Annotated in this window: 48 protein-coding genes, 1 tRNA gene and 2 pseudogenes (1 of these 51 cut by a window edge); 25 read left to right on the top strand and 26 right to left on the bottom strand. The window is 65.5% G+C overall.

Annotated elements, in window-relative coordinates:
* The 6 genes in view from arnA to ACYCAX_RS24695 are tightly spaced (at most 39 nt apart) and all read left to right on the top strand, a layout consistent with a single transcriptional unit that may run on beyond the window.
* Window positions 1–768, top strand: the final stretch of a protein-coding gene (gene arnA, locus ACYCAX_RS24720) for a bifunctional UDP-4-amino-4-deoxy-L-arabinose formyltransferase/UDP-glucuronic acid oxidase ArnA (RefSeq protein ID WP_294977492.1). The gene continues 1,251 nt to the left of window position 1, outside the view; the window shows 768 of its 2,019 coding nt (coding positions 1,252–2,019); its start codon lies beyond the left edge, outside the window; the stop codon is at window positions 766–768.
* Entirely contained in the window at window positions 765–1,652 is an 888-nt protein-coding gene (arnD, locus tag ACYCAX_RS24715) for a 4-deoxy-4-formamido-L-arabinose-phosphoundecaprenol deformylase (protein ID WP_460249076.1), read from the top strand. Before arnA ends, arnD begins: the two co-directional genes overlap by 4 nt.
* Entirely contained in the window at window positions 1,649–3,295 is a 1,647-nt protein-coding gene (gene arnT, locus ACYCAX_RS24710) for a lipid IV(A) 4-amino-4-deoxy-L-arabinosyltransferase (protein WP_460249070.1), read from the top strand. Before arnD ends, arnT begins: the two co-directional genes overlap by 4 nt.
* Window positions 3,292–3,636 (top strand): 4-amino-4-deoxy-L-arabinose-phosphoundecaprenol flippase subunit ArnE, encoded by a 345-nt coding sequence (gene arnE / locus ACYCAX_RS24705; RefSeq protein ID WP_460249069.1) that lies wholly within the window; start codon window positions 3,292–3,294, stop codon window positions 3,634–3,636. The genes arnT and arnE overlap by 4 nt, the downstream gene beginning before the upstream one ends.
* A complete protein-coding gene (arnF, locus tag ACYCAX_RS24700) occupies window positions 3,633–4,073 on the top strand; it encodes a 4-amino-4-deoxy-L-arabinose-phosphoundecaprenol flippase subunit ArnF (protein ID WP_460249068.1) in 441 nt (146 codons plus the stop codon). Before arnE ends, arnF begins: the two co-directional genes overlap by 4 nt.
* Window positions 4,074–4,112: 39 nt before the next feature.
* On the top strand, window positions 4,113–5,495 hold the full coding sequence (locus ACYCAX_RS24695; protein ID WP_460249067.1) for a UDP-glucose dehydrogenase family protein: 1,383 nt from the start codon (window positions 4,113–4,115) through the stop codon (window positions 5,493–5,495).
* A 170-nt stretch (window positions 5,496–5,665) separates the two neighbouring features.
* Here the strand turns inward: ACYCAX_RS24695 and ACYCAX_RS24690 are convergent, their stop codons facing one another.
* From ACYCAX_RS24690 to ptsP, 3 genes are read right to left on the bottom strand one after another with little or no spacing between them, the layout of a single operon-like run.
* Window positions 5,666–7,405, bottom strand: a complete 1,740-nt coding sequence (locus ACYCAX_RS24690) for a PTS fructose-like transporter subunit IIB (protein WP_460249066.1) — start codon at window positions 7,403–7,405, stop codon at window positions 5,666–5,668.
* 26 nt (window positions 7,406–7,431) lie between these two features.
* On the bottom strand, window positions 7,432–8,367 hold the full coding sequence (gene pfkB / locus ACYCAX_RS24685; RefSeq protein WP_460249065.1) for a 1-phosphofructokinase: 936 nt from the start codon (window positions 8,365–8,367) through the stop codon (window positions 7,432–7,434).
* Window positions 8,367–11,246 carry a phosphoenolpyruvate--protein phosphotransferase gene (gene ptsP / locus ACYCAX_RS24680; RefSeq protein WP_460249064.1) on the bottom strand — a complete coding sequence of 960 codons (2,880 nt, stop codon included), beginning with the start codon at window positions 11,244–11,246 and terminating at the stop codon, window positions 8,367–8,369. Before ptsP ends, pfkB begins: the two co-directional genes overlap by 1 nt.
* Window positions 11,247–11,459: 213 nt before the next feature.
* On the opposite strand from ptsP, the gene cra reads away from it, so the two are divergent.
* Window positions 11,460–12,452 (top strand): catabolite repressor/activator, encoded by a 993-nt coding sequence (cra, locus tag ACYCAX_RS24675; RefSeq protein ID WP_460249075.1) that lies wholly within the window; start codon window positions 11,460–11,462, stop codon window positions 12,450–12,452.
* A 4-nt stretch (window positions 12,453–12,456) separates the two neighbouring features.
* Window positions 12,457–13,236, top strand: coding sequence for a TatD family hydrolase (locus tag ACYCAX_RS24670; RefSeq protein ID WP_460249063.1), 780 nt, complete (start codon window positions 12,457–12,459; stop codon window positions 13,234–13,236).
* Window positions 13,237–13,444: 208 nt separating this feature from the next.
* Here ACYCAX_RS24670 and ACYCAX_RS24665 read toward each other — a convergent pair whose 3' ends face one another.
* From ACYCAX_RS24665 to ACYCAX_RS24645, 5 genes and pseudogenes are all read right to left on the bottom strand, one after another.
* The gene (locus ACYCAX_RS24665) at window positions 13,445–14,149 is read right to left on the bottom strand and encodes a methyl-accepting chemotaxis protein (protein WP_460249074.1); all 705 of its coding nucleotides are present in this window, start codon (window positions 14,147–14,149) and stop codon (window positions 13,445–13,447) included.
* Between the two features lie 153 nt (window positions 14,150–14,302).
* Window positions 14,303–14,506: pseudogene (locus ACYCAX_RS24660) on the bottom strand (HAMP domain-containing protein); the annotation flags it as partial.
* Window positions 14,507–16,102: 1,596 nt separating this feature from the next.
* Window positions 16,103–16,939, bottom strand: coding sequence for a regulatory signaling modulator protein AmpE (ampE, locus tag ACYCAX_RS24655; RefSeq protein WP_460249062.1), 837 nt, complete (start codon window positions 16,937–16,939; stop codon window positions 16,103–16,105).
* The gene (ampD, locus tag ACYCAX_RS24650) at window positions 16,936–17,499 is read right to left on the bottom strand and encodes a 1,6-anhydro-N-acetylmuramyl-L-alanine amidase AmpD (protein ID WP_460249061.1); all 564 of its coding nucleotides are present in this window, start codon (window positions 17,497–17,499) and stop codon (window positions 16,936–16,938) included. The genes ampE and ampD overlap by 4 nt, the downstream gene beginning before the upstream one ends.
* Window positions 17,500–17,586: 87 nt before the next feature.
* A complete protein-coding gene (locus tag ACYCAX_RS24645; protein WP_460249060.1) occupies window positions 17,587–19,878 on the bottom strand; it encodes a DUF1631 domain-containing protein in 2,292 nt (763 codons plus the stop codon).
* 285 nt (window positions 19,879–20,163) lie between these two features.
* On the opposite strand from ACYCAX_RS24645, the gene nadC reads away from it, so the two are divergent.
* Together nadC and galE are read left to right on the top strand one after the other, a co-directional pair.
* Window positions 20,164–21,012 carry a carboxylating nicotinate-nucleotide diphosphorylase gene (gene nadC, locus ACYCAX_RS24640; RefSeq protein WP_460249059.1) on the top strand — a complete coding sequence of 283 codons (849 nt, stop codon included), beginning with the start codon at window positions 20,164–20,166 and terminating at the stop codon, window positions 21,010–21,012.
* Window positions 21,013–21,125: 113 nt separating this feature from the next.
* The gene (gene galE, locus ACYCAX_RS24635; protein ID WP_460249058.1) at window positions 21,126–22,148 is read left to right on the top strand and encodes a UDP-glucose 4-epimerase GalE; all 1,023 of its coding nucleotides are present in this window, start codon (window positions 21,126–21,128) and stop codon (window positions 22,146–22,148) included.
* A gap of 49 nt (window positions 22,149–22,197) precedes the next feature.
* On the opposite strand, the gene ACYCAX_RS24630 is transcribed toward galE, so the two are convergent.
* From ACYCAX_RS24630 to ACYCAX_RS24620, 3 genes are all read right to left on the bottom strand, one after another.
* Window positions 22,198–22,273, bottom strand: a tRNA-Thr gene (locus ACYCAX_RS24630).
* 93 nt (window positions 22,274–22,366) lie between these two features.
* Window positions 22,367–23,926 carry a PglL family O-oligosaccharyltransferase gene (locus ACYCAX_RS24625; RefSeq protein ID WP_460249057.1) on the bottom strand — a complete coding sequence of 520 codons (1,560 nt, stop codon included), beginning with the start codon at window positions 23,924–23,926 and terminating at the stop codon, window positions 22,367–22,369.
* 302 nt (window positions 23,927–24,228) lie between these two features.
* On the bottom strand, window positions 24,229–24,651 hold the full coding sequence (locus ACYCAX_RS24620; RefSeq protein ID WP_460249056.1) for a pilin: 423 nt from the start codon (window positions 24,649–24,651) through the stop codon (window positions 24,229–24,231).
* Between the two features lie 224 nt (window positions 24,652–24,875).
* On the opposite strand from ACYCAX_RS24620, the gene pilB reads away from it, so the two are divergent.
* The 5 genes from pilB to yacG all read left to right on the top strand — a co-directional run bounded on the left by pilB (window position 24,876) and on the right by yacG (window position 29,550).
* On the top strand, window positions 24,876–26,579 hold the full coding sequence (pilB, locus tag ACYCAX_RS24615) for a type IV-A pilus assembly ATPase PilB (RefSeq protein ID WP_460249055.1): 1,704 nt from the start codon (window positions 24,876–24,878) through the stop codon (window positions 26,577–26,579).
* 3 nt (window positions 26,580–26,582) lie between these two features.
* Entirely contained in the window at window positions 26,583–27,800 is a 1,218-nt protein-coding gene (locus tag ACYCAX_RS24610; protein WP_460249054.1) for a type II secretion system F family protein, read from the top strand.
* A 3-nt stretch (window positions 27,801–27,803) separates the two neighbouring features.
* Entirely contained in the window at window positions 27,804–28,676 is an 873-nt protein-coding gene (locus ACYCAX_RS24605; protein WP_460249053.1) for a prepilin peptidase, read from the top strand.
* A 65-nt stretch (window positions 28,677–28,741) separates the two neighbouring features.
* Window positions 28,742–29,350, top strand: coding sequence for a dephospho-CoA kinase (gene coaE, locus ACYCAX_RS24600; RefSeq protein WP_460249052.1), 609 nt, complete (start codon window positions 28,742–28,744; stop codon window positions 29,348–29,350).
* Complete coding sequence (gene yacG / locus ACYCAX_RS24595; RefSeq protein WP_460249051.1) at window positions 29,347–29,550, top strand: DNA gyrase inhibitor YacG; 204 nt, start codon at window positions 29,347–29,349, stop codon at window positions 29,548–29,550. Before coaE ends, yacG begins: the two co-directional genes overlap by 4 nt.
* Before the next feature lie 316 nt (window positions 29,551–29,866).
* Here the strand turns inward: yacG and ACYCAX_RS24590 are convergent, their stop codons facing one another.
* The 4 genes from ACYCAX_RS24590 to ACYCAX_RS24575 all read right to left on the bottom strand — a co-directional run bounded on the left by ACYCAX_RS24590 (window position 29,867) and on the right by ACYCAX_RS24575 (window position 31,761).
* Complete coding sequence (locus ACYCAX_RS24590; RefSeq protein WP_460249050.1) at window positions 29,867–30,082, bottom strand: hypothetical protein; 216 nt, start codon at window positions 30,080–30,082, stop codon at window positions 29,867–29,869.
* A gap of 106 nt (window positions 30,083–30,188) precedes the next feature.
* Window positions 30,189–30,878 carry an energy-coupling factor ABC transporter permease gene (locus ACYCAX_RS24585; protein WP_460249049.1) on the bottom strand — a complete coding sequence of 230 codons (690 nt, stop codon included), beginning with the start codon at window positions 30,876–30,878 and terminating at the stop codon, window positions 30,189–30,191.
* On the bottom strand, window positions 30,875–31,342 hold the full coding sequence (locus tag ACYCAX_RS24580; protein ID WP_460249048.1) for an FAD/FMN-containing dehydrogenase: 468 nt from the start codon (window positions 31,340–31,342) through the stop codon (window positions 30,875–30,877). The genes ACYCAX_RS24585 and ACYCAX_RS24580 overlap by 4 nt, the downstream gene beginning before the upstream one ends.
* A gap of 2 nt (window positions 31,343–31,344) precedes the next feature.
* A complete protein-coding gene (locus ACYCAX_RS24575) occupies window positions 31,345–31,761 on the bottom strand; it encodes a GNAT family N-acetyltransferase (protein ID WP_015475731.1) in 417 nt (138 codons plus the stop codon).
* A 109-nt stretch (window positions 31,762–31,870) separates the two neighbouring features.
* Between ACYCAX_RS24575 and ACYCAX_RS24570 the strand changes: the two genes are divergently transcribed.
* The 3 genes from ACYCAX_RS24570 to ACYCAX_RS24560 all read left to right on the top strand — a co-directional run bounded on the left by ACYCAX_RS24570 (window position 31,871) and on the right by ACYCAX_RS24560 (window position 34,092).
* Window positions 31,871–32,500, top strand: coding sequence for a DUF1780 domain-containing protein (locus tag ACYCAX_RS24570; RefSeq protein ID WP_015475730.1), 630 nt, complete (start codon window positions 31,871–31,873; stop codon window positions 32,498–32,500).
* Between the two features lie 69 nt (window positions 32,501–32,569).
* Window positions 32,570–32,740 (top strand): DUF3094 domain-containing protein, encoded by a 171-nt coding sequence (locus ACYCAX_RS24565; RefSeq protein WP_017516731.1) that lies wholly within the window; start codon window positions 32,570–32,572, stop codon window positions 32,738–32,740.
* 53 nt (window positions 32,741–32,793) lie between these two features.
* Window positions 32,794–34,092 (top strand): NAD(P)/FAD-dependent oxidoreductase, encoded by a 1,299-nt coding sequence (locus ACYCAX_RS24560; RefSeq protein WP_460249047.1) that lies wholly within the window; start codon window positions 32,794–32,796, stop codon window positions 34,090–34,092.
* A gap of 205 nt (window positions 34,093–34,297) precedes the next feature.
* On the opposite strand, the gene cyoE is transcribed toward ACYCAX_RS24560, so the two are convergent.
* The 6 genes from cyoE to ACYCAX_RS24530 all read right to left on the bottom strand — a co-directional run bounded on the left by cyoE (window position 34,298) and on the right by ACYCAX_RS24530 (window position 40,182).
* A complete protein-coding gene (gene cyoE / locus ACYCAX_RS24555) occupies window positions 34,298–35,185 on the bottom strand; it encodes a heme o synthase (RefSeq protein WP_460249046.1) in 888 nt (295 codons plus the stop codon).
* Between the two features lie 11 nt (window positions 35,186–35,196).
* The gene (cyoD, locus tag ACYCAX_RS24550) at window positions 35,197–35,559 is read right to left on the bottom strand and encodes a cytochrome o ubiquinol oxidase subunit IV (RefSeq protein WP_460249045.1); all 363 of its coding nucleotides are present in this window, start codon (window positions 35,557–35,559) and stop codon (window positions 35,197–35,199) included.
* Complete coding sequence (gene cyoC / locus ACYCAX_RS24545; protein WP_294974889.1) at window positions 35,559–36,194, bottom strand: cytochrome o ubiquinol oxidase subunit III; 636 nt, start codon at window positions 36,192–36,194, stop codon at window positions 35,559–35,561. Before cyoC ends, cyoD begins: the two co-directional genes overlap by 1 nt.
* A 3-nt stretch (window positions 36,195–36,197) precedes the next feature.
* Window positions 36,198–38,177: a cytochrome o ubiquinol oxidase subunit I gene (gene cyoB / locus ACYCAX_RS24540; RefSeq protein WP_460249043.1), complete on the bottom strand. Its 1,980-nt coding sequence runs from the start codon at window positions 38,175–38,177 to the stop codon at window positions 36,198–36,200.
* Window positions 38,178–38,183: 6 nt separating this feature from the next.
* Complete coding sequence (gene cyoA, locus ACYCAX_RS24535; protein ID WP_041711732.1) at window positions 38,184–39,179, bottom strand: ubiquinol oxidase subunit II; 996 nt, start codon at window positions 39,177–39,179, stop codon at window positions 38,184–38,186.
* Between the two features lie 871 nt (window positions 39,180–40,050).
* Complete coding sequence (locus ACYCAX_RS24530) at window positions 40,051–40,182, bottom strand: hypothetical protein (RefSeq protein ID WP_269078302.1); 132 nt, start codon at window positions 40,180–40,182, stop codon at window positions 40,051–40,053.
* Window positions 40,183–40,528: 346 nt separating this feature from the next.
* Here ACYCAX_RS24530 and ACYCAX_RS24525 point away from each other — a divergent pair, with 346 nt between their 5' ends.
* Window positions 40,529–41,272: an SDR family NAD(P)-dependent oxidoreductase gene (locus tag ACYCAX_RS24525; RefSeq protein ID WP_041712401.1), complete on the top strand. Its 744-nt coding sequence runs from the start codon at window positions 40,529–40,531 to the stop codon at window positions 41,270–41,272.
* A 523-nt stretch (window positions 41,273–41,795) separates the two neighbouring features.
* A complete protein-coding gene (locus tag ACYCAX_RS24520) occupies window positions 41,796–42,773 on the top strand; it encodes an alpha/beta fold hydrolase (protein ID WP_460249042.1) in 978 nt (325 codons plus the stop codon).
* A gap of 60 nt (window positions 42,774–42,833) precedes the next feature.
* Here ACYCAX_RS24520 and ACYCAX_RS24515 read toward each other — a convergent pair whose 3' ends face one another.
* From ACYCAX_RS24515 to ACYCAX_RS24500, 4 genes are all read right to left on the bottom strand, one after another.
* Window positions 42,834–43,583: an SDR family NAD(P)-dependent oxidoreductase gene (locus ACYCAX_RS24515; RefSeq protein WP_460249073.1), complete on the bottom strand. Its 750-nt coding sequence runs from the start codon at window positions 43,581–43,583 to the stop codon at window positions 42,834–42,836.
* The gene (locus ACYCAX_RS24510) at window positions 43,583–44,005 is read right to left on the bottom strand and encodes a MerR family transcriptional regulator (RefSeq protein ID WP_460249041.1); all 423 of its coding nucleotides are present in this window, start codon (window positions 44,003–44,005) and stop codon (window positions 43,583–43,585) included. The genes ACYCAX_RS24515 and ACYCAX_RS24510 overlap by 1 nt, the downstream gene beginning before the upstream one ends.
* A gap of 49 nt (window positions 44,006–44,054) precedes the next feature.
* A complete protein-coding gene (locus ACYCAX_RS24505; protein WP_460249040.1) occupies window positions 44,055–49,562 on the bottom strand; it encodes a trifunctional serine/threonine-protein kinase/ATP-binding protein/sensor histidine kinase in 5,508 nt (1,835 codons plus the stop codon).
* Window positions 49,563–49,641: 79 nt separating this feature from the next.
* Window positions 49,642–50,304 (bottom strand): response regulator transcription factor, encoded by a 663-nt coding sequence (locus ACYCAX_RS24500; RefSeq protein ID WP_015475716.1) that lies wholly within the window; start codon window positions 50,302–50,304, stop codon window positions 49,642–49,644.
* A 271-nt stretch (window positions 50,305–50,575) separates the two neighbouring features.
* On the opposite strand from ACYCAX_RS24500, the gene ACYCAX_RS24495 reads away from it, so the two are divergent.
* Window positions 50,576–51,589 carry a GlxA family transcriptional regulator gene (locus tag ACYCAX_RS24495; protein ID WP_041711729.1) on the top strand — a complete coding sequence of 338 codons (1,014 nt, stop codon included), beginning with the start codon at window positions 50,576–50,578 and terminating at the stop codon, window positions 51,587–51,589.
* 25 nt (window positions 51,590–51,614) lie between these two features.
* Here the strand turns inward: ACYCAX_RS24495 and ACYCAX_RS24490 are convergent, their stop codons facing one another.
* Complete coding sequence (locus ACYCAX_RS24490) at window positions 51,615–52,550, bottom strand: LysR substrate-binding domain-containing protein (RefSeq protein ID WP_460249039.1); 936 nt, start codon at window positions 52,548–52,550, stop codon at window positions 51,615–51,617.
* A 332-nt stretch (window positions 52,551–52,882) separates the two neighbouring features.
* Here ACYCAX_RS24490 and ACYCAX_RS24485 point away from each other — a divergent pair, with 332 nt between their 5' ends.
* The 4 genes and pseudogenes from ACYCAX_RS24485 to ACYCAX_RS24470 all read left to right on the top strand — a co-directional run.
* Window positions 52,883–53,257 carry a response regulator transcription factor gene (locus tag ACYCAX_RS24485; protein ID WP_015475713.1) on the top strand — a complete coding sequence of 125 codons (375 nt, stop codon included), beginning with the start codon at window positions 52,883–52,885 and terminating at the stop codon, window positions 53,255–53,257.
* A gap of 295 nt (window positions 53,258–53,552) precedes the next feature.
* Window positions 53,553–54,755, top strand: coding sequence for an NAD(P)/FAD-dependent oxidoreductase (locus tag ACYCAX_RS24480; protein ID WP_460249038.1), 1,203 nt, complete (start codon window positions 53,553–53,555; stop codon window positions 54,753–54,755).
* A 78-nt stretch (window positions 54,756–54,833) separates the two neighbouring features.
* Window positions 54,834–55,757: an MBL fold metallo-hydrolase gene (locus tag ACYCAX_RS24475; RefSeq protein ID WP_015475711.1), complete on the top strand. Its 924-nt coding sequence runs from the start codon at window positions 54,834–54,836 to the stop codon at window positions 55,755–55,757.
* A gap of 207 nt (window positions 55,758–55,964) precedes the next feature.
* Window positions 55,965–56,201: pseudogene (locus tag ACYCAX_RS24470) on the top strand (catalase); the annotation flags it as partial.
* Between the last annotated feature and the right edge of the window lie 410 nt (window positions 56,202–56,611).

Genomic DNA, 56,611 nt, shown 5'->3' with positions numbered 1-56,611 from the left:
CTGGTCCGCTACTGCGTGAAGTACGGCAAGCGCGTGATCTTCCCGTCCACCTCCGAGGTGTACGGCATGTGCAGCGACGCCAACTTCGACGAGGACAAGTCCAATCTGGTGGTCGGCCCGATCAACAAGCAGCGCTGGATCTACTCGGTCTCCAAGCAACTGCTCGACCGGGTCATCTGGGCCTACGGGCAGAAGGGCCTGAAATTCACCCTGTTCCGTCCGTTCAACTGGATGGGGCCGCGCCTGGACCGTCTGGACTCCGCACGCATCGGCAGCTCGCGCGCCATCACCCAGTTGATCCTGCACCTGGTGGAAGGCACGCCGATCCGCCTGGTCGACGGCGGCGCGCAGAAGCGCTGCTTCACCGACGTGGACGACGGCATCGAAGCACTGGCGCGCATCATCGACAACGAGGGCAACCGCTGCGACGGGCAGATCGTCAACATCGGCAACCCGGACAACGAAGCCAGCATCCGTCAACTGGGCGAAGAGCTGCTGCGCCAGTTCGAGGCCCACCCGCTGCGCGACCAGTTCCCACCCTTCGCCGGCTTCCGCGAAGTGGAAAGCCGCAGTTTCTATGGCGACGGCTACCAGGACGTCTCGCACCGCAAGCCGAGCATCAGGAACGCCCGCCGCCTGCTGGACTGGGAACCCACGGTCGAGCTGTCCGAGACCATCGGCAAGACGCTGGACTTCTTCCTGCGCGAAGCCCTTGCCGAGCGCTCCGGCGGCGCACCGCACGCCGTACCGCTGAAAAGCATCGCCTGATGCGCGCGGGACTGCGTATCGATGTGGACACCTACCGTGGCACCCGTGAAGGGGTGCCGCGGCTGCTGGATATGCTCGACGAAGCCGGCGTCAAGGCAACCTTCTTCTTCAGCGTCGGCCCGGACAACATGGGCCGCCACCTGTGGCGCCTGATCCGCCCGCAGTTCCTGTGCAAGATGCTGCGCTCCAACGCCGCCGGGCTCTACGGCTGGGACATCCTCCTGGCCGGCACCGCCTGGCCGGGCAAGCCGATCGGCCGCGACCTCGGCCACCTGATGCGGCGCGCCCAGGACGCCGGCCACGAAGTCGGCCTGCACGCCTGGGACCACCACGGCTGGCAGGCCAACGCCGGACGCTGGAGCGCGCAGCAACTGGAGCAGCAGATCCGCCGTGGCGTGGACACCCTCGCCGACATCCTCGGCAACCCGGTGGAATGCTCGGCGGTGGCCGGCTGGCGCGCCGACGAGCGCACCGTGGAAGCCAAGGAGCGCTTCGGCTTCCGCTACAACAGCGATTGCCGCGGGCGCTCGCTGTTCCGCCCGCGCCTGGCCGACGGCCGCGCCGGCACCCCGCAGATCCCGGTGGACATGCCGACCTTCGACGAGGTCGTCGGTCCGCAGGTGGCGCCGTCCGCCTTCAATGACTACATCCTTTCCCGCTTCGACATGGACGCCTTGAACCTGTACACCATTCACGCCGAGGTCGAGGGCATTCTCATGGCCCACGACTTCCGCCGCTTGCTGGCCCAGGCACGGGCCAGCGGCATCCGCTTCGTTCCGCTGGGCCGGCTGTTGCCGGACGACCCCACCACCCTGCCCGTCGCCCGCCTGGTGCGCGGCGAACTGGCCGGCCGCGAAGGCTGGCTGGGGGTGCAACAGGCATGAAACGCCTCGCCTACCCGACGCTGCTGGCCGCGTTCGTGCTCGGCATCCTGCTGCCGCTGGGCTTCCACGGCCTGTGGATCCCCGACGAAACCCGCAACGCGCAGATCGCCCAGGCCATGCTGCGCAGCGGTGACTGGCTGTCGCCGCACCTGCTGGGCCTGCGCTATTTCGAAAAGCCCACCGGCGGCTACTGGCTGATCGCCGCGAGCCAGGCGGTGTTCGGCGAGAACCTGTTCGGCGCACGCTTCGCCTCGGCGCTGGTCACCGCCCTCAGTACCCTGCTGGTGCTGTGGGTGGCCCGGCGCCTGTGGAGCGACCCGCGCCGTACCTGGGCCGCGGGTCTGCTGTACGCCAGCTTCGGGCTGATCATCGGGCAGGCCGGCTACGCCAACCTCGACCCGCAATTCACCCTCTGGGTGAATCTCAGCCTCGCCGCCCTCTGGTTCGCCTTCGACGCCGCCACGCCACGGACGCGCGCCACCGCCTGGAGCCTGCTCGGCGCGGCCTGCGCGCTGGGCTTCATGACCAAGGGCTTCCTCGCCTTCCTGCTGCCGGTGATCGTCGGCGTGCCCTACGCGCTGCTGCACCGGCGCTTCCTCGAGCTGCTGCGCTACGGCCCGCTGGCGGTGCTGGTGGCGGTGCTGGCGAGCCTGCCCTGGGCCTTGATGATCCACACCCGCGAGCCGGACTTCTGGAATTTCTTCTTCTGGCACGAGCACATCCGCCGCTTCGCCGGCGAGGACGCCCAGCACGGCCGGCCCTTCTGGTTCTTCGTGCCGTTGCTGTTCGCCGGCGCCCTGCCCTGGGCCGTACTGGTCGTCCCCGCGCTGCGCAAGGGCTGCGCCCGCCTGCACGATCCCCGGCTGGGCTTCCTGCTGCTCTGGTTCGCCATGCCGTTCCTGTTCTTCAGCCTGGCCAAGGGCAAGCTGCCCACCTACATCATGCCGTGCTTCGCGCCGCTGGCCCTGCTGATCGCCGACAGCCTGGCGGATGCCCTGCAACGCAGCCGCCAGCGGGTGCTGCGCCTGAACGGTGCGCTCAACCTGCTGCTCGGCCTGGTCGCCCTGGTCGCCCTGGCGGTCCTGCAACTGCGCCATCCCCTGTACCGGGGGGAAACGCCCAGCGTGCTGCTGCTCGGCATCGTCTGCATCGCCTGGCTGGTCTGCGGCGCGCTGCAACTGATACGGCCGACGCAACTGTGGGCCGCGCCGGCCTTCGCCCTGTGGATACTGGTGGCGCTGGTGCCCACGGCCATGCCCAACCGCCTGGTCAACAGCAAGATGCCCGACCAGTTCGTCCTCGAACACCTGGACGAGCTGCGCGCTGCCCACAGCCTGCTGAGCAACGACCTCGGCGCCGCCACCGCGCTGGGCTGGCGTACCGGGCGCAGCGACGTCAACCTGCTCAACACCGTCGGCGAGCTGAAGTACGGCCTCGGCTATCCCGAAGGCGCCGGCCGCAGCATCAGCCTGGACGAAGCCCAGGCCTGGATCGCCAGGGCCCGCACCGAGGGTTCCGTCGGCGTGCTGCTGCGGGTCAACGACAGCAGCGACGAGCACGACCTGGCACAGATGCCCAAGGACGCCATCAGCTACCGGCAGAACCACCTCGTGGTGCTGCTGATCCCGAAGGCCGCGCCATGATCGCCCTGATGCTGACCGGTGTGTGCCTGTTCACCTGTGCGGGACAGATCGCCCAGAAGCTCGCGGTGGAAAGCTGGCGCGGCAGCGAACGCAGTTGGCCGGCCAGGCTGCTCAGCCCCTGGCTGCTGCTGGCCATCGCCTGCCTGAGCGGCGGCCTGCTGCTCTGGCTGTTGCTGCTGCAACGCCTGGACGTGGGGCTGGCCTATCCGATGCTCAGCCTGAATTTCGTGCTGGTCACCCTGGCCGCGCGGGCGCTGTTCCGCGAGCCCATCGATGCGCGCCACTGGTGCGGCGTCGCCCTGATCGTGGCCGGCGTGGCCTTGCTGGGGCTGCAGTCATGAGCGCCGGGCGCGGCATCGTCCTCGCCCTGGGCTGCGTGCTGCTGGTCAGCGGCGCGCAGCTGGGCATGCGCTGGGGCATGACCCGCCTGCCGCCCCCCGACCAGTGGCTCGACGCCCTCGCCAGCCTCGACCCGGCCGCCCTGCTGGTGCTGGCCGGCGCGGTACTGGCCTACGCGCTGTCGATGTTGTGCTGGCTGGTCGCCCTCGATCACCTGCCGCTGGGCCGCGCCTACTCGCTGCTCAGCCTGAGCTACGCACTGGTCTACCTCGGCGCCGCCTGGCTGCCGGGCCTGGGCGAGCCGCTGGGGCTATCGCGCACGCTAGGCGTCGGCCTGGTCATCGCCGGTGTGATCACGATCAACGCACCGCGCCGCCGCGACGGAACAAACGTCATCAAATCCGGCGACGCTCGCCAAAAACTCACACAGTTCGACTGACCCCCAACCGGTCATGAGCCCTCATCGGGAGAGCACAGCATGAAAATCAGCGTATTCGGTATCGGCTATGTGGGGCTCGTGCAGGCCGCCGTCATGGCGGAGGTCGGCCATGACGTCCTGTGCATGGACATCGACGAAGACAGGATCGCCAGGCTCAAGCACGGGCAGATCAGCATCTACGAACCCGGCCTTGCGGAGCTGGTGAAGGACAACCTGGAAGCCGGGCGCCTGCGCTTCACCAGCGACGTGGCCGAAGCCGCCGGGCACGGCCGCGTGCAGTTCATCGCCGTGGGCACACCACCGCTGCCCGATGGCTCGGCGGACCTGCGCGCCGTGCTGGACGTGGCCGAGGGCATCGCCCGCCACCGCGCCCAGCCGGTGATCATCGTGGAGAAATCCACCGTCCCGGTGGGCACCGGCGACCGCGTCAGGACGCAGGTACAGCAGGTACTCGCCGAGACCGGCCGGACGCTGGACTTCGAGATCGTCTCCAACCCGGAGTTTCTCAAGGAAGGCTCCGCCCTGGCCGACTGCCGCAAGCCCGACCGCATCGTCATCGGCTGCGGGAGCCAGGACGTGCTGGACGTGATGCGCGAGATCTACGAGCCGTTCAACCGTAACCACGACCGCATCATCAGCATGAGCCTGCGCAGCGCCGAGCTGACCAAATATGCGGCCAACTGCATGCTGGCGACCAAGATCAGCTTCATCAACCAGATGGCCGAGCTGGCCGAGCACGTCGGCGCCGACATCGAGGCCGTGCGCCAGGGCATGGGCGCCGACCCGCGCATCGGCTACCACTTCATCTACCCCGGCTGCGGCTACGGCGGCTCATGCTTCCCCAAGGACGTCCAGGCCCTGATCCACAGCGCCGAGGAAGCGCACTGCTCCAGCGACCTGCTGCGGGCGGTGGAATCGGTGAACCAGCGGCAGAAGAACAAGCTCTTCGAGCGCATCCGTCATTACTACGGCGGCAAACTCAAGGGCCGCACCTTCGCCCTCTGGGGCCTGTCGTTCAAACCCAATACCGACGACATGCGCGACGCTCCCAGCCGCACGCTGATGGAAGCCCTGTGGGCCGCCGGCGCCAAGGTGCGCGCCTTCGACCCCGAGGCCATGCCCGAAGCCCAGCGCCTGTACGGACACGACGAACGCCTGACCCTGATGGGCACCCCGGAAGCCACCCTGGGGGGCGCCGACGCCCTGATCATCTGCACCGAATGGCGGCAGTTCAAGGCACCGGACTTCGAGCTGATGGCCGGACGCCTGAAGTCCCCGGTGATCTTCGATGGCCGCAATCTGTTCGACCCCGAACGCATGGCCCGCTACGGCTTCGAATACTTCGCGATGGGCCGCGGCGATTCCTACCGCCTACCCGTGCCGGCGCAGGTCGTCGAGCAAGGTCACCGACACCGCGCCTGAGGCCGTTCCCGACTTGTCGGCGCCTGGCGCTGGGCGGTTCGCGAGCAAGCTCCTACAGAACGGCTCCGGTGCTTTCCTGTAGGAGCGAGCTTGCTCGCGAACATCGCCACATCGGCGCGGTGGAAATGCGCCGGAAGCCGATCGCGGACAGAGTCCGCTGCTGGTCTCCGTCACACCTGCCCCATCACCATCATCGGCGCCGCCTCGGAGCGCTTGAGCACGGCATAGAGCACGCCCGTCACCACGCTGCCCGTGGCAATCGCCAGCAGGTACAGCAGCGCGTGGTTCATCGCGTTGGGGATCAGCAGCACGAACAGCCCGCCGTGGGGTGCCAGCAGCTTGCAGCCGAACAGCATCGACAGCGCGCCGGTCAGCGCGCCGCCGACGATGCTCGCCGGGATCACCCGCAACGGGTCCTTGGCGGCGAAGGGAATCGCGCCTTCGGAAATGAAGCACAGCCCCAGCACCAGCGCCGCCTTGCCGGCCTCGCGCTCGCTCTGGGCAAACTTGCGCCGCGCCAGCAGCGTGGCGATGCCCATGCCGATCGGCGGGACCATGCCGCCGGCCATCACCGCCGCCATCGGCGCGTAGCTCTGCGAGGCCAGCAGGCCGACGGAGAAGGCATAGGCCGCCTTGTTGATCGGCCCGCCGAGGTCCACGCACATCATCCCGCCCAGCAGCAGCCCGAGCAGGATGGCGTTGGTGGTGCCCATGCCGGCGAGGAAGTCGGTCAGCCCGCGCATCATCGCCGCCACCGGCGAGCCCACCACATAGATCATCACCAACCCGGTGAACAGGCTGGCCAGCAATGGAATGATCAGGATCGGCTTGAGCGCGGCGACACTGTCCGGCAGCGGAATCCACTGCGCGATGAATCGCGCCGAATAGCCGGCCAGCAGACCGGCGACGATGCCGCCAAGAAACCCCGCCCCCAGCGTACTCGCCAGCAGGCCGCCGATCATGCCCGGTGCGAGCCCCGGACGGTCGGCGATGGACCAGGCAATGTAGCCGGCGAGCATCGGCACCATCAGCTTGAACGCGGCGTCGCCGCCGATCTGCATCAGCGCGGCGGCCAGCGTGCCCTGCTGCTTGAACGCCTCGATGCCGAAGACGAAGGACAGCGCGATCAGCAGGCCGCCCGCCACCACCATCGGCAGCATGAAGGACACGCCGGTGAGCAGGTGCTTGTAGACCCCGCGCGCCTCCTTGCTTCCCGACGCCGCGCCAGCGCCGGCCGTCGCGGCGGATTCCGCCGTTGCCTCATTCAGCGCGCGCTCGATGATCGCCTGCGGCTGCTTCAGCGCCACGCCCGTGCCGCAACGGAAGATGCGCTTGCCGGCGAAGCGCTCGCTGTTCACTTCGATGTCCGCCGCCAGCAACACCACGTCGGCGGCGGCGATGTCCTCGGCGGAGAGCGGATTGCGGGCGCCCACCGAGCCCTGGGTCTCCACCTTCAACCCGTAGCCCAGTTGCTGCGCCGCCTGCTGCAACGCCTCGGCGGCCATGAAGGTGTGCGCCACGCCGGTCGGGCAGGCCGTGACCGCCACCAGTTTCGCAACTCGCGCGACCTCGGCGGGGCTGGCCGGTCGCTCGTCACCCCGCCACACCGCCGCTTCCCGGGCCGCTCGCTGGAGGAAGGCCGCGGGATCGGCCAGCGCCTCCGCCGGACGCACCTGCAGCAGGCGCTTGCCGATGAAGCGCGAGAGCTCCAGCGGCTGCGCGCTGACCACCAGCACCCAGTCGGCCGCCTCGATCTGTGCGGCGGAGAGCTGGCGCCCGGACTGCTGCGGATCGCGCTGCTCGACGCACACCGACCAGCCCAGGCGCTCGGCGGCCACGCGTAGCAGGCGCGCGCTGAGCACGCTGGTGATCTGGCCGTTCGGGCAGGCCGTGATGAGGGCAAGGTTCATCGTCATACCTCGTGTTGTTCCGTCGCTCAGGCCTGCGCCTGAACCTGCACCGCATCCTCGATGCGCTTGAGACGCTGCGCATCGCCGATGCCGAACTCGAACTGGGTCACCGCCAGCGCCGCCACCGCCGTCGCCTGGCGCAGCACGCGCTCGGCCGGCCAGCCGGCGAGCAGGCCGTGGAGCATGCCGGCCAGCAGCGAATCGCCCGCCCCCACCGTGCTCGCCACCTCGACCTTCGGTGGAATCGCCCGCCAGTTGCCCTGCGGACCGAACCAGCGCACGCCGTCCGCACCCTGGGACAGCACCACCTGCTCGATACCCCGCGCCCGCAGCGCCTCGACCTGCTCGACCAGCGCCGCCGGCGTAGCCAGGGGTTGTCCACAGGCCTCGGTCAGTTCGGCATCGTTGGGCTTGATCAGCCAGGGCGCCGCGTCGAGCCCTGCGCGCAGGGCCGCGCCGCTGCTGTCGAACGCCACCCTCAGGCCGCGCCGGCCGAGCCGCAGCAACAGCTCGCGCAACCAGCCGGGGTCGACGCCGCGCGGCAGGCTGCCGGCGACCACCACCAGCTCATGCTCGCCGGCGATGCGCTCGAGGCGATCGAGCAAGGCGTCCTGCTCGCGGGGGCTCACCTGCGGACCGGGGCCGTTGATGTCGGTGATGCGTCCGCTGCCTTCGGCCAGCTTGATATTGCGACGGGTTTCCCCCGGTACGCGGACGAAGGCATCGACGAAGCCGCGCCGCTGGAACAGCGCCTCGAAGGGGGCGGCGTTGTCCGCGCCGAGAAAGCCGGTGACGCTCAGCGAATGACCGAGATCGGCGAGCACCTGGGCGACATTCAGCCCCTTGCCGGCGGCCTGGGCGAGCACCGACTCGCTGCGGTTGACCTCGCCGACCTCCAGCCGGGGCAGGCGTACGGTCAGGTCCAGCGCGGGATTCAGGGTGACGCTGAGAAGCCTGGCCATCAGTCCACCTCCGGCAGCGCCTGGGCGACGCGTTCACGCACCTCGGCGGCGGAGCCGAGGGTCAGCGCGGCCCGCGCCAGGTCGCGGGCCGCCGCCAGATCGAGCCCGCGCACCCGCGCCTTGACCAGCGGAATGCTGCGCGCCGAGACACTCAGTTCGTCCACCCCCAGCCCTACCAGCAATGGCACCGCCAGCGCATCCGCCGCCAGCTCGCCGCAGACGCCCACCCATTTGCCGTGGGCATGGGCGGCGCGCACGGTCATGTCGATCAGTTGCAGCACCGCCGGGTGCAGGCCGTCGGCCTGCGCCGAGAGGGTCGGGTGACCACGGTCGATGGCCAGGGTGTACTGGGTCAGGTCGTTGGTGCCGACGCTGAAGAAGTCCACTTCGCGGGCCAGCACCGGCGCCAGCAGCGCCGCCGACGGCACCTCGACCATGATGCCCAGTTGCAGGTCATGCTCGCCGCCCAGCTGCGCGCAGAGCTGCCGGGTGAGGTCGCGGGCCTGCCGCCATTCCTCCACCTGCCCGACCATCGGGAACATGATGCGCAGCGGGCGTCCGGCGGCAGCCCGCAGCAGAGCGCGCAGCTGGGTCTGGAAGATCTGCGGATGCTGCAGGGTCAGGCGTACGCCGCGCACGCCCAGGTAGGGGTTCTCCTCCTGCGGAATCGGCCAGTACGGCAGCGGCTTGTCGCCACCCACATCGAGCGTGCGCGCCACCAGCGGGCGGCCGCCCAGGGCATCGAGCACCCGGCGGTACTCGGCCTCCTGGGTCGCCTGGTCCGGCGCCTGGGGGTTGTCCATGAAGACGAACTCGGTGCGCAGCAGGCCGACGCCCTCCGCGCCCAGCGCCACCGCCGCCTCGGCGCCGGCGGTATCGCCCAGGTTGGCGCAGACCTCCACGGCATGGCCATCGCGGGTGATCGCCGGTTCGTGACGCCGCGCCTCGGCCCGCTCGGCGCGGCGACGGCGGCGGTCGCGCTGGCGTTCGGCCTCGGCCAGCCTCTCGGCACCGGGCGCGACCAGCAGCTCGCCGTGGTCGCCATCGAGCAGCAGGAGGGTTTCCGGCGCCAGCGCCAGGACCGTCGCACCGGCGCCCACCAGCGCGGGAATGCCCAGCGCGCGGGCGATGATCGCGCTATGCGAAGTCGCCCCGCCGCGCGCGGTGAGAATGCCGGCCACCCGCTCGCGGTCCAGCCGCGCCACGTCGGAGGGGCCGACCTCGTCCATCACCAGGATGTAAGGCCGCTCCGGCGCGGCGACGCTCTGCACGCCGCACAGGCGAGCCAGCACCCGCCGGCCCACGTCGCGCAGGTCCGCCGCGCGCTCGGCCAGCAAGGCATCGCGCAGCGCTTCCTGCTCGCTGGCGACGCGCTCGATCACCTGGCTCCAGGCGGTCTCGGCGCTGGCGCCTTCGGCCAAGCGCGACTGCACCTCGTCGGTCAGTTCCGGGTCCTCCAGCAGCGCCTGGTGAGTGACGAAGATGTCGCGGATCGCCTTGACCTGGGTGCGCGCCACCAGCACCTCGATCTCGGCGGAAATCGCCGTGCGCGCCTCATCCAGACGCTGCCGCTCCACCTCGACGGATTCCCCGCGCTCGGCAAACTGGAAGCGCCGTTCGACCTGCAGATAGGCCGGACCGCTGGCGATGCCGGGGGACGCGGCGATGGCCTGCAGGCGGCTGCCCGCTTCCGGCGCGGCGGGCGTTTGCGCTTCGACGACCTCGACAACCGGCTCCGGCGTTTCGGGCAGCGGCTCGACCTCCTCGCCCAGCCCCTGCTCCACCGCCAGGCGCACCGCCGCCAGTGCGCGCTCGGCGATCGCCGGCTCGGCGAAGAACTCCAGCACCTGCCCACGCCGCGCGCCGAGGCTGAGCAGCTTGCTCAGGCTGCGGATCGACACCGGGGCGCTACCGGCCTCGGCGATGCGCACGCGAATCTCGCCCTCGAAATCCCGCGCCAGCAGCATCAGCACCTGCGACGGGCGGGCGTGCAGGCCGTGGGGGTTGGCCAGCGGAACCCGGACGCTCGGCCAGTCCACCGGCAATTCGCCGCCCAGGGCTTCCAGCACCTGACGGCTGGACGTGGCCCGCGCCAGCTCGGCGGCGCGGCCGTCCACCAGCAGGTCGCACAGGCGCTCGAACATCGCCCGGTGCGCATCGCCCTGGCTGGCCAGGCAGAACAGACCGCGCACCGGCAGACCGGCATGGTTCAGCTCGCGCGTGGGGGTGACGAAGACAAGGCCGGGACGCGTGACGCATTGCCCGCTGTCCTGCCACCACAGCCCGCCCCCCAGCGGCAGGGCTTCCTGGTCGTGCAGCGCGGCGGCGAAGCCGGGGACGACGCAGCCGGCCTTCTTCAGGCGCCGGGCGCCAAGCAGCGCCAGTTCGTCGAAGTCCTCGGCGGCAACGCCCAGCCCGACCAGGTGCTCGTCGAACAGCAACGGCTGCGGCGCGCCACCCTGCAGCAACTGCAGCAAGTCCTCGGGCTTCTCGGCCGCACGCAGCGCCGCGCCCACCTCCCCGTCACCCAGCGCGCGGGTCAGCAGTTGCAGCAGGTGCAGATGTTCGTCGGACTTGGCCGCGATGGCGATGGCCAGGTGCACCACCTGGCCATCGCCCCAGGCAACGCCCTCGGGGAAGTGCATCAGGCGCACGCCGGTGCGTTGCACCAGGTGGCGGGTGTCCGGCGTGCCGTGGGGAATCGCGATGCCCTGGCCGAGGTAGGTGGAACCCTGCGCCTCGCGGGCCTGAAGACCGTCGAGGTAACCGGCGGCGACCAGCCCGTCGTCCTCCAGGGCCGCGCCGAGCAGCGCCAGGGCGGCCTGCTTGTCGGCGGCGCGCTGGTCCATGCGAACCTGCTGCGCGTTCAGTTCGAGCATCGCAATCTCCTCGCCGGCGCGAGCGCACACCGGCGTTGTGGGCGGTTATCCGCTTGTAGCGGTGAATAGCTTAGACCTGTGGCTTTTTCGGCCGCCGCAACGGCCTCCAGGCAATGTCCACGAGGAAAGCTGAATCGTTTCACCTATTGAGACTGGAACGTTACTCGATAATGCGTGATCCTTGAAGCCCCCAATTGTCGGCAACCCATCGTGCTGAAACTCAGTGATATCGCCCGCCTGGCCGGCGTTTCGGTCACCACCGCCAGCTATGTGATCAACGGCAAGGCCGTGCAGCGACGCATCAGCGCCGCCACGGTGGAGCGCGTGCGCGCGGTGATCGAAGAGCACGGCTACCACCCGGACCAGCAGGCCGCCAGCCTGCGACGCGGCCAGACCCGCACCCTCGGCTTCGTCCTCCCGGACCTGGAAAACCCCAGCTACGCCAAGCTGGCCAAGCTGCTCGAACAGGGCGCCCGGGCCCGGGGTTACCAGTTGCTGATCGCCAGTTCCGACGACGAGCCCGACACCGAGCGCCAGGTGCTCAACCTGTTCCGCGCGCGGCGGTGCGATGCGCTGATCGTCGCCAGTTGCCTGCCGGGCAACGACGGCAGCCTGGCCCGCCTGCAAGGCATCGGCGTGCCGGTGATCGCGGTGGACCGCCAGCTCGATCCGCAACGTTTCTGCTCGGTGGTCAGCGATGACCGCGACGCCTGCCAGCGCCTCACCGCCAGCCTGCTCGACCCCGCGCCGCGGAGCATCGCCCTGCTCGGCGCGCGCTCGGAACTGATCATCAGCCAGGAGCGCGCCGCGGGCTTTCGCAGCGCGCTGCGCGAGTTCAAGGGACAGGTCCTGGTCGAGCACGGCGAGACCTTCAGCCGCGCTTGTGGCCGCCAGCTGATGGAAGAATTGCTGGCGCGCCAGGGCCGTTTGCCCGACGCGCTGATCACCACCTCCTACGTGCTGCTCGAAGGTGTGTTCGACGTGCTCCAGGCGCTGCCCGACGGCTGGCCGACGGGGCTGCGCATCGCCACCTTCGGCGATACCCAGTTGCTCGACTTCGTCCCGCTGAAGGTCAACGCGATCTCCCAGCAGCACGCACTGATCGCCGAGCGCGCCCTGGACCTGGCGCTGAGCGCGATCGAACAGAACAGCTATACCCCCGGCGTACATCCCGTGGCGCGCACGCTGAAGCTGCGCACGGAGTAACGCGATGCAACTGATCGACACCCACAACCACCTCGACTGCCCGGACTTCGCCGACGACCGTCAGGCGGTGCTGCGGCGCAGCCGCGAGCGCGGGGTGATCCGCCAGGTGCTGCTGGGGGTGTTCCGCGAGAACTGGGAGGACGTCTGGACGCTGGTCGAGCAGGAGCCGGACCTGTATGCCGCCCTCGGCCTGCACCCGATCTACCTGGCGCGCCATCGCCCCGAACACCTGGCGGCGCTGCGCGAGTGGCTGGAACGCCTGGCGGGCCACCCCAAGCTCTGCGCGGTGGGCGAGATCGGCCTGGACTACTATCTGGAAGACCTCGACCGCGACGGCCAGCAGGCCATCTTCGAGGAACAACTGCGCACCGCCATCGACTTCGAACTGCCGGTGCTGCTGCACGTGCGCCGCTCCCACGCGGCGGTGATCGCCACCCTCAAGCGCTTCAAGCCTCCGCGCCAGGGCATCATCCACGCCTTCGCCGGCAGCCGCGAGGAGGCCCGCGAATACCTCAGGCTGGGCTTCCGCCTGGGCCTGGGCGGCGCGCCGACCTGGCCGCAGGCCAATCGCCTGCGCAAGGTGGTGCCGGAGATTCCGCTGGAGTCCATCGTGCTGGAGACCGACTCGCCGGACATGGCGCCGTCGATGTACCCGGGTGTGCGCAACAGCCCGGAACACCTGCCGGAGATCTGCGCGGCATTGGCCGAGCTCAAGGGCATCAGCCCCGAGGAGCTGGCCGGCGCCAGCACGCGCAATGCGATGGAATTGTTCGGCTGGACCTGAGCCGATGGCTCTTCTGTAGGAGCGAGCTTGCTCGCGAACCGCCCGGCGCCGGGGTCACAGGGAACATCTGTTCGCGAGCAAGCTCGCTCCTACAGGATCAAAAGCCGCTCGACTGAAATCCTGATTTCACCGACAACCCGGTATCCGCGAGATGGGGAAGCGTCCTTGCGCTCGCGCGGATACCGGGCTGCTGGTGAAAACCCTTGCCTCAGACCCGGAACGCGCCGATCAGGCGCTTGAGCTCCACCACCTGCCCGCTGAGCTCGCGGCTGGCGCGCTCGGTCTCGCTGGCGCCCTCGGCGGTGCGCTCGCCGGCCTGGTTGATCTGCACGATGTTCTGGTCGATGTCGTGGGCGACCGCCGTCTGCTGTTCGGCGGCGGCGGCGATCTGCTGGTTCTGGTCGACGATGGCGCCCACCGCCTGGAGGATGTTTTCCAGCGCCAGTTGCACCCGCGCCGACTGGCTGACGGTGCCGTCGGCGGTCTGGTGGCTGCTGCCCATCGCCTTCACCGCCGCGCCGACGCCGCTTTGCAGGCGGGCGATCATCTGCTCGATTTCCTCGGTGGACTGCTGGGTGCGCTTGGCCAGCGTGCGCACCTCGTCGGCCACCACGGCGAAGCCTCGGCCCTGCTCGCCCGCCCGCGCCGCCTCGATGGCGGCGTTGAGCGCGAGCAGGTTGGTCTGCTCGGCGATGCCCTTGATCACATCCAGCACGCGGCTGATGGACGCGCTGTCGGCCGCCAGTTGGTTGATCACCGCCACCGATTCATCGATCTCGCCGGCCAGGCGCTGGATGCTGCCCACCTGCGACTCCACCAGGGCACGGCCGCTGGCGGTTTCCTGGTTGACGTTGTGCGCGCTGCCCACCGCGACGGCGGCGCTGCGCGCCACTTCCTGGGCGGTGGCGGCCATCTGGTTCATCGCCGTGGCGACCTGTTCGATCTGGTTGCGCTGGCCGGTCACCGCCTGGTTGCTCTCGGCGGACACCGACTCGACGCGCACGGTCTGCCGCTCGACCTCGGCGACGGTACGGCCGACCCGCTCGATGAGGTCATGGATCTTCGCCACCGTCTGGTTGAACGCCTGCCCGAGTTCGCCGAGTTCGTCCCGGCTCTGCGCACGGAAGGTGACCGTCATGTCGCCGGAGGCGACGCGCTCCATCATCTGCCCCAGGTTCTTGAGGGTAGTGCGGGTGGACACATAGAAGCCGCCGTAGAGATAGCCGATGGCGAGGAATACCACCAGCAGCGCCACCACCAGCAACAGCATCTGCCGCTGCTTGCTGGCCAGGCGCTCCTGCAGGGCGCCGTCGATGAAGGCCAGCACCTGGTCGTCGAGGCGATAGGTCTTGTCCATCGCCCGGCTGACCTGCTCGTAGAAATCGGCCCACGGCATGTCGAAGGTATCGGCCATCACCACCTTGTCCTCGAAGAACTTGCCCAGGCTCTTGAGGGTGTCGCGGCTGGCATCGGCGTCGGCGGCCAGCGCAGCCTGCGCGGCGGCGCTGCCGCCCAGGGCGTCCTGCAGCTTCAGGCCATACTCGGCGTGGAGCTTTTCCAGCTCCTGCTGCAAATCGTTGAACCTGTCGCTGGAGGACGAATTGAGGAAGCCCTGCCCCAGCGCACTGGAGCCTAGGGTACGGCCGACGCTGACGGTCCCGGTGACCTGTGGGGTGACCGCGGTGATCAGCTCGGCGAGCTGGCGCACGTCGCGGGCGTCGTCCTGACTCAGGCCGGCCTGGGACACCAGCAGCTTGTTGAAGACCTGGACCTGGTTGAGCAGCCGCGCCGCCATCGCCGCCTTGCTCTGCAGCGAGCCCTCGGACTCGACGCCCTTGAAGGAATTGAGCAGCTCATCGCGCTTGGCGTTGAACTCGGCAACCTGCTCGGCATCCTGGGTGACCGGCTGCAGCGCATCGATCTGTGCCTGCAGGTCCTTGTGCAACCGGGCGATGCGCTCCTCGATACCACCGCCCTTGCCGGACTGGCCGAGCACGCCGTTGATCTGCAACAGGTCGTTGTAGGCTTCGACGTTGCGGCGGATCTGCTGGCCATTGCCGATCAGTTGCAGGCTTTCCAGTTCGGCACGGGTACTGACGAACTGGCGATAGGAATCACGCACCAGATAGAAATTGGTGATCAGCATCGGCAGGAAAAACAGCACGCTGATCAGGCTGAACTTCATGCCGAAGCTCAGGCGATTCATCAGCGCGATGGCCGGATAGAGCACAGTCCTCACAAAGACGTCTCCTGTTCCCTTTATTGTTATGTCGCTTGTCGGGGATGGCAGGCGCGCGCCTGGACTGGCACACGCCCCCACGCGCTCGCCGGGACGGTTCGTGATGGGCATCACGGACAGCAACGGCGTACACGGGCTTCTGTGTACCTGATATCGGCGGGGAGTTCTGTAACTTAAGGTTAAAATGCCATCATCGGACCAACGGCAGGGAGGCCGGCGTCAGGCCCTTGCAGCAGTCCTACCTATCCGACGAAGCCGAGCCAAACCTGCAGGAACGAGGGGAACGCCCAGTCCCTGCTCGCGCACCTCCAGCCGCGGAGCTGCCCGGCGAAACCCATTCGCGAGCGAGCTCGCTCCTACACGTCAGTCCATGCAGGGGCATGGTTATTCGCCTTACGGCCCCGGAACGTGCAGGCACCGGCCGGGCAGCGCGGACAGCCTTTCTGTAGGAGCGAGCTTGCTCGCGAACCAGCCCCGCAGCGGAATCCGTTCGCGAGCAAGCTCGCTCCTACGAGAGATATCTGCGCTCGGGGGCGGCCCTCTCCCTGAGGGAGAGGAGGAAGCGCAGGCACAGATCGTCCAGAAGTAGACAGTTGCTCCTACCGTCATGCCGACAGAGACGGGCTCTTACAGCAGTAGGGTCCAGATGGCGAAAACGGCGTACCACAGCACTGCCGAGCGCACCAGCAACTGCCAGAGCGCATCCAGGCTGGCGACGCCCTTGGCGCCCAGTCCGCCCTCGTTGAAATCCTCGGCCACGTAGCCGGCCCGTGCCAGCAGCCGGGCGGCGGGCACGTCCCAGGCCAGCAGGTCATGCAGCAGACTGCGGCTGACGGCGACGAAGTTGCCCACCAGGGCGAAACTCAGCACCAGCGCCCGCGCCGGCAGCCAATCGAGCGCATGCCGCAGCTGGACGGCGCGCTCGCGCAACTCCGCCTGCCGGCCCTGCTCCGCCGCGATGGCCAGCAGACGGTAGGTCAGCGCCGCCACCGGGCCCAGCAGCGCATACCAGAAGATCACCGCGAAGAACGCCTGGTAGGCCTGCCACACCAGCGTGCCCTGCACCTGCGCCAGCAGCTCGTCGTCGTTGTCGGCCTGCACGCCGAGGTCGCGCCGGGCGACGTGATAGGCGCCCTGGGCATCCTCGCGCCGCCAGGCATCGCGGAAGGGGCCGACGGCCCGCAGGATATCGCCGCGTCCCAGGCTCCAGACCACCACCAGCAGGTGTACCGGCAGCGCCAGCAGCCCATAGGCGACGGGATCCAGCAGGGTCAGCAGCAGGGCCAGCAACAGCAGCGGCGGCAGTACCGCCACCAGCAGCCCGAGCCAGGGACGCGCGGTCAGCGACGGCGCACCGCCCACGCTGTCCAGCCAGCCGAGCCACAGGCTGTCGCGCTGCAGGCGCGCGCGCCAGGATGAAAGCTTCTCCACCAGCAGGACCAGCAACAACACCAGGAAACTCATATCGACTCCTTCGCTCCGAGGGCGGCGAGATAGCGCGCCCAGTCGAACGCCTCGCCCGGATCGGTCTTGCGCTCGGGCGCGATATCGCAGTGCCCCTGGATACGCGCCGGGGTAATGGCCGGATAGCTGGCCATCAGTTGCCGGGTCAGCTCCGCCAGCACCTCGTACTGACGCTCGCTATAGGGATCGCAATCGGTCCCTTCCAGCTCGATGCCGATGGAAAAATCGTTGCAGTTCTCCCGCCCGTCGAAGCGCGACACGCCGGCATGCCAGGCGCGCTCGTTGCACGACACGAACTGGAACAGCGAACCGTCGCGCTCGATCAGGAAATGCGCGGAAACGGTCATGGCGGCGATGCTGGCGAAATACGGATGTTCGTCGGCGTCGAGACGGTTCTGGAAAAACGCCTGGACCTTGCAGGTGCCGAACTGGCCCGGCGGCAGGCTGATGTTGTGGATCACCAGCAACGACACCACCTCGCCGTCGGGGCGGGCGTTGAAGTTCGGCGAGGGACAATGCTGGGCGCCTTGGCACCAGCCGGTACGGGGATCGAGCTGCATGGGGGCTCCTTGGCAGAACCCCACTCTAAAGCAGCCGCACGGGGAAATGAACTCGCGGCAACGCCGCAGCGCCGGAGCGCGGCCCGGTCAGGCGTTCTTCAGGCGGCGCAGATTGCCGATCACCGACTCCAGGGCGCGGTCGAACAACAGGGCGTCATCGAGCAGGCGCACGGCGTTGCGACGGAACTCCAGGGCCAGGCCCATGCGGGTCTTCTCCAGCACCTTCATGCCGGTGCGATTGACGAAGATGTAACGGCAACTCGGGCGGATCACCGCCGCCAGCTTGCAGCGCAGCTTGTGCTCTTCGTCTTCCTGGATCTCCACCCAACTGCCGACGTGCAGGCCATCGACCCGGCGCAGCGACTCGTCGTCATCGGCGAGCACTTCCTCCGGCTCCGCGGGGCGGCTTTCGTCGGGAGTGGCGAGAACGATTTCCGCCACCACGGCCACCATTGCCGGCTGCGCCGCCGAGGCAACCGCCGCCGGGGCGTCCAGCGGCTCGTCGAGCAGCGGCAGGTCGTCGTCCAGCTCGGCCGCACGGCGTTCCTCGGCCTGCTTGTAGCGCTGGAAGGCCTGCACATGCAGCCCTTCCAGACGGCTGAAGAACTCACCGGTGGAGAACGGATCGAACGCCGCGGAGGACAACCCATCGCGCAGCGACTTGAGCAATTGCGGGACCATCTCCAGCAGGCGCAGGCGCGAGTCCGGATCCTCGTGGGGCTCCACGCTCCAGATCAGGTCGTCCATCGTCGCCAGCGCGGCGTCCCACTCGGTGGACGTAGTGCCGTGCTTGAGGCAGGTGAGCAGCAGCACCTTGCTCCAGGCTTCCTGCAGCAGACGAACCACCACCTCCGGCAGCGTGCGCCCCAGCAGGCGCTCGTTGAGCACCCGCTCCACGTCCTGGCGCGCCAGCTCGGCGCGGGCGCGGCCTTCCTCGGCGTCGCGGGTGCGCTGCTCGAGCAGATCGCTACGACGGCGCTCGTCACCGGTGAAGGCGATGAACTCATCGAGCAGTTCGGAAAAGATCGCCGGGTCGTCGACGAAATCGTTCAGCAGGCGCATCACCACCTGCTCGATCTTCTGGTACAGGTAGTCGCGCTGGCCGTCGGTCTGCTCGCCCCAGCCCAGGGCCGCCGAGGCGATCTCGTTGAGCAGGCGGCGCGCCGGGTGGCTGCCGCGGCTGAAGAAGGTCTTGTCGAGCACCGCGACCTTGAGCATCGGAATCTGCATACGGCCGATCAGGGCCTTCAGCGAGTCCGGCAGGGTGCGGTCGTCGAGAATGAATTCGAAGAGCATGGAGACGAGGTTGATGACGTCCTCGTCGACCTGGCCGACCACGCGGGAACGGCCACTCTTGGTGCTGACGCGGGTCAGCAGGTGATCCAGGTGCTGGCGTACGTCGACTTCATCGATGGTCTGCGCCGGCAGGTGCGACTGCAGGTGGGAGAGCAGGCGCATCAGGTCGTTGCTGGTGATCGGCAGCGCATCGGCGGGCATCGCACGGGTGGGCGCGACGGCGCTGCCGCGCACCTGCGAGAGCAGTTCCTGCAGGGCGGAGAAAGCCGCCTGGGACTCGGAGTCCAGGTACTGCGTGCCGGCCTGATCCACCGCAGCCGGCGCCGACGCTGCCGCGCCACCCTGGCTGGGCGTAGCGCGTTGCGGCGGACGGCGCAGCGGCACGTTCTTGAGTTCCGGCAGCACGCCGAGAGCGACCAGCGTCTGATTGGCCTCGGCGTACAGGTGCTCGGCCTCGGCCAGCACATACTTGTCGAACAGCTTGAGGATGATCAGCTTGACCTTGATCTCCACCCCCAACCCCTGGCACGCCTCGAGGAACGCCTCGCAGAGCAGGCGCGGCCCCAGCGGGTTGGTCTTGTCTTCGACCTTCTTGCTGACCAGCTTGTTGAAACGGGCCGTGAGGTGCCCGAGAGCGACGCCATCGCGGCTCACCACCTTGGCGACCATAGCGTCCAGCGCCACGGACTCTTCCAGCTCATCGTTCTGGACCAGGGTGAGGTTGTCGTAGGAAACCGAATCCAGCGGCGGCTTGCCGATCTCGTACTGGCAGAGGCTGGCGAATTGCTCGAAGACTTTCTGCAGGAAGCCGCGCTCGATGCTCTTGCGCTTGAGGCGCAGGTCGCGCATGGCCTCGAAATAGGCGCTCTGCTCGGAGTTGTTGGAGGCCCGATCGGCCATCTCGAACAGGGTATCGTCGGCGTTATCGAACAACGCCTGCATGGCTTGACGCAGCTGAACGGCGACCTTGTCGCGCACACTGACCAGCGCCGCCGGCAGACGGCCAGCGAACGAACTCGGCGATTGTTCGGGAGCGGCCGGCTTGTTCAGCGGCACTACATTCGCGTTGGCGTCCTTCTGCATCGCAAGTCTCCTGCCGTCAGCCCTGGCGGGGCTGGCTGGCGGCACCAACAGTCATCGAAGCGTTATCCGCAACGTCAAATTCGTGGCGTCAAAAAGTATGAAATTCCTGAATCATTATAGGGAAGCTTTTTGAACAACCAAGAGTCATTTCTCGCATTCTTGAAGAAATTCACGTCGATATAGATGCCGCTTGTCTGACAGACGATTGACCGCCCGACAACGCCAATCGATACCCGCAAAACCCCGCCGACCGTATAATCCCGGCACTGCGAACAGGAGTCCTCCATGCCGAACCTCACCCTCGCCGAGCTTTCCGGGGAAATCCAGGCCAACGTCCGCGCCGCCCTGGCCGAAGACGTCGGCAGCGGCGACATCACCGCCCAACTGATTCCCGCCGAGCGCGACGCCTCCGCGCGCATCATCACCCGCGAGAACGCCACCGTGGCCGGAGGCGCCTGGGTCGACGAGGTCTTCCGCCAGGTCGATCCCCGCGTCCAGGTGAAATGGCAGGTCCGCGACGGCGACCGGGTCAGCGCCGACCAGACCCTGTTCACCCTCGAAGGCCCGGCCCGCGCCCTGCTCACCGGCGAGCGCAGCGCCCTGAACTTCCTCCAGTTGCTCTCCGGCACCGCCACCCGCGCCCGCCACTACGCCGACCTGGTCGACGGCACCGGCGTGAAGCTGCTCGACACCCGCAAGACCCTGCCCGGCCTGCGCCTGGCGCAGAAGTACGCGATTACCTGCGGCGGCTGCCACAACCACCGGATCGGCCTGTACGACGCCTTCCTGATCAAGGAAAACCACATCGCCGCCTGCGGCGGCATCGCCCAGGCCATCGCCGCCGCCCAGCGCATCGCGCCCGGCAAGCCGGTGGAAATCGAAGTGGAAGACCTCGCCGAACTGCGCCAGGCCCTGGATGCCGGCGCCGACATCATCATGCTCGACGAACTGAGCCAGGACGACATGCGCACCGCCGTCGCCCTCACCGCCGGCCGCGCCAGGCTGGAAGCCTCCGGCGGCATCACCGAAGCGACCCTGCGCAGCGTCGCCGAAACGGGGGTGGACTACATCTCCATCGGCACCCTGACCAAGGACGTCAAGGCGCTGGATCTGTCGATGCGGCTGAGCCTGTAAGCACGACGCCAGATTGCCAAATCGATCACGCCGCCCTGCATAGGGCCGGCTCGCCTGCCTCTGAGAGAATCCGAAGGCGGGCGAATCGGCGCAAGGGAAGCACTGGCGGGATCATGACGAGCAAGATTTTGTTGACCGGGGGCTGTGGCTACATCGGCTCCCACATCTGTATGGAACTGATCGAGCAGGGCTTCACACCGGTCATCCTGGACAACCTGAGCAACAGCTCCACCACCCCGCTGCGGCGCATCGAGCAGCTCACCGGCCAGTCCATTCCCTTCATCGAAGGCGACGTACGCAGCGAAGCCACGCTCGAACGACTCTTCAGCGAGCACGCCATCGCGGCCACCATCCACCTCGCCGGCCTGAAGTCCGTCGCCGAGTCGGTCGCCAACCCGATCGCCTACTACCAGAACAATTTCGCCGGCACCCTGCCCCTGTGCGACGTGATGCAACGCCACGGCGTGAAGCGCTTCATTTATAGCTCCTCCGCCACGGTCTACGGACTCGCCGCGCAAAGCCCGATCCGCGAGGACGCCCCCACCGCGCCGGCCAGCCCCTACGGCCGCTCCAAACTCATGGCCGAGATCGCCCTGCGCGACATCGCCGACGCCGACCCACAGTGGAAGATCGCCATCCTGCGCTACTTCAACCCGGTCGGCGCTCACGCCAGCGGGCGGATTGGCGAGCATCCCAACGGCATCCCCAACAACCTGATGCCCTATGTCTCGCAAGTGGCAACCGGCCGACAACCCTTCATCCGGATCTTCGGCAGCGACTACCCGACACCCGACGGCACCGGCGTACGCGACTACCTGCACGTCTGCGACCTCGCCGACGCCCACCTCTGCGCGCTGCGCTGGCTGGACAACGCCGAAGGCTCCAGAACCTTCAACCTGGGTACCGGGCGCGGCTACAGCGTGCTGGAAATCATCGAGGCGTATGAAAAAGCCTGTGGCCACGCCCTTCCCCGCCAATTCCTCGAACGCCGCCCCGGCGACGTGGCAAGCTACCACGCCGACCCCGGCCTCGCCGTCGGCGAACTGCGCTGGCGCGCCACCCGCGATATCGAAGACATGTGCCGCGACGCCTGGAACTGGCAGAGCCGCAATCCCGGCGGCTACACCGACGGCTGAATCGCAGGTAACAAAAAGCCCCGCTCGAAGCGGGGCTTTTTGTTGAAGCTGGTGCCGGTAAGAGGAATCGAACCCCCGACCTTCTCATTACGAATGAGCTGCTCTACCGACTGAGCTACACCGGCGGCGGGCGTAAGCTAGCACTCTGTTCCCTGCGAATCAATCCATCCAGGCGATTCGATATACGCTGAAGTGATCAAGCCGTGCAGATACAAAACTCACTCCACTCTTGGCAAAACAACAGAGCCCATTTCAGGATTACCCGACGACGCCACGACCGCCCAATCATTAATCGCCGATAGGCAATCCCGCTTTGGCCTGAGGTCGCAGATGAGCTGCAGCGCCCATGCCGCCTCTCCTGCTCTGTTGTTCAACGCGGCTGATTGCGCATACCGAAAAAGCCCACCGGTTGTCGGGTAGCGCAAGACTGCAAGGCGTTCTCCTTCGAGAGCCGCCGCCGACATGTTTCGACTTGGCTCTGTGTCCAGGTGCTCAAGTGCGCTCTGCAGCGATTTGAGGAGAATCACGTCAGGAGAGGCTGGAATTACTGCGCCCGATATTCGCGCAGCCACCAATTTACGCGCAGTCAGATTCTCCTCTATCAACCTGTAGTCACGAAATACAATGACAAGAATCGTCGCCATCGCCACACCAATCACGATTATCGAGAAGCGTGGCAATGTAGCGACGATCTTCATCGGCAAGAACGAACTTGCCATACCGACCAGCAAACCGACAGGCACCAGGAAAATCAAGTAAAGATGGGGCAACTCAAGCATCGAATGAATAAGGAAAACGCCGAGAGCGGCCAAGATGATGCCATGCGGCTCCGTCCTCACCCTCAGCGCCTGTCCGACTCCCCAGCAGACAATAGCAGCCACCAACACAGTGCCAATCACGACCCCATTCCAGAGCAGTAGATCAAGGAAGAGGTTATGCGCATGCCCCATAACTGAACTTAAGCCCGGATACTTCTCGGCAAACTCCACATGAACCGATACAACCTGATTCCAGCCATACCCAACCAACGGCCGCTCCGCAATCCCCTCAAGCGCCATCGACCAAAATATCGGACGTAGCCCCGCGTTTAACATCTCGCGACTCGCCGCACCAAAAAGAAAATTGGCCAGCAGTGGAATAAGCAATAGTAGAGAAACAAACCAGCTCGTCAGCAATAGCACCACGACCGATCTTTTCCTTACATCGCGAGGCCACCACAACACGAGAGCAACCACAGCAAGGAAAGCGACCTGGAGACAGCCAGTACGCGAGCCCGTCAGGACCACCCCCAGCAAGAAGAAGGCGACCGCCAAGACGGCACAACCACTACCGATAAAACGCCTGTCATAGGCCCACCAGACTCCGATACACCCCCAAACCAGAAGTGTCGCAAGATTGTTGGGTTGCCCGACAAGCGCAACAGCCCTCACTCCGCCTGTCGCGGGAGAAGGCACCAGGACTCCCAACCCATCAAGCGCGAGCCATTGATACAGGGCCAGCCCAGTAGAAAGTATCGAAACAAGAAAAAAACTTGCGAACAAACCATCTGCTATTCGATAGGGCTCTACCAATTGCCTCTGTTGCCCCAGGGACAAGGCAATTGCAAACACCAGAATGAAACCCGCAATCGGAAGAGACTCTTCAGGAATCAGAAGCAGCCCTGCCATCGCCTGAAAGACAGGAATGACAGCCAGACTAAAAACTAAGAACACTCCACGACTTACAGTCCAACCTCGCGGCGAAGAGAAGAACAACAGAACGACCAACGGAAGCAACATGGCTGACGCCATGAAGTCATTGTAAAAAGTAGTCCACGGATCCGTGTGCGTAGGCAGCAACCAGGGGAGCGAAGCGACAACTACCCCAAGAACTCTCACAAGTGTCGAACGCTCCACCCTGCCCTCATCGCCCTCGCTCACGCTATACAACGCCCCCTCCCCAAGCCAATGCGACCGACCTTAAACTTCCGACGCAAACTTCCTGCTGCCCCATAAAACTCCAGCTCCGGCAAGCAGATCTTGATCGCAAAAAAGAAGCGACCCGAAGGTCGCCTCTTTAAGTCACAAAAACCACAACATACTCAGTTACTACGGCACTCTTGAGGAACAAACTTAGTATCGATACCGTCGACAGTGCACTTCCAAGTCAGCTGGCCATTACCAGCATCCTCGGGAGTAAGAATAATATCACCCTCAGCATTCGGAACGATCGAAGTTGCTTTTACAACACCGCTACCGTCCTCAATAGTGACACCAGAAACATACTTAGTCGCACCTGGGAAGGTATAACCGGAGTTCGAAGCAGTAAGCGATGCCAGACCGCCGAGAGAGGAACTGGTTTCAGCCACGGCCAGCTTAGCCGGAGCAGCCATTACGATAACTTCGCTGATCTTGGCGCGAGTGGTGTAATCCTGATAAGCCGGCAGGGCGATGGCAGCCAGGATGCCGATGATCGCAACCACGATCATCAGTTCGATCAGAGTAAAGCCTTTTTGAGCTTTCATAGTTCTCTCCAGTTTTTAGGTACGGTCCTAGGACCTGCCTCAGACAAAGCAGCTTCCGTGCCAAGATTTCCACGCCACAAAATATGACTGTTGTAGGCAATTCCAGAAGTCAATAAGCGAAATTACGCAGGAAGTGACAATTTTCGACAGTAGCGCCCTACTGAATTTGGCACCTCCCCCTAACTGCGTTATAAGGCTTGAATCTCTTCATCCGGCCATTTCCCATGAACGATCAAGTCGTCCTGTCCGGCCTTGCCCGGCAGTTGGTGCTGTCTCAACTGCTCGACGAGAACAGCGCGCGGCAGGCTCAACTGCAGGCCCAGCGCAACAAGCTGTCGCTGGTGACCTACCTGGTACAGAACAAGCTGGTGAAAAGCCGCCCTCTGACGGAGCTGGCCGCCGAGCAGTTCGGCATCGCCTTCTGCGACCTGGGCAGCCTGGACCGCGAGGGCTTTCCCAAGGATCTGGTCAGCGAGAAGCTGGTGCGCCAGCACCGCGTCCTCCCCTTGTGGCGCCGGGGCAACAAGCTGTTCGTCGGCCTCTCGGACCCGACCAATCACCAGGCGATCACCGACGTCCAGTTCAGCACCGGCCTGACCACCGAAGCCATCCTGGTGGAGGACGACAGGCTCGGCGACGCCATCGAGAAGCTTTTCGAGAGCCCCACTGGCGGGCTGGACGAGCTGGCCGATGTCGATCTGGAAGGACTGGATGTCGAGAGTGCCGACGGTGAACGCAAGGAAGAAAGCATCGGCGGTGACGCCGACGACGCCCCTGTGGTGCGTTTCGTCAACAAGATGCTGCTGGACGCCATCAGGGGCGGCTCGTCCGACCTGCACTTCGAGCCCTATGAAAAGGTCTACAGGGTACGTTTCCGTACCGACGGCATGCTCCAGGAAGTCGCCAAGCCGCCGGTCCAACTGGTCAGCCGCATCTCCGCCCGCCTCAAGGTCATGGCCGGCCTGGATATCTCCGAGCGCCGCAAACCCCAGGACGGCCGGATCAAGATGCGCGTGTCCAAGACCAAGTCCATCGACTTCCGCGTCAATACCCTGCCCACACTGTGGGGCGAAAAGATCGTGATGCGTATCCTCGACTCGGCCAGTGCGCAAATGGGTATCGACGCTCTGGGCTATGAGGAAGAGCAGAAGCAGCTTTATCTCGCGGCACTGAAACAGCCGCAGGGCATGATCCTGGTGACTGGTCCCACCGGCTCGGGAAAGACAGTCTCCCTGTATACCGGCCTGAATATCCTCAACACTCCGGACATCAACATCTCGACCGCGGAAGATCCGGTGGAGATCAACCTGGAGGGCATCAACCAGGTCAACGTCAACCCGAAGACGGGCCTGGACTTCGCCCAGGCACTGCGCGCCTTCCTGCGCCAGGACCCGGACGTGATCATGGTCGGCGAAATCCGTGACCTGGAGACGGCGGAAATCGCCATCAAGGCCGCCCAGACCGGACACATGGTGATGTCCACCCTGCACACCAACAGCGCCGCGGAAACCCTCACCCGTCTGCTGAACATGGGCGTGGCTTCCTTCAACCTCGCCACCTCCACCAACCTGATCATCGCCCAGCGCCTGGCCCGCAAACTCTGCCCGGCCTGCAAGAAGGAGCACGACGTTCCACGCGAAACGCTGCTCCATGAAGGTTTCCCGGAAGCCAGGATCGGTTCGTTCAAGCTCTACGCCCCGGTTGGGTGCGAAAACTGCAAGAACGGTTACAAGGGGCGTGTGGGTATTTATGAAGTGGTTAAAATCACGCCGGCGCTACAGCGGATTATCATGGAAGAAGGCAATTCCATTCAGATCGCCGAACAGGCCCGCAAAGAAGGCTTCAACGATCTGCGCACCTCGGGCCTGCTGAAAGCCATGCAGGGTATTACCAGCCTCGAGGAAATCAACCGCGTGACCAAGGATTAATCCATGGCGGAAAAAGCATTGAGGACCAGTGTCTTTACCTGGGAGGGCACTGATCGCAAGGGCGGGAAGGTAAAAGGGGAGCTTTCCGGGATCAATACCGCGCTGGTCAAGGCCCAACTGCGCAAGCAGGGCATCAACCCGATCAAAGTCCGCAAGAAAGGTATCTCGCTGCTGGGCAAGGGCAAGGCAATCAAGCCGATGGACATCGCCCTGTTCACCCGGCAGATGGCGACCATGATGGGCTCGGGTGTTCCGCTGCTGCAGTCTTTCGACATCATCGGCGAAGGCTTCGACAACCCGAACATGCGTACGCTGGTCGACGAGGTGAAGCAGGAAGTCGCCTCCGGCAACAGCCTGGCCAACTCCCTGCGCAAGAAGCCACAGTACTTCGATGACCTCTATTGCAACCTGGTGGATGCGGGCGAACAGTCCGGCGCCCTGGAGACCCTGCTCGACCGCGTGGCGACCTACAAGGAAAAGACCGAGTCGCTCAAGGCCAAGATCAAGAAGGCCATGACCTACCCCATCGCGGTCGTCATAGTCGCCCTCATCGTTTCATCCATTCTGCTGATCAAGGTCGTGCCGCAGTTCCAGACGGTCTTCGCCAACTTCGGTGCGGAGCTCCCGGCCTTTACCCAGATGGTCATCAACCTTTCCGAACTATTGCAGAAATGGTGGTTCGTCTTCCTGATCGCCCTATTCGCCATAGCGTTCGCCCTCAGGGAATTCCACAGGCGCTCCGAAAAATTCAGGGACTCCGTGGACCGCGGCGTGCTGAAACTGCCCATTGTCGGTGACATCCTCTACAAGTCCGCCGTAGCCCGTTATTCCCGCACCCTCTCTACCACCTTCGCTGCCGGCGTCCCCCTGGTGGAAGCGCTGGACTCGGTATCCGGCGCGACCGGCAACGTGGTTTTCCGCAATGCCGTGAACAAGATCAAGCAGGACGTGTCCTCCGGTACCCAGCTGAACTTCTCCATGCGCACCACCGGGGTCTTCCCGAGCATGGCCATCCAGATGGCCGCCATCGGCGAGGAGTCCGGTTCGCTGGACGCCATGCTGGACAAGGTCGCCAACTACTACGAGGAAGAGGTCGACAATGCCGTCGACAACCTCACCACGCTGATGGAGCCGATGATCATGGCCGTGCTCGGCGTATTGGTCGGCGGCCTGATCATCGCCATGTACCTGCCGATCTTCCAACTGGGTGCCGTCGTCTAAAACATGTCTGTCTTCAACTTCCTGGCCAGCACCCCGCTGGCCTTTGTTTTATGCGCCCTGCTGCTCGGCCTGCTGGTCGGCAGCTTCCTCAACGTGGTCATCCACCGCCTGCCGCGGATGATGCAGCGGGACTGGCAGCGCGAGGCGCGCGAGGCGCTGGAGCTGCCCGCGGGCGAGCCGCAGCCCATCTACAACCTGGTCCTGCCGAACTCCCAGTGCCCGCATTGCGGCCACGAGATCAGGGCCTGGGAAAACGTCCCGGTGGTGAGCTACCTGGTGCTGGGCGGCAAGTGTTCCTCCTGCAAGACCCCCATCAGCAAGCGCTATCCGCTGATCGAGCTGGCCTGTGGCGCGCTCTCGGCCTTCATTGCCTGGCACTATGGTTTCGGCTGGCAGGCCGGCGCCATGCTGCTGCTCGGCTGGGGGCTGCTGGCGATGAGCATGATCGACGTCGATCACCAGTTGCTGCCGGATGCGCTGGTGCTGCCGCTGCTGTGGCTGGGACTGATCGCCAACTACTTCGGGCTGTTCACCAACCTGGGCGATGCGCTCTGGGGCGCGGTGTTCGGCTACCTGAGCCTGTGGTCGGTGTACTGGCTGTTCAAGCTGCTCACCGGCAAGGAAGGCATGGGTTACGGGGACTTCAAACTGCTGGCGATGGTCGGCGCCTGGGGTGGCTGGCAGGTGCTACCGCTGACCATCCTGCTGTCGTCGCTGGTGGGCGCCGTCCTTGGCGTGATCACCCTGCGCCTGCGCAAGGCCGAAACCGGCACGCCGATCCCCTTCGGGCCCTATCTCGCCATTGCCGGCTGGATTGCGCTGCTCTGGGGTGATCAAATAACCGCGACTTATCTGCAGTTCGCCGGTTTCCACTAGCCTTCTCCCGCGCCGAATCCGTTCGGCGCGCTGTGACGGCCACGGGGCCGGCAAGAAGGAGTGCCATGAAACCCTGGATTCTGGGCCTGACGGGCGGTATCGGCAGCGGCAAGAGCGCCGCCGCCGAACATTTTGCCGCGCTGGGCGTGCACATGGTGGACGCCGATCATGCCGCGCGCTGGGTGGTCGAACCCGGCCGCCCTGCCCTTGCCAAGATCGTCGACCGCTTCGGTGACGCGGTGCTGCTGCCGGACGGCCAGCTCAACCGCGCGGCACTGCGCGAACGCATTTTTACCTCGGAAGAGGAGCGCCGCTGGCTGGAGCGACTGCTGCACCCGCTGATCGGCGAAGAAATCGCCGCCAACCTGGCGCGCGCCGAATCGCCGTACGCCATCCTGGTTTCACCACTACTGGTGGAGTCCGGGCAGCGCCGGATGGCTCAACGGGTGCTGGTGGTGGACACCCCGGAACACCTGCAACTCGAACGCACCATGCGTCGGGACAAGGTGTCCGAAGAACAGGTCCGCGCGATCCTCAAGGCCCAGGCCGTGCGCGAAGACCGACTCAGGCACGCGGACGACGTGCTGCTCAACGATGGCGATCTCGCGCACCTGCACCAGCAGGTCGAGCGTCTGCATCAGTTCTATCTCGGCCTGCGTGGAGGGCAACCATGAGCCAACCCATGACAGTGGAATGCCCCACCTGCGGCGCCCCCGTGGAGTGGAGCGCGAAGAGCGAGTTCCGTCCCTTCTGCTCGCATCGCTGCAAGCTGATCGACCTTGGCGCCTGGGCGGCGGAGGAACATGCCATCCCCGGCGACAACCTGGAAGACGAGCTGTTCTCCGGCGACCTGGAAAAGCTGCGCGGACACTGACCGGGCAACGCGGAGAGCCTTTCTGTAGGAGCGAGCTTGCTCGCGAACCAGCCCCGCAGCGGAATCCGTTCGCGAGCAAGCTCGCTCCTACACGTCAGCCCATGCATAGTTATTCGCCTTACAGCCCTGGAAGACGAGCTGTTCTCCGGCGACCTGGAAAAGCCGCGTGGACACTGACCGGGCAACGCGGACAGCCTTTCTGCAGGAGCGAGCGTGCTCGCGAACCAGCCCCGCAGCGGAGTCCGTTCGCGAGCAAGCTCGCTCCTACGAAAAGCAACGAAGAGAAAAATGCCGCCTTTCGAGGCGGCATCTTCATTCAGGGACGCATGAAGGCGTAATCGCGATCCTCGTCCAGATTATCGGCGAGGAAGTGCAGCTCGTGCCCCAGGTCTTCCTCGGTACGCACCTGCGCGTTGGCCTGTACCACCGCGCTGAGCAGGGCGCGCACCACCAATTGCGGGTCCTGCCCCGCCGCTTCCGCCTCGATCAGCAACTCGTGAAGGCGTTGCTCTGCCCAGCTGTGAATGCTCATCGACAATCTCCTCGCGAATGGGGGGCCAGCTTCCCCGATCGCAGGACGCATCCGAACTGACCTGGATCAACCGACGGCGGCGATGCACCTGGCCGATGGCCGAACATCAGCGCGACTCATCGTCGTCCTTCCACGGAGCCTGCAGGTAGCGCGTACGGTTGAAGGTTTCCAGCCAGTCCGGATAGAACACCACCAGACCGGTGACGATGGTGCCGTTGATGAAGGCCTCGGGGAACATGATCAGCCAGAGGTAGCCGATGAAGTCCTCGATCCACGGCGGCATGGGGAACAGTCCGTCCATCCACAGCAGCCCCAGCCCGAGCAGCAGGCTGCAGACTGCAGCCAACGCCGCGGGGAAGAACCCCGAGCAGAAGATGTAGACGAACAGGTTCCGCGGTTGCCGGCGCTCGACGAAGATCGCCGCCAGCTCGGTGATCAGCACCGGAATCAGCACCAGCAGAATGCCGTTGATGCCGATGGCCGCCCAGTCCTGCCGCCCCATCACGCACAGGCCGATCTGCGCCACCAGCCCGACGATGATCGCCAGCGGCCAGTCGAGCAGCAGCGTCACGGCGGTCATGCCGATGAAGTGGAAGGACAGGCCCGAGGCGAAATCCCGGCGCACCAACCACAACAGGAACAGGGCGAGCATGGTGCCGAACACTAGGTGCTGGCGGCGGAAGTCGCTGATCAGCTCCAGCCAGGGCGCGCGCCAGGCGGCCCAGGCGACGATGGGCAGATAGATCGCCCAGCCCAGCTCGAGGGTTTCCTCGGACAGCAACTGTGCGGCAATCACGGCGCCCCCTGCTCCAGCGCCTGGCGCAGCGCCTGGGCATTATCGAAACGGCGGGTGTCGACCACCTTGCCCCGCTCCAGCCGCAGCCAGGTCACAACGTCCGGCTGGGCGTCGAAGCGGCTGGCGATGCGCGCGTCGCGGTCGAGCAGAACGCGGTAGCGGTAATCGCGCATGGCGGGCACGGCGAACATCGCCGAGATCGGTGCCGGCATGCGGCTGATGTCCGCGACGAACACGGCGTGCCGGGCCTCGAGGTAGCCGGCGGGGCGACCTTCGAGCGCGGACTTGACCAGCTTGTTGCCGGTCATGTCACGGGCGATCAGGACCAGCTGCAATCCGGCGTCGGCCGTGTAGGGTTTGTCGAACTGGTCCAGCAACGTCCAGCCGCTCGCCATGCCCGCGCCCTGCGCCAGCGCGGCGCTCGACAGCAGCAGGAACAGCACTCCGCTCAGCAATCGTTTCACGCTCAACCTCCAACGGAAAAAACCTGTAGATCCTCGCGCCGTCCCCATCCGCTCTGGGCATCCCAGAATGCCAGGGCCTGGGGAGCGTCCCGGAGTACGAAGACGTGGGACTTGCCAATACCTTCGCGCGCCAGGCGGGCCAAGGCTTCGTCGAGCAGCGCCCGCGCCAGCCCCCGCCCACGGAAAGCCTCGTCGACCGCCAGATGCTGGAGATAACCCCGGCGCCCGTCGTGGCCGGCCAACAGGCTGCCGATCACCTGGCCCCCGTCCTCCAGCACCAGGCTCAGGCCGGGATTACGCCGCAGGTAGGCGGCGAAAGGCTCGTAGTCGTCGTCACGGCGCAACTGGATGCCCGGCGTGCGCTCCCACAGGGCGTGCAGGGCGGCGTGATCGTCGGGAACGGCGGAGCGAAGCAGCATCTGCAACCTCGGTGTCATGGCTCGCGACAGTCTACACCGGGCACCCGTCCCATCGCCGCCCCGTCGACTGGGTGAAGCCCTCTCGATGCGTAGCAACTATGCTGAAGGCATGAATGAGTCCGACTACCTGCGCCTGCTGACCCGCCAGGCGGAACAAGCCAACGACCTTCTCTCCAATGCCCGCAAGTGGGAGCGGGAGTGCTGGGCCTGCCAGCGTCTGCTGCAGGCGCTGAAGGTGCCGTATCGCCAGGAAGACTTCATCGAGCCGACGCAACAGCCGCCGGACGTGCTGTTCCGCGATGCCAGCTTCGAGGTGTTCTTCGTGCTCGATCAGGGCCGCCGGCTCAACGAGGAATGGCGCGAGGAGCTGCTGCGCCGGCGCATGGCGCAGAGCCTCAACCAGTTGATTCGCCGCGAGCAGCGTCCACGGCGGATCCCCTGCGCAGACCTGCAGGCACGCCTGGCGCCGACGCTGCGCAAGAAGGCGCACAACTACAGCGAGCGCGGCATCGACCTGAGCGATCTGGACCTGCTCGCCTTCGTCAGCCTCAAGCGCGAGACGGCGGACTTCAACACCCCTTTTCCGCCACCCACGGAATACCTGCGCCAGGGCTGGCGTTCGCTGTCGATCGTTGGCCCCACCTTTGCCCGGGTGCTGTTCGCCCATACCGATGCCCCGGATTTCCTGCGCGGCAGCCTTGGCCGCACGGTGCTGTTCGACATGGGCATGGGGCTCTGATGTCCCGAGTGCATTGAGGGGCCGTCCAAGCCCTACTAGAATGGTCGACATTATAAACGGAGGCCGCCCATGCCCAGTCGCCTGAGCCCCGAAGACCAGCAGAAGGTCGATCAGTACCTCAGCTCTCCCGTCCACCAGGTCCAACGCGCGCCGTTCAAACCCTGGCTGATGATGGGAGCCTTGCTCGCTGTGGTCATCGCCCTGGGTTTGCTGAGCCGCCTCCTGGCCTACCTTGCGTGAGCGCCGTGCCGCCACGGGCCGATACAGGATTCCTTAAGCTATGAGAATGCAGCATGTCCCATCGTATCGTGATCGTCGGCGGCGGCGCCGGCGGGCTGGAGCTCGCGACCCGTCTCGGCCGCACCCTGGGTAAACAGGGCCGCGCGCGCATTACGCTCGTCGACGCCAACCTCACCCACATCTGGAAACCCCTGCTGCACGAAGTCGCCGCCGGCTCGCTCAACTCCTCCGAGGATGAGCTGAACTACGTCGCCCAGGCGAAATGGAACCACTTCGAATTCCAGCTCGGCCGCCTGATTGGCCTGGACCGCGCGAGCCAGCGCATCCAGTTGGCCGCGACGCTCGACGAGCAGGGCGAGGAACTGGTGCCGGCGCGCGCTCTGGAGTACGACACCCTGGTCCTGGCCATCGGCAGCACCACCAATGATTTCGGCACCCAGGGCGCCGCGGACCACTGCATCTTCCTGGACACCCGCGAGCAGGCCGAGCGCTTCCACAAGCAGTTGCTGACCCACTACCTGCGCGCCCACGCCGGGCAGGACAAGGACGACCAGATCAGCGTCGCCATCGTCGGCGCGGGTGCTACGGGCGTCGAGCTGTCCGCCGAGCTGCACCACGCCGCGCAGGAGCTGGCGGCCTACGGCCTGACCGGCATCCAGCCACAGAACATGCGCATCACCCTGATCGAGGCCGGCCCGCGCGTACTGCCGGCATTGCCCGAGCGCATCAGCCGCCCGGTGCATCAGACGCTGGAGAAACTCGGCGTGCGCGTGCTCACCGGTTCGGCGGTGCAGGAAGTGACTGTAGAAGGCCTGCGCACGGCGGTGGGCGAGTTCATTCCGGCGAGCCTGAAGGTCTGGGCGGCGGGCATCCGCGCGCCGAGCCTGCTCAAGGACATCGACGGGCTGGAGACCAACCGCATCAACCAGTTGGTGGTCCGCCCTACCCTGCAGACCACCCGCGACGACGACATCTTCGCCTTCGGCGACTGTGCCGCCTGCCCGATGGGCGATGGCAGCGAACGCAGCGTGCCTCCGCGCGCCCAGGCCGCGCACCAGCAGGCGTCCCTGCTGGCCAAGGCCATCGTTGCGCGCCTGGACGGCAAGCCGCTGCCGGAGTACCGCTACACCGACTACGGCTCGCTGATCTCGCTGTCGCGTTTCAGCGCGGTGGGTAACCTGATGGGTAACCTGATGGGCAGCGTGAAGCTCGAGGGCTGGCTGGCGCGGATGTTCTACGTGTCGCTGTACCGCATGCACCAGGTGGCGCTGTACGGGCCGTTCCGCACGGCGCTGCTGATGATTGCGGACCGCATCGGGCGCAGTACCGAGCCGCGCTTGAAGCTGCACTGAGGCTTGACCCCATCCTACGTACCGCCTAATACCGCTCGGTGGTGCCCCCTGTAGGAGCGAGCTTGCTCGCGAACGCTCTTCCCGGCCGCTCCTACGCTCGGGCGGTTCGCGAGCAAGCTCGCTCCTACAACCGCACGTTGCCTGGAATGCCAGGCACAAAAAAGCCGCCCCTCGGGGGCGGCTTTTTCGTTGCAGCAGAGCAGCCTTACAGCGCCGCCAGCATCGACTGGGCCGGGATGGCCTGGAAGTCGATGGACATCATCAGGCTCAGCACGCTGATCGCGATGATGGAGAAGGCGAACAGCTGGCGGGCCCAGCGACGGTCGTCTTCGGCACTGAAGCCTTTCACCGCGATGAACAGCCACCAGGCGCTGACGGCCAGCGCTACCACCAGGTAGCCGTAGCCGGCGAAGCCGGTGACGGTCAGCAGCAGGGTCGCCAGGCCGAAGGCCACCACGTAGTAGAGGATCTGCTTCTTGGTCGCTTCGATGCCCCGCTCCACCGGCAGCACGGGAATCCCGGCGGCGCGGTAGTCGTTGAGGCGGAAGATCGCGATGGCGTAGCTGTGCGGCATCTGCCAGAGGCAGAAGATCAGCAGCAGCACCGCCGCGCCCATGTCGAAGTGACCGCTGGCGGCGCAGTAGCCCACCACCGGCGGCATGGCTCCGGAGAGACTGCCGACCAGCGTGCCGTAGACCGAACTGCGCTTGAGCCAGAGGCTGTAGAGCACGACGTAGACGAAGAAGCCGAACGCCGCCAGCAGGGTCGCCTGCACGTTGGTCTTCCACGCCAGCAGGCCGAAGCCCGCCACACCGAGCACCACGCCGTGGGCCAGGGCGGCCTTCAGCGAGATCTGCCCGGTCACGGTGACACGGCTGCGGGTACGCTCCATGAAGCGATCGATGTCGCGGTCGATGCAGTTGTTGAACACACAACCGCTGGCAACGACCAGGGACAGGCCGATCACGGTGGCCAGCAGCAGCATCGGGTCGACGCTGCCGCGGGCGGCGAGGAAGTATCCCCCCGCCACCGCGATCAGGTTGCCGAAGATGATGCCCGGCTTGGCGACCAGCAGATAACGCTTGAGTTTCACGGCATCGGCCCTCAGGGCATCGGCATCATCAGGGTGTCTGCGGTGTAGATGATCCACAGCGACAGACCGACCACCAGCAGGATGATGATGGCGGTGAAGATGAATGCCATGACGTTCCAGCGGCCTTCGGAGCTGAAGTTCATGTGCAGGAAGCAGATCAGGTGCACGACGACCTGCACCAGGCCCAGGATCACCATGGTCAGCAGGGTGGCGTGACGCGAGAAGCTACCGTCGATGACCATGTAGAACGGGATTGCGGTCAGGATCACCGAGAGCACGAAGCCGATGGCGTACGAACCCAGGCTGCCGTGACCGGCGCCGTGGTCGCCGTGGCCGGCACCGTGGGAGTCGTGATGATGTGCAGCAGCGGTCATTACAGAGCCCCCATCAGGTAGACGACGGTGAAGACGCAGATCCAGACGATGTCCAGGAAGTGCCAGAACAGGCTCAGGCACATCATGCGGGTGTTGTTCTGCGCGGTCAGGCCACGGGTGCCGATCTGCGCCATCAGCACCAGCATCCACAGCAGGCCGGCACTTACGTGCAGGCCGTGCATGCCGACCAGGGTGAAGAAGGACGACAGGAAGGCGCTGCGGCTCGGGCCGAAGCCTTCGACGATCAGGTGATGGAACTCGTTGAGTTCCATGCCGATGAACGCGGCGCCGCAGAGGAAGGTCACGCCCAGCCAGGCGATGGCCTTGCCCTTGGCACCCTTGTGCGCAGCCAGCATGGCCAGGCCGTAGGTGCAGGAGGAGATCAGCAGGATCGCGGTTTCGACGGCCACGTAGGGCAGTTCGAAGATGTCCTTGCCGCTGGGGCCGCCGGCCGTGTGGTTGACCAGCACGGCGTAGGTGGCGAAGACGCTCGCGAACAGGATGCAGTCGGTCATCAGGTACAGCCAGAAGCCGAAGACCGTCATGCCGCCGCTGTCGTGGGCGTGGTCATGGTCGTGTTCGTGCGCCGCTTCGTGCGCATCGACCAGGTGTTGATTCAGTACTGCCGTGGACATGGTTTATACCTGCGCAGTGGCGAGTTTCTGGAAGTTGGCGTTTTCGATGCGCTCGATCTCATCCGGCTGGACGTAGTAGTCCACGTCGGTGACGTAGCTGCGCACGATGACCGAAGCGATCATGCCGACGAAGCCGACACCCACCAGCCACCAGATGTGCCAGATGGCGGCGAAGCCGAAGAGGAAGGCGAACACGGCGATGGAGAAGCCAGCGGCGGTGTTCTTCGGCATGTGGATCGGCGCGTAGGCCGGCAGCTTGCGGTACGCGGTACCGGTCTGCTTCATCTCGTGGAACGCGTCGACGTCGTTGACGTGCGGCAGCTCGGCGAAGTTGTAGTACGGCGGCGGCGAGGAAGTGGACCACTCCAGGGTGCGGCCGCCCCACGGGTCGCCGGTCAGGTCGGCCAGCTTGTCGCGGTTCTTGATCGAGACGAACAGCTGGATCAGCTGGCAGGCGATACCGAAGAAGATCAGCACGGCGCCGCAGAATGCCACCACCATGTACGGCTGCCACATCGGGTTTTCGTAGTGGTTCAGGCGACGGGTCATGCCCATGAAGCCGAGGATGTACAGCGGCATGAAGGCCATGTAGAAGCCGACCAGCCAGCACCAGAAGGAACGCTTGCCCCACTTCTCGTCCAGCTTGAAGCCGAAGGCTTTCGGGAACCAGAAGACGAAGCCCGCCAGGTAGCCGAACACCGCGCCACCGATGATGGTGTTGTGGAAGTGGGCGATCAGGAACAGGCTGTTGTGCAGCAGGTAGTCAGCACCCGGAATGGCCAGCAGAACGCCGGTCATGCCACCGATGGTGAAGGTGATGATGAAGCCCAGGGTCCACAGGATCGGGGTGTCGAAGCGCAGGCGGCCACGGTAGATGGTGAACAGCCAGTTGAACAGTTTCACACCCGTCGGGATCGAGATCAGCATGGTCGCCACGCCGAAGAAGCCGTTGACGTCGCCGCCCGAACCCATGGTGAAGAAGTGGTGCAGCCACACGGTGAAGCCGAGGAAGGTGATCGCGGCGCTCGCCCACACCATCGAGGTGTAGCCGAACATGCGCTTGCCGGCGAAGGTCGCGGTGACTTCGGAGAAGATACCGAAAGCCGGCAGGATCAGGATGTACACCTCAGGATGGCCCCAGGCCCAGAAGAGGTTGATGTACATCATGGCGTTGCCGCCCAGCTCGTTGGTGAAGAAGTGCATGTCGAAGTAGCGATCCAGCGACAGCAGGCCCAGGGCCGCGGTCAGGATCGGGAACGACGCAACGATCAGGATGTTGGCGAAGGTGCAGGTCCAGGTGAAGATCGGCATCTGCATCAGCTTCATGCCGGGGGTACGCATCTTGAACACGGTCACCAGGAAGTTGATACCCGTGAGCAAGGTACCCATACCCGATATCTGTAGCGCCCAGATGTAGTAGTCCACACCCACGCCCGGGCTATAGGCCAGCTCGGACAGCGGCGGGTAAGCGACCCAGCCGGTACGGGCGAATTCACCCAGGCCCAGCGAGACGTTCACCAGCATGGCGCTGACGACCAGCAGCCAGAAGCTCAGGGAGTTCAGGAAGGGGAACGCCACGTCGCGCGCGCCGATCTGCAGCGGCACGGCCAGGTTCATCAGACCGGTCATGAAGGGCATGGCCATGAAGATGATCATGATCACGCCGTGAGCGGTGAAGATCTGGTCGTAGTGTTCCGGCGGCAGGTAGCCGTGGTTGGCCCCTTCAGCCAGCGCGAGCTGGCCGCGCATCATGATGGCGTCGGCGAAGCCGCGCAGGAGCATGATCAGCGCGACGATGATGTACATCACGCCGATCTTCTTGTGGTCGATGGACGTCAGCCATTCGGTCCACAGGTAGGTCCACTTGCGGTAGTAGGTGATCGCGCCGAACACACCGAGGCCCAACAGGGCGACGACGGCCAGCGTGATGACGATGATCGGCTCGTGATACGGCACGGCCGACAGTGTCAGTTTCCCGAACATCTGCGCTTACTCCTGGCTCGGATTCGTTTGCATGCCAGGCATGCCTTGCATGTTGCTCATGTCGTGGCCCGCCATGGCGGTCTCGTCATGCGCTGCTTCGCCGTGCTCGCCCTTCTCGGCCTGTTCTTTGGCCTCGTGGGCCTTGGCCATCGCGTGGCCAGCGTGCTCCCACTTGTTCAGCACGTGGGAGAACAGCTCGGGGCTGACGGTTGCGAAGTAGGTCGCCGGGACGTTCTCGGTCGGCTTGACCAGCTCCGGGTACTGCTCCAGGTTCAGGGTCTGCTGCGAGGCCTTGACCTTCGCGACCCACTCCTGGAAGCCCTGCTCGGAGGTGGAGATGGCCTTGAACTTCATGCCCGAGAAGCCGCCGCCGCTGTAGTTCGCGGAGATGCCGTCGAACACGCCTTCTTCGTTGGCGATCAGGTGCAGCTTGGTCATCATTCCGGCCATGGAGTAGATCTGGCTGCCCAGCTGCGGAATGAAGAAGGAGTTCATCACCGAATCCGAGGTGATCTGGAAGTTCACCGGGGTGTCTTTCGGGAAGGCGATTTCGTTGACGGTGGCGATACCCTGTTCCGGGTAGATGAACAGCCACTTCCAGTCCAGCGAGATGGCCTGGATGGTCACCGGCTTGACCTCGGAGTCCAGCGGACGGTACGGGTCCAGCTTGTGGGTGCTCTCCCAGGTGATCCAGCCGAGCACGGCGATGATCAGGCAGGGAACCAGCCATACCACCAGCTCGATCCTGGTCGAGTGGGACCAGTCCGGCATGTAGGTGGCCTTGGTGTTCGAAGCCCGGTATTTCCAGGCGAACGCGAAGGTCATCAGGATGACCGGCACCACCACGATCAGCATCAGCAAGGTTGCCGTGATGATCAGGGACTTCTCGTCGGCGCCGACCTGCCCTTTCGGGTCGAACAGCGCCATGTTGCAACCGCCGAGCATCAGCATCGGCAGCCACGCAAGTCTCTTCAAAATTCCTGTGTACTGCTCTTTTTTCATCTTGCGGCCTTAGTGGATGAAAATCGCTTCACCGCCCACGAATCCTCGCCATGCACTACTCGACGACTCGTTACCCGCGACTTTTCCAAGCCGCCTGCCAGGGCTGTCATGGATTCACGAACGCGGCCGCACGGATTCCAGGCAAAGAGAGGCCGCCCGGTCTTCGCGATGCGAAACCGATTTCGTCAGCTGATTCGTTCCGTGTTATTCAGCGTGTGGTGTCTGGACTGGCGGCTCGTGAGAACGCGCGCGTCGCACACCGGATGCACGAGCGGATTGCCCGACTCGTCTTATGACAGGAGCCCACCGATGGCAGCCCCCTGTTGTTATGCCGCTGCACCAAAGGATGAACACTGGCCATGATCTGCGTCAGTGCGACTCAGCGATTTGGGGGTAGGAAATGGACGGCAGGTATTACAAAGCATTTCAGAAATGCCTTTCAAGGCCCCGACCTTTCATTTTTAACAAGATATTTTCTCAATTCGAGAAACAGTCTCGCCCCGAATCGCTCACGAAACGAACAATTCACGCAAGATTTGAAAGGATATTATTCCCGGTCAGCAGCCGGCCCACACCTGCCACAGATATGTGTCAATTCCATGAATCATGCGGGTTTCAGCGCGGTGGCAAGAAAGCGGGAAGCCACCCCTAAGCATTCGGCAAAGACCTTGCCATGACGGCGATCAAGAACCTTTCCGAAAGTTGTTGAAACGCCCTGCGCAGCCTGCGACACATCGACGCATCGAAACTTTTGCAAGCGACAAACTGGTTCAAATTATGACGAGCGTACCGGCATGCTCGCCCATCGCAGGGACACGCCGCCCGGTCGTAAGCAGCGAAGTGGGCATGCCGGAGATGTCTCCTGATCCGCTCAACGAGAGAAGCCCATGTTCCGCGCCGGATAGACCAGGGCGCAGCGTGCACCGGTGTTGATGCTCCCGTCATGCACCCGCACCAGCTGGTAGAACTCGCTCAGGCGCGGGATCAGCCAGCGCGCGGCCATGCTCGGGGCGCGCGCTGGCTGACGCTGCGGCCCTCGCTGGCGAGCCTCTGCGAGACGCCCTCGGCCGTCGACACAATGACCTGTCAGGTCGAATGCAAACGGATGGACCGGTTGATAGGGGCGAGTCCAGCCTGCCACAACGAACTCGCTGTCATTACGACTCATCAAGTGTCAATTTGACCAATATAGATCAGAGTCATAATGACCAAATAAAAATAATAACTTATTGATTTTAAAAATAAAAATAATTGGCACGATTACTGATAAGGCATGGATGGGCAACATTGCCAAGCAGAGAGCGGCAAGCCCACCATTCAATCAGGAGGACACAATGCAGGGGGACACAATGACAGACGTATTCGCAAACTGCTTCGCGGTGGTGACGGGCGCTAGCTCCGGCATAGGTCTGGCCGCGACACGGGCACTGTTGGGTCGCGGAGCCAAGGTGCTGACAATGAGCCGTCACCTCGGTGAATTGGAAGAGTTGCAATTGACGCATGGCGACAGGCTGATATGGCTCCAGGGCGATGTCACCTGTAGCGCCGATCTCGATGCCCTCGCCGAGTGCGCACGCCAGCACGGAGAGATCGACTGTCTACTACCGAATGCGGGCATCGCTCAGCTTGCGGATGGGCTGGATGTCACGGCATTCGATCGGCAGTGGGCGGTCAATGGCGCTGGTGCGCTGAACACCCTGGCCGTGCTGCGCGAGCAGTTTGCCAAATCAGCCTCAGTGGTATTCATCGGAACATTCCTGTCCGCACTGAGCTTCCCTGGTCTGGCCGCATATATAGCCTCCAAGAGCGCGCTGAAGGCCCAGGTGCGAACCTTGGCCGTGGAGATGGCATGCCAGGGGGTTCGGATCAACCTTGTGTCGCCCGGGCCTACGGCGACGCCAATCTGGTCCACCCTGGGGTTACCCGACGATCAGTTGGCAGAAGTCGCCACCGGCGTTAACCGGCGGCTACTCGGCGGAGCATTCCTGGAGCCGGATGCCGTGGCCGACAGTATCCTCTTCCTCTTGTCGTCGGCATCGCGCGGAATCTATGGTCAGGACCTGGTAGTCGATAACGGCTATACCTTGCAGTAACCAGGCTGCAACTGGGCGTATTCGATTACGCCCAGTGGTCCGCTATCGGCGATAGCCTCCGCGCAACGGCAACTGGGCAGTCAATATCCCCCGGCAAAGTCGAGGTTTGACCTCGACACTCGCCCCGGACGAAACGCTGCATGGATTGCCTCCGCCATAACTGCCGATGGCAGGATAACGAGAGGACTGGCCAAGCTCTTACGCAGCCAGGGCCGGCAGCAGACGCTCTCTTCCGCGTAGCGTTCGGCAAGTAGAGCAAAGTAGCGTCGCATCCTTTCCAGCAGCGGGTCTTACGCTCAGTAGATCGATGAGATCGCATAAGTCCCCCAGTCCCGGGGCGCTCCTCCGCGAAACCTAGGTATGGTGGCGCGATACCTATGGACGATGGTGAGAGCCGCCAGCAACCGAATAGGGTTTGCCTACCGGCAATCCGGCCTTCGCAGCGACCGCAGAGTCGCTTCGAGCGCGGATTGGACCAGCCCCCACTCGCCGTGCGAGCGGTACCCTGACGAGAGCATCCACCATGACCGACGAGCCCCAAGGAACCACCCGCCGCGCCCTGATGAGCGCTGGCGTAGCCGCCGCCACTCTGGCGGTGGCCGTCCCCATGCTGGCGGGCCAGGCGAGCGCCGCCCTGGCCCCGCCCCCAACGGGTGCACGCCGCAAGGAGCAAGGGTCGGGCTATCTCACCCTGCGCGACGGCACCCAGCTGTTCTACAAGGATTGGGGCAGCGGCCAGCCCATCGTGTTCCACCACGGTTGGCCGCTCTCGGGGGATGACTGGGATAACCAGATGCTGTTCTTCCTCGCCAGAGGCTACCGCGTGATCGCCCATGACCGTCGTGGCCACGGCCGCTCCACACAGACGGCGCAAGGCAATGACATGGATACCTATGCCGCCGACCTGGCTGAACTGGCGGCGCACCTGGACCTGAAGAACGCCGTGCACATCGGTCACTCCACCGGTGGCGGCGAGGTCGCCCGTTACGTCGCACGTCATGGTGCCGGCCGCGTCGCCAAGGCGGTGCTGATCGGCGCCGTCCCGCCGATCATGCTGCAAACCGAGAAGAACCCTGGCGGCCTGCCACTGAAGGTGTTCGATGGCTTCCGCGAAGCACTCGCCGCCAGTCGTTCGAACTTCTACCGCGAGGTGGCAGCGGGTCCCTTCTATGGTTTCAACCGTCCGGGCGCCAAGGTCTCGGAGGCAGTGATCGACAACTGGTGGCGCCAGGGCATGAACGGCGGCGCCAAGGCCCATTACGACTGTATTGCGGCCTTCTCGGAAACCGACTTTACCGAAGACCTGAAGCAGATCGCCGTACCGACCCTGGTGCTGCACGGGGAAGACGACCAGATCGTCCCCATCGACGACTCGGCGCGCCTCTCCATCAAGCTGCTCAGGCACGGCACGCTGAAGACCTATCCCGGCCTGCCCCACGGCATGTGCACCACCCATGCCGACACCATCAACGCCGACCTGCTGGCCTTCATCAAGGATTGATCGACTGGCCTCGGGCACGGCGAACGGACCCGGAGCCCGAGGCTCCGGATCTGTTCCCTGTCAGAGTTGGGACAGCCCGCCGTCGACGCAGAGGTCGACGCCAGTGATGAAACTGCTGTCGTCCGAAGCCAGGAACAGCGCGGCATTCGCCAGCTCCTCCGGGCGGCCGAGCCGGCCGAGGGGAATCAGCTGCGCCAACTGCTTTTCGAACGCATCGAACTGCGCCTCGCCGATGCCCATCTTGCCGATGATCGGCGTGAGCACGGGACCGGGGCTCAGGCAATTGACGCGAATGTTCCTGTGCTTGAGTTCGGCGGCCCAGCTGCGCGCGAAGGAGCGAACCGCCGCCTTGGTGGCGGCATAGACCACATGGGCCTCCAGCGCCTTCAGGTGGGCAATGGACGATACCAGCACGATGGACGCGCCATCGCGCAGCAGCGGCAACGCTTTTTGAATGGTGTAGAAAACACCTTTGACGTTGACGTCGAACTGTTCGTCGAACTGCCTTTCATCGACCTGATTGCCGGGCGCGGGCCGGATGATGCCGGCGTTGGCGACCAGCACGTCGAGCCGCCCGAAACGCTCGCCAACCTGCCGGTACAGCGCATCGAGGTCCTCCAGCCGGCCGGCATCGGCGCAGATGCCAATGGCGTTCGCACCGATCAGCCCGACCGCCTCCTCCACCACCTGCCGGCGGCGTCCGGTGATGACCACCTCTGCCCCTTCCTGCGCGAATCGTTGCGCGGTGGCCAGGCCGATACCGCTGTTGCCGCCGGTGACCAGCGCGACCTTGTTGCTCAGCTTTCCCATCATGTCTCCAACGTGGCTTGCCAATGAGCTCGTTCGAGAGACTGCAAATCAGGTACGCGCGCCAGGCCTGCCTGCAGTGGCAGGTAGCGTTCGATCTTCTGGGCCAGACGCTCGCGGCGCCCGGCCAGCTCGGCCTGGAGCGCATCCAGGGCGACCAGCTTTTCCAGGTGCTGCTGCAGGCAGGCGAGAAAACCCTCGCTGTCTTCTTCCTCCTCGAGGTACTGCAACAGGCCGTGGATCTGCCGGGTACTGAAGCCGCAGTCGAGCAGCTCGCGGATCCACAACACGCGTTGCAGCATGGATGAGGAGTAATCGCGATAGCCGTTGTCCAGGCGCGATGACTCGATCAGTTGCCGCGACTCGTAATGGCGAAGTGCGCGCGTACTCACACCGGCACGCGATGCCAGCTCTCCGATTTGCATGTCTACCTCCGATGGACGGAACTCTAGGGGCTTGACGCTAGCGTCAAGGTCAAGCCCCTCCGGCTTCAGTTGCTCGCGCAGGAAGCGCCGGCAGGATGAACTGCACCACCGCCCCACGCGGCTGGTTGGCGCAGGCCCACAGGCGGCCGCCATGACTGTCGATGATCGAGCGGCAGATCGACAGGCCCATGCCCAGGCCACTGGCCTTGGTGCTGTAGAACGGCGCGAAAAGCAGCTCGGCATTGCCTTCGGCGAAGCCCGGTCCGCTGTCGCCCACCCTCACCCGCACGCCATCCGCCTCGCGCTCAGTGCTGACCAGCAGTTGGCGTTCGCCGGCGGGTACGCTGCCCATTGCTTCGAGCGCATTGATGATCAGGTTGAGCATCACCTGCTGCAGTTCGACCCGGTCTCCCTCGACTTCCGGAAGGCCCTCGGCGAACCGGGTACGGACCAGCGCGCCGCCCTTGGCGGCTTCGGGGCGGGTGAACTCGATGATCTCCCGGATCGCCCCGTTGAGATCCACCGCCTGCTTTTGCGGCGGGGCCTTGCGGATCAGTTGGCGTATGCGCCCCAACACCTCGGAAGCGCGGTTGGCGTCCCGGATGATGCGTCCCAGCACCTGGCTGACCTCGCCCAGTTCCGGCGGCTGCGCCCCCAGCCAGCGCAGTGCGGCATTGGCGTTGGTCACGGTGGCGGCGATCGGCTGGTTCACCTCGTGGGCGATGGAAGCCGCCAGTTGGCCCATGGTCGCCACGCGGTTGGCGTGGGCCAGCTCGGCCTGCACTTCGCGGTATCGCCGCTCGCTCTCGCGCACCTGTTCCTCGGCCTGTTTGCGTTCGCTCAGGTCGAGGACGAAGGCCACGCCTTCGCGCTGGCCACCTTCGAAGCCGGCAAGGCCGACGATCACCGGCACCCGGCTGCCGTCCTTGCGGATGTACTCCTTCTCCAGGGGGCGCGTGCAGCCGCTGCGCACGGCCGTGGCCAGGGTCTCCCGGCTCTGCGCGTGCTGCTCGGGCGGGGTCAGGTCCTGCCAGTGCACGCAACCGGCGGGCAGCTCCCCGCGCTGGTAGCCGAGCATGCGCAGGAAGGCGTCGTTGGCCTCGAGTATCCGGCCCTCGGCGCTCCAGAGCACGATGCCGATGATGTTGGAGTCCACCAGCCGGCGGATCTTCGCCTCGCGCGCGGCGAGGTCGCGGTACAGCCGCGCGTTCTCCAGCGAGATCGCCGCCTGCGAGGCCAGCAGTCGCAGCACGGCGATCCGGGCGGGGCTGAACACGCCGGCCGAGAGGTTGTTCTCCAGGTACAGCGCGCCGCTGAGCCTGGCCTGGTTCGCCAGCGGCATGCACAGGACCGAGCGCACACCGTGCTGGCGGACATAAGGGTCGACGGCGAACGCCGGCTCGGACATGGCATCGTCCAGGCACAGGCTCTCGCCGGTGCGCAGCACCTGGTAGAGCAGCGTTTCGGCCAGGCCGACCGCACTGACGGGCTCGTTGCACAACAGCGTCGCGCCGCCGACCGTCGCCTGCGCCGCGATGCGCGGTTCGCCCGCCTCGCTCAGGACCAGCACCCCGCGCTCGGCGCCAGCCTGTTCGATGGCCGTGCGCATCACCCTGTCGATCAGCTTGTCCAGCACGATCGCCTCCGAGGCGGCCTGGGACACCTTGAGCACGGTGGCCAGGTCCAGGTGCTCCACCGGGGCGGCGATGGTCGCGGTCGGACCGGGCGCCGGCTCCTCGCTGCGCAGGTGGCGATGGCGCCCCTCAAGTTGACGCACCTTGCCCTCGGCTCCCCAGCGCAGGTAGCCGTAGCGGGCGTCCTGCAGGTACACGCGGGCGATCCTGGCCAGGCCGCGGGCGCCGTAGAAGCGCCCCGCCAGCTCACTGGCCAGCGCTTCGATCTGCACGAAGCCGTTGTCCCGCGCCTGGCCGATGGCCTCCTCGTAGAGCAGCTCCGCCTCGACCAACCGGCCCTCGACGCGGGCGATCTCCGCGCCCACCAGCGCCACCCGGCAGGCGAAGGACTCCGTGCACTGCCGCGCCCACTGCTGCAATTGCGCGTGATGGCCGGCCAGTTCCCGCAGTTGGGCGGGGCGCCGCTCGGCCGCGTCCGAGTCGACCGTCTCCGCCAGGAGCAGCGCTGCGTGGAAGTGGTACTCGGCCTCCTCTATGAAGGACTCCACGCTTCGCAGCAGCGCCTTCGCGCACGCCGCGCACTGCAGCGCCACCGCGTAATCGCCTGCCAGGTAGCGCGCCTGCAGCTTGCGCACCCAGTACTTGCAGGCGGCCAGCGTCAGGTCCGGCGTGCTGCCCAGGTGCGCCTCGAAGCGCGCCTCGTCGAAGCCGTCGTCGTCGAAGCAGCCGAAGACCGGCGTCTGCCCGCGGAGGGTGCGGATCAGCGCCAGCTGCGTGCCGATGAAGTCCGCCACCAGCCCGAAGCGCACCTTCCGCGCGTAGGCCAGGCCTTGCCCGGCCTCCTCATGCACCCGCGCCAGGGGCTCGCCGAGGAACAGCACATCGGAGATATGGCCGTTGCCGGCATAGGCGGCGTAAGGCAGGTCGCCGACGCGGTTGGCCGCGACGAAGGCCCGACGCAGCAGTTCCCGGCATTCGCCGACCGGCCGCATCCAGCGCGCCACGAACATCGAGAAGCACAGGTAGGTCCGCGCTTCATGGCGCTTCAGGCCGCGCCGGTCGACCAGCTCGCAGCCCAGCCGACCGAAGCGGTAGCCGGCCTCGTGGTCGCCGAAACGGCGCCCGGCGACCCGCCCCACGTTCGCATAGAGCATGCACGAGGCGTCGCAGTTGCCCCGCTCCAGGCTCAGGCTCACGGCCTTGCAGACAGTCAGGCTGGCGAGGTTGACGTCGCTCTGCACGGCGGGGGCGAACAGCTTGCCGAGGGCGTCCATGGTGGCCAGGGAGGCGGCATCCTCCATCAGCGGCAGGTCGATGAGCTGCTCGATGCTGCGCTCGCCCAGTCGCTCCCAGATCCGCTGGTATTCCTCGCGCACCTGCTCGTCGCCGGGGTGCGCCGTCCAGTGGATGCCGACCGTCTGCAGGTAGTCCAGGCACACGGCGACCGCCTGGTCGCTGCGGTCCTGCAGCAGGCACACATCCATCTGCAGGCAGGCCACCGCCGCCCGCTCCACCGTGCTGGCGGCGCGCACGGCCAGGCCGGCGAGGCGCGCATCGGCCCGGGCCAGCTGGCCGGTGAGGAATTCGCACTCGGCGCGGTTGAGCTCCAGGGCGAAGCACAGCTCGTGACGGCGCTCCCGGCAATCGTCGTCGAGCAGTTCAGCCCCGGCGCCCAGGTAGGTCAGCGCCGAGGCGTAGGCGCTGGAGGCCTTGGCGCGCTGCCCGGCGAGCAGGTTGTACTCGGCCAGTTGTTCGCGCTCGGCGCGGGCCTCGATCAGCCCGGCGCCGCGATTGAGCTGGCCGACGATCTCGAAGATGGCCTCTTCGCGCTGCTCCGGCGGCATCCGCTCGGCCAGCAGGCGACCGATGCGCAGGTGTGCCGCGGCGCGGGCCTCCCCGGGAATCAGCGAATAGGCCGCCTCGTGGATGCGGTCATGGGCGAAGGCACAGGCGCCCTCCTGGCGTTCCACCAGTTCCTGGCACACCGCCGGCCAGAGCATCGCCTGGACCCGCGCCGGCGGCACGCCGAGCACGCTGGCAAGGCTGTCGATCGGCGCCGCGTTGCCCAGGCAGGCCAGTTGCTGCAGGGCCTGGCGGGTGTCCAGCGGCAGCCGCGCCAGCTTGCCGAGCATGAGGTCGACGACGTTGTCGGTGTAGCCCTTGGCATGGATCCTCTCCGCCTCCCAGCACCAGCGCCGGGCCGCGTGGTCGTAGGCCAGCAGCCCCTCCTCGGCCAGCGACTGGAGGAACTGGATGACGAAGAACGGGTTGCCGGCGGTCTTGTCGTGCACCAGCCGGGCCAGCGCCACGATGCTCGGCGGCGGGCAGCGCAGGGCGTCGGCGATCAGTTGCTCGATGTGCGCGCGGGCCAGCGGAGCCAGGTGGATCTCGTCGATGCGCACGCCGGCCTGGCGGATGGACTGCAGCTTGAGCGCCAGCGGATGGCTGGCGTCCACCTCGTTGTCGCGGTAGGCGCCCACCAGCATCAGGTGGCGCAGGTCCGAATGGGCGAGCAGGTCTTCCAGCAAATCGAGGGTCGCCGCATCCAGCCATTGCAGGTCGTCGAGGAACAGCGCCAGCGGGTGTTCGGCGCGGGCGAAAACCCCGATGAATCGGCGCAGCACCAGCAGGAAGCGGCGCTGCGCCTGCTGCGGCTCCAGTTCCGGCACCGGCGGCGGCTCGCCGATGATCAGCCGCAGTTCGGGAATCAGGTCGGTGATCAACCGCGCGTTGGGCTCCAGCGCTTCGAGCAGGGCGCTGCGCCAGCCGGCCAGCAGCTCGTCGTTCTTGCCCAGCAGCGTGCGCACCAGGCCCTGGAAGGCCTGCACCAGCGTCGAGTAGGGAATGTCGCGCTTGTACTGGTCGAACTTGCCGGAAGCGAACAACCCGCGCGGCGGCACCAGCAGCCTGTGCAGCTCGTTGACCACCGAGGACTTGCCGATCCCGGAATAGCCCGACACCAGTACCAGCTCGGGAGTGCTGCTGGCGACGATGCGCGCGAAGGCCTCGACCAACACCTCGACCTCGAGTTCGCGGCCATAGAGCTTCTCGGGTACCAGCAGGCGGTCAGGCGTCCCCTGCTCGTCCAGGCTGAAGGCTTCGATGCGCCCTCCCCGCTGCCAGTCGTCCAGACAGCGACGCAGGTCGTGCTCCACGCCGACGGCGCTCTGGTAGCGCTCTTCGGCGGTCTTGGCCAGCAGCTTGAGGACGATCTGCGAGAGCATCGGCGGCACGCCGGCGACCCGTTCGCCGGGCGGCGGCGGCTTGCGCGCGATGTGGCAATGCACCCACTCCATCGGGTCGCTGGCGGTGAATGGCAGCGTGCCGGTGAGCATCTGGTAGAGGACCACGCCAAAGGCATAGAGGTCGCTGCGCGAGTCGATCGAGCGGTTCATCCGTCCGGTCTGTTCCGGCGCCATGTAGGCCAGGGTGCCAGCGATGGTCTCCGGCGGCTCGGGGGCCTGGCGCTCGCGCGGCAACCGCGAGGCCAGGCCGAACCCGGTCAGGCGCACCTGGCCATCGGTGCAGTTGACCTGGATGTGGTTGGGCTTGAGGTCCTTGTGCACCAGGCCGCGCTGGTGCAGGTGGCGCAGTGCCACGGCGATGTCCACGGCCAGGCGCAGGCAGGTTTCGCTCTCCAGAGGCTGGCGCAACAGGCAGGACAACGGCTCGCCGCCGGGATCGTCGAGCAACAGTCGGGTCTGTCCGCCCTCGCGATGCAGCGCCTGCGGGCGCAGCGCCCAGGCGCTGTGCAGTTCGTCGCGCAGGCTGTACTCGTGGGCCAGCCGTTCGAGCGTGGCGGGCAAGGGATGTTCGGCAGCCGGGCGGACCAGAAGCACGCTGGCGCCGCGGTCACCGGATGGGTAGGCGCGGCAGAACACCCGCTCGCCGTCGTCCCACAAGATCTTCTGTTTGCTGGCCATCGGCGCGGCAACCTCTGACGGGAATTCCGCTGCCCCCGAGCGGTGGTCAGCGACTGTTATGCGATACGCGTGACGGTGCTCAGGTCGTCCGCTGCAACGGCTCGACGCCCAATGCCTCGGCCATGCGCACCAGGTCGGCGACCGAGCGCGCGGCCAGCTTCTTCATCACCTGGCCGCGGTGCACCTTCACGGTCACCTCGCTGAGGTTGAGCTCGGCGGCGATCTGCTTGTTCATCAGCCCCGCGACGACGAAGCGCAATACCTCGCGCTCCCGCTGGGTCAGCGCCTCGAAGGCCTGGCGCAGCGCAGCGCCGGACTGCTCGGCCTGCAACCGCTCGCCATCGCGGGCCAGGGCGCTGGCCACGGCGTCGAGCATGTCCTGGTCGCGGAAAGGCTTGGCGAGAAAATCCACGGCGCCGGCCTTCATGGCCTTGACCGTCATGGCGATATCGCCGTGGCCGGTCATGAACACGATGGGCATGCGCACCCCGCTCTTCTCCATCTGCTCCTGGAACGCCAGGCCGCTCTCGCCGCGCAGGCGCACGTCGAGCACCAGGCAACTGGGAGCATCACTCCGGGGAAAAGACAGAAAAGCCTGGGTGGAATCGAAAGTCTGCGCCTGCAAGCCGATGGAACGCAGCAGACCATCGAGGGCGAGGCGCATGGACTCGTCGTCGTCGACCACATAGACCACCGGCTCCTTCGGGCCGTGCGGCGGATTGGAATGCGACGACGAGCTCATATTGCCTCCTTGAGGAACGCGACACTCGCGGTGTGCAGGTCAAAAAATCTAGTCCATGATGGGGCACGCGGCAAAACGCCAGCCCAATGGTCATAGGAGCCGGGCCGGTGTCTTCAGAATGTCGGCCATGACGATGCTGCGAGCAAGGCTAGCCTGACGGAGCGAAGCGCCGCCAGGACAGAAACCCCTGAATATCGGCCACACCCGCGCCCCTTGAAGCATCCGGCCGTCGCCCCAGTTTCACCCAGCCACCCGAACAGGCAGAACCCCGATGGCAAGCGCCTTTGCTCCCCCTCACCCGCTCCCCGCGACGACGCCGATAACCATCGCCTTCGTCGCCTACCCGCAGATGGGTCTGCTCGACCTCAGCGGCGCCCAGACCGTGTTCTGGGCCGCCGGCAAGGCCCTGGCCCAGAGCGGCCGGCCCGGCTACCGACTGCTGACGGCGAGCCTGCGCGGCGGGCTGACGAGCACCGTCGAAGGGCTGTCGGTGGACACCAGCGCCCTGCATGAACTCGACCTCGCCGAGATCGATACCCTGGTCGTCCCCGGCGCCCCGGACATCTGCGACACCCTCGACAGCCACAGCGAACTGGCGGCCTGGCTCAACCACGCGGCCCCCAAAGTGCGCCGGGTGGCGTCTGTGTGCAGCGGCGCCTTCCTACTGGCCAAGGCCGGGCTGCTCGACGGCTGCCGCGCCGCGACCCACTGGGCCATGTGTGACACCCTGCAACAGCGCTTCCCGGCCCTGGAGGTGGATGCCGATGCGCTCTTCATCCAGCAGGGTGCGGTCTGGACCTCCGCGGGTGTCACCGCCGGCATAGACCTGGCACTGGCGCTGGTGGAAGCCGACTGCGGCCGCGAGGTCAGCATGCAGGCGGCGCGCGAACTGGTGGTCTACCTCAAGCGCCCTGGCGGACAGGCGCAGTACAGCACCTTGCTGCAATTGCAGACCCAGGACAGCTCGGCATTCGACGAGCTGCACCTGTGGCTGGCGGAGAACCTGGACGACCCGGAACTGACCGTGGAACGCCTCGCCGAACAGGCGAAGATGAGCCTGCGTAACTTCTCCCGCGTATACAAGGAACGCACCGGGCGCACGCCGGCCAAGGCCATCGAACTGTTCCGCCTGGAAGCGGCGAAGCGCCTGCTGGAAAACTCCTCGCGCAACATCGAGCAGATCGCCCGCGCCTGCGGCTTCGCTGACGAGGAGCGGCTGCGCACCACCTTCCGGCGCCACCTGACGATCTCTCCGCGCGACTATCGCAGCCGCTTCACCCGCTGAGCCTTACCCATCGAGTCAGCCTCGCTCAGGCCGCGGACAGCGCCAGCGAACGCTCCGGCTGCCACGCCAGGTGACAGGCGAAGCAGGAACGCAGCCAGCGCTCGCGCGGGTCGGCATGGCTGGTGCCGCGCCAGGCCATGGAGAGGTCCGGGCTCGACAGCGGCAGCGGCGCGTATTCAGCACGCAGGCCTTCCACCCGCGCCATCACCTGGGCCACGTAGTCGGGCACGATGGCGAGCATATCGCTGCCGGCCAGCAGCGCCGGCAAGGCACTGAACTGCGGCACCGCCAGCACCACCCTACGCTTCCGGTCATGGCGCGCCAGGGTACGATCGATGTCGTCGGTCATCTTGCCCTGCGCGGACACCGCCACATGGGGGCGCCGGCAGAACTCATCGAGGCTCACCGGTCCCGCCGACAAATCAGCGCGCAGCAGCATCGGCTGTACCGGGCGCAGGCTGCGGCAATGGGCACTGGCCGGCAGTTCCTGCGCCTGGCCGATCCCCAGGGAGATATCCCCGGCGACCAACAGTTGTGGCAGTTGCCACGCATCCACCCGCCGCACGACGAGCGTGACATTCGGCGCCTCGGTGCGAAGCTGCTGCATCAGCCGGGGCAGCAGCACGTATTCGACTTCGTCGCACAGCCCGACATGGAAGATCTCTTCGCTGGTGCGCGGGTCGAACTCCTGGGTGCAGCTCAGGGCCAGGGCAATGCCGTCCAGGGCTGGCCCCAGGCGCGCGTGGATTTCCTCGGCCCGCGCGGTGGGCTCCATCGCCCGCCCGCTGCGAATGAACAACGGATCGTCGAACATTGCCCGCAACCGGTTCAGCGCGCTGCTGACAGTGGTCTGGCAGAGAAACAGACGTTCACCCGCCCGGGTCACGTTGCGCTCGCGCATCATGGTCTCGAAGACAACCAGCAAATTGATATCGGCATGTCGCAGATCATTTCTGTTCATGGGTCCGCCCTCCAGGTGAAGTTGGATTCGAACAGCTTTTCGCTGTGCCCGCTCACTTCTCCAGGCTTGCGATGTGATTCCAGATTATTCAGGCGTAACCATGGGGTCAGTTGTACATGGGTGCAATATCACCATCCGTTGGCTATCCGAACCGATACCTGGGTATTGCTACGGCAAACTTATCGCAGCGAATATCATCGAGATCAGACTGTATACCGGAATATTCATACCCAAGCATTGCCCATCTATACCTAGGTATACTTCTCCGACTTGTTCGATGGCGTATCTTGCAAGTACGGCAGGCGCCGCCACGAGCGCCCCAGAGGAAGCAAATGCGCAATAAGGCTGTCATTGCAGTAGTCGACGACGATGAGTCCCTTCGCACCGCGCTGGAAGGCCTGCTGCGCGCCACCGGTTATCTGGCACGCACCTATGGCGGAGCCCGCGAATTCCTGGGCTCCGACGGCCTGGAACTGGCCAACTGCCTGATCTCCGATATCCAGATGCCGGACATGTGTGGCGTGGAGCTCTATGAGACGCTGCGTACCCGTGGCCTGGACCTTCCGGTGATATTCATTACCGCATACCCCAGCGAGCGGCCGCGCATCAGCACGGACATGCCCGGCGTGATCGCCTGCCTGCCCAAGCCGTTCGAAGCCGAACAGTTGCTGGACTGCATCGAGACCGCCCTGCTCTTGAAACCCTGAACGGCCGAACTTCTTAAAGTTACGGTTCGCGCCTACTGCACGATAAATCACTGCTCGACAAAGTGCTGCGCGCAGCTCCTCTTCGATACCTTCGTATAGTTCCCTTCAACACATGCGTAATTCCCGCACACCGATGTAGAAGTGCGCCTGGAAATTCTCCTCCCTAGCATGGGTTCACAGCGGACGACTGCAGATAGAACAACGCGAACCGCAGTTTTCGACAACCAGTCAGCGTCACGCCGAACTTGAAGCAGTTATTTCAAGGCAATTCATCCATTCGAGTCAGGAGCACATGATGAAACAGCAACTTCTGGTTATTGGCGCGGGCTTCGGTGGACTGTGGAGCACCCTGAGCGCCGCCCGCCTGCTGGACATGCACGGCCGCAACGATGTGGATATCACCCTGCTGGCGCCGCAGGCTGAACTACGCATTCGCCCGCGCTTCTACGAACCCGACGTGCACAGCATGTTCGCGCCACTGGATGACCTGTTCGGCGCGGTGGGCGTGCGCTTCGTCAAGGGCACCGCCGAAAGCATCGACGAGCAGGCCCGCAAGGTCGGCTACCGCGACGAAGCCGACCGCGTCGCCGAACTGAGTTACGACCGCCTGGTGCTGGCCAGCGGCAGCCAGCTGTCCCGCCCGCCGGTGCCGGGCCTGAAGGAATATGCCTTCGACGTCGACCAGATCGAGTCGGCGGCGCACCTGGAAAGCCACCTGCTGTCGCTGCGCAACCAGCCGGCCAGCCGCGCACGCAACACCGTGGTGGTCTGCGGCGGCGGTTTCACCGGTATCGAGACCGCCACCGAAATGCCGGCCCGCCTGCGTGCGGTGCTGGGTGACGACCAGGATGTGCGGGTGATCATCGTCGATCGCGGCGAGCGTATCGGCGCGGTGATGGGCGAAGGCATCCGCCCGCCGATCATCGAGGCCTCCGCCAGCCTGGGTATCGAGTGGATCACCGGCGCCACGGTCTCCGCCGTGGACGCCCAAGGCGTGACCCTCGACGACGGCCGCCACATCGAGAGCCACACGGTGATCTGGACCGTGGGTTTCCGCGCCAGCCCGCTGACCGAACAGCTGACTGCCCAGCGCGATGGCCAGGGCCGCCTGCACGTGGACGGCAACCTCAAGGTGCGTGGCCTGCCGGACGTATTCGCCGCCGGCGACGTGGCCTACGCCGCCACCGACGACCTCGGCAACTTCGCCGCGATGTCCTGCCAGCATGCGATCAGCCTTGGCCGCTACGCCGGCAACAACGCCGCCGCCGACCTGCTCGGGATCGACCCATTGCAGTACCGCCAGCCCAAGTACGTCACCTGCCTCGACCTGGGCGCGTGGGGCGCCGTGTACACCGAAGGCTGGGACCGCCAGCTGAAGCTGGTGAAAGCCGAGGCCAAGGAGCTCAAGACGCAGATCAACACCGTGTGGATCTACCCACCGGCGGCCGACCGCCGCGCCGCCCTGGCTGCCGCCGACCCGCTGATCCCGGTGGCCTGACCGCCTCCCGCACTCCCTCGCCCGGAGGGAGTGCCCTCCGCCTGATGGACTCGATCGACAAACAACAGGAGAAGCACCATGACCATGCACCTGAATACCTTCGCCCAGCCCAATGCCGCCAACCCAAGCCAGGAGCTGGTGCCATCGCGCTATGCCCTGCGCCTGGGCGAGATCGAGGTGCTTGTGGTCAGTGACGGAGTGCTGCCGCTGCCGACCGAGACCATGTCCACCAACGCCACCCCGGAAGAACGTGCGGCCTGGTTCAAGGAGATGTACCTGGGTCCGGACATGTTCGACTGGGCTCTGAACGTGTTGGTGGTGCGCAGCGGTGAGCAGACTATCCTGGTCGACGCCGGCCTGGGCAACCAGTTCCCCGGCTTCCCCCGCGCCGGGCAGTTCCCCAGGCGCCTGAAGGATGCCGGCATCGAGTTGTCGTCGATCACCGATATCGTGATCACCCACATGCACATGGACCACATCGGCGGGCTGCTCACCGACACCGTGAAGAACGGCCTGAGCCCTGAGGTGCGCATCCACGTCACGGCCACCGAAGTCGACTTCTGGAAGATCCCCGACTTCAGCCTGACCGAGATGCCGCAGCCAGTGCCGGACGTCCTGCGGCGCACCGCCAACGAGTTCATGGCCCACTACCAGAGCCGCCTGCGCATCTTCGAAGAGGAGTACCAGGTGGCGCCAGGCGTGGTGGCGAAACTCACCGGCGGCCACACCCCCGGCCACTGCATCGTCTACGTCGACTCCGCCGGAGAGCGCCTGACCTTCGCAGGCGACGCACTTTTCCCGGTGGCCTTCGACCACCCGGAATGGCACAACGGCTTCGAGCACAATCCGGAAGAATCAGTCCATGTGCGGGTACGCCTGCTACGCGAAGCGGCGGCCAGCGGCGAGCTGTTCGTCGCCACCCATCTGCCCTTCCCCTCGGTTGGCCGCGTAGCCATCAACGGTGACGCCTTCCGCTGGATCGCCGGTTTCTGGGACTATTGATAGCCCAGGTGCCACAGCCCTTTGTTCCGACCATCCGCGCCTTTCGAGCGCCCGCCGGAACAGGGGCTCTCATTTCCAGTGGCAGCTATCGGCTGATTAAGCCCCGCAGCAACTCCTACCCACGAATCTGCTCGCTCATCGTCGGTTCGGCCTGACCGAATCAGGGCGAGTGCCCGTGCTCACCCTTTCAAGCCTGGAGCCATCGAGATGACCGACACACGCTCACCCGACAACGGCGCGCTGCCTACCCTGACCCATGCCACCGGTGCTCCGGTAGCGGACAACCTCAACACAATGACCGCCGGCCCTCGCGGCCCGGCGTTATTGCAGGATATCTGGCTGATCGAGAAACTGGCTCACTTCGACCGCGAAGTGATCCCTGAGCGGCGCATGCATGCCAAGGGATGGGGCGCCCATGGCACCTTCACAGTCACCCAGGATATTGCCCTGGGCTTGCCGCCTGCCTGAGAGACCGCCCTGATAGCACCGGTACAGATGGAGCCGTGGGTAATCGCATGGGCCGGAGCCTTGCTGAGCTACTCGATGAGGCTCGGGTCCAGCGGGGCGTCGGACAAGGAGGGACCGCCGGTGACCAGCAGGATATCGAACATCCCGGTAGCCTGGGCGAATGTGAGGTCTGCCTGCAACTGCATGCTGCCCTACGCCCAAATAGCTGATTCCACTGGCCTGGAAACGAAAAAGCCCGCCTTGGAAGGCGGGCTATTTCATATCACAAGGAGCGAGCCCAAGGTTCACTCCTGGCGGCTGCAAGACCAGAAATTCCTGGTACCGTACAACCGCTGCGAAACTGGTGGGTCGTGTAGGATTCGAACCTACGACCAATTGGTTAAAAG

The organism is Pseudomonas sp. MT3 (assembly GCF_054720805.1).
This window is presented reverse-complemented; position numbering and strand designations above follow the sequence as displayed.

What these genes read in the sequence shown, in the direction of transcription:
- arnT (WP_460249070.1), top strand. Translation starts at nt 1,649, where the DNA reads ATGAAACGCCTCGCCTACCCGACGCTGCTGGCCGCGTTCGTGCTCGGC.
- arnE (WP_460249069.1), top strand. Translation starts at nt 3,292, where the DNA reads ATGATCGCCCTGATGCTGACCGGTGTGTGCCTGTTCACCTGTGCGGGA.
- arnF (WP_460249068.1), top strand. Translation starts at nt 3,633, where the DNA reads ATGAGCGCCGGGCGCGGCATCGTCCTCGCCCTGGGCTGCGTGCTGCTG.
- ACYCAX_RS24695 (WP_460249067.1), top strand. Translation starts at nt 4,113, where the DNA reads ATGAAAATCAGCGTATTCGGTATCGGCTATGTGGGGCTCGTGCAGGCC.
- ACYCAX_RS24690 (WP_460249066.1), bottom strand. Translation starts at nt 7,405, where the DNA reads ATGAACCTTGCCCTCATCACGGCCTGCCCGAACGGCCAGATCACCAGC.
- pfkB (WP_460249065.1), bottom strand. Translation starts at nt 8,367, where the DNA reads ATGGCCAGGCTTCTCAGCGTCACCCTGAATCCCGCGCTGGACCTGACC.
- ptsP (WP_460249064.1), bottom strand. Translation starts at nt 11,246, where the DNA reads ATGCTCGAACTGAACGCGCAGCAGGTTCGCATGGACCAGCGCGCCGCC.
- ACYCAX_RS24670 (WP_460249063.1), top strand. Translation starts at nt 12,457, where the DNA reads ATGCAACTGATCGACACCCACAACCACCTCGACTGCCCGGACTTCGCC.
- ACYCAX_RS24665 (WP_460249074.1), bottom strand. Translation starts at nt 14,149, where the DNA reads ATGGCCGCCACCGCCCAGGAAGTGGCGCGCAGCGCCGCCGTCGCGGTG.
- ampE (WP_460249062.1), bottom strand. Translation starts at nt 16,939, where the DNA reads ATGAGTTTCCTGGTGTTGTTGCTGGTCCTGCTGGTGGAGAAGCTTTCA.
- ampD (WP_460249061.1), bottom strand. Translation starts at nt 17,499, where the DNA reads ATGCAGCTCGATCCCCGTACCGGCTGGTGCCAAGGCGCCCAGCATTGT.
- ACYCAX_RS24645 (WP_460249060.1), bottom strand. Translation starts at nt 19,878, where the DNA reads ATGCAGAAGGACGCCAACGCGAATGTAGTGCCGCTGAACAAGCCGGCC.
- nadC (WP_460249059.1), top strand. Translation starts at nt 20,164, where the DNA reads ATGCCGAACCTCACCCTCGCCGAGCTTTCCGGGGAAATCCAGGCCAAC.
- galE (WP_460249058.1), top strand. Translation starts at nt 21,126, where the DNA reads ATGACGAGCAAGATTTTGTTGACCGGGGGCTGTGGCTACATCGGCTCC.
- ACYCAX_RS24625 (WP_460249057.1), bottom strand. Translation starts at nt 23,926, where the DNA reads ATGTTGCTTCCGTTGGTCGTTCTGTTGTTCTTCTCTTCGCCGCGAGGT.
- ACYCAX_RS24620 (WP_460249056.1), bottom strand. Translation starts at nt 24,651, where the DNA reads ATGAAAGCTCAAAAAGGCTTTACTCTGATCGAACTGATGATCGTGGTT.
- pilB (WP_460249055.1), top strand. Translation starts at nt 24,876, where the DNA reads ATGAACGATCAAGTCGTCCTGTCCGGCCTTGCCCGGCAGTTGGTGCTG.
- ACYCAX_RS24610 (WP_460249054.1), top strand. Translation starts at nt 26,583, where the DNA reads ATGGCGGAAAAAGCATTGAGGACCAGTGTCTTTACCTGGGAGGGCACT.
- ACYCAX_RS24605 (WP_460249053.1), top strand. Translation starts at nt 27,804, where the DNA reads ATGTCTGTCTTCAACTTCCTGGCCAGCACCCCGCTGGCCTTTGTTTTA.
- coaE (WP_460249052.1), top strand. Translation starts at nt 28,742, where the DNA reads ATGAAACCCTGGATTCTGGGCCTGACGGGCGGTATCGGCAGCGGCAAG.
- yacG (WP_460249051.1), top strand. Translation starts at nt 29,347, where the DNA reads ATGAGCCAACCCATGACAGTGGAATGCCCCACCTGCGGCGCCCCCGTG.
- ACYCAX_RS24590 (WP_460249050.1), bottom strand. Translation starts at nt 30,082, where the DNA reads ATGAGCATTCACAGCTGGGCAGAGCAACGCCTTCACGAGTTGCTGATC.
- ACYCAX_RS24575 (WP_015475731.1), bottom strand. Translation starts at nt 31,761, where the DNA reads ATGCTGCTTCGCTCCGCCGTTCCCGACGATCACGCCGCCCTGCACGCC.
- ACYCAX_RS24570 (WP_015475730.1), top strand. Translation starts at nt 31,871, where the DNA reads ATGAATGAGTCCGACTACCTGCGCCTGCTGACCCGCCAGGCGGAACAA.
- ACYCAX_RS24565 (WP_017516731.1), top strand. Translation starts at nt 32,570, where the DNA reads ATGCCCAGTCGCCTGAGCCCCGAAGACCAGCAGAAGGTCGATCAGTAC.
- ACYCAX_RS24560 (WP_460249047.1), top strand. Translation starts at nt 32,794, where the DNA reads ATGTCCCATCGTATCGTGATCGTCGGCGGCGGCGCCGGCGGGCTGGAG.
- cyoD (WP_460249045.1), bottom strand. Translation starts at nt 35,559, where the DNA reads ATGACCGCTGCTGCACATCATCACGACTCCCACGGTGCCGGCCACGGC.
- cyoC (WP_294974889.1), bottom strand. Translation starts at nt 36,194, where the DNA reads ATGTCCACGGCAGTACTGAATCAACACCTGGTCGATGCGCACGAAGCG.
- cyoB (WP_460249043.1), bottom strand. Translation starts at nt 38,177, where the DNA reads ATGTTCGGGAAACTGACACTGTCGGCCGTGCCGTATCACGAGCCGATC.
- cyoA (WP_041711732.1), bottom strand. Translation starts at nt 39,179, where the DNA reads ATGAAAAAAGAGCAGTACACAGGAATTTTGAAGAGACTTGCGTGGCTG.
- ACYCAX_RS24530 (WP_269078302.1), bottom strand. Translation starts at nt 40,182, where the DNA reads ATGGCCGCGCGCTGGCTGATCCCGCGCCTGAGCGAGTTCTACCAGCTG.
- ACYCAX_RS24525 (WP_041712401.1), top strand. Translation starts at nt 40,529, where the DNA reads ATGACAGACGTATTCGCAAACTGCTTCGCGGTGGTGACGGGCGCTAGC.
- ACYCAX_RS24520 (WP_460249042.1), top strand. Translation starts at nt 41,796, where the DNA reads ATGACCGACGAGCCCCAAGGAACCACCCGCCGCGCCCTGATGAGCGCT.
- ACYCAX_RS24515 (WP_460249073.1), bottom strand. Translation starts at nt 43,583, where the DNA reads ATGGGAAAGCTGAGCAACAAGGTCGCGCTGGTCACCGGCGGCAACAGC.
- ACYCAX_RS24510 (WP_460249041.1), bottom strand. Translation starts at nt 44,005, where the DNA reads ATGCAAATCGGAGAGCTGGCATCGCGTGCCGGTGTGAGTACGCGCGCA.
- ACYCAX_RS24505 (WP_460249040.1), bottom strand. Translation starts at nt 49,562, where the DNA reads ATGGCCAGCAAACAGAAGATCTTGTGGGACGACGGCGAGCGGGTGTTC.
- ACYCAX_RS24500 (WP_015475716.1), bottom strand. Translation starts at nt 50,304, where the DNA reads ATGAGCTCGTCGTCGCATTCCAATCCGCCGCACGGCCCGAAGGAGCCG.
- ACYCAX_RS24495 (WP_041711729.1), top strand. Translation starts at nt 50,576, where the DNA reads ATGGCAAGCGCCTTTGCTCCCCCTCACCCGCTCCCCGCGACGACGCCG.
- ACYCAX_RS24490 (WP_460249039.1), bottom strand. Translation starts at nt 52,550, where the DNA reads ATGAACAGAAATGATCTGCGACATGCCGATATCAATTTGCTGGTTGTC.
- ACYCAX_RS24485 (WP_015475713.1), top strand. Translation starts at nt 52,883, where the DNA reads ATGCGCAATAAGGCTGTCATTGCAGTAGTCGACGACGATGAGTCCCTT.
- ACYCAX_RS24480 (WP_460249038.1), top strand. Translation starts at nt 53,553, where the DNA reads ATGAAACAGCAACTTCTGGTTATTGGCGCGGGCTTCGGTGGACTGTGG.
- ACYCAX_RS24475 (WP_015475711.1), top strand. Translation starts at nt 54,834, where the DNA reads ATGACCATGCACCTGAATACCTTCGCCCAGCCCAATGCCGCCAACCCA.